The sequence below is a fragment of the Lentzea sp. NPDC003310 genome (assembly GCF_040610935.1).
Classification (GTDB): Bacteria; Actinomycetota; Actinomycetes; order Mycobacteriales; family Pseudonocardiaceae; genus Lentzea.
Genome location: NZ_JBEXNC010000008.1, coordinates 57,672 through 112,904 on the forward strand (window position 1 = coordinate 57,672; position 55,233 = coordinate 112,904).

Annotated in this window: 58 protein-coding genes (2 of these 58 running past the window's edge); 22 read left to right on the forward strand and 36 right to left on the reverse strand. The window is 71.6% G+C overall.

Annotation, left to right across the window (positions count from 1 at the left end; genetic code table 11):
* The 5 genes in view from ABZX02_RS17395 to grpE are tightly spaced (each overlapping or abutting the next) and all read right to left on the reverse strand, a layout consistent with a single transcriptional unit that may run on beyond the window.
* Positions 1-2,379, reverse strand: partial view of a GTPase-associated protein 1-related protein gene (locus tag ABZX02_RS17395; protein ID WP_355299243.1) — the 5' portion only. It extends 3 nt beyond the left edge of the window; 2,379 of the gene's 2,382 nt are visible here — the first part of the coding sequence; it begins with the start codon at positions 2,377-2,379; its stop codon lies beyond the left edge, outside the window.
* On the reverse strand, positions 2,376-3,575 hold the full coding sequence (locus ABZX02_RS17400; RefSeq protein WP_355299245.1) for a zinc ribbon domain-containing protein: 1,200 nt from the start codon (positions 3,573-3,575) through the stop codon (positions 2,376-2,378). Before ABZX02_RS17400 ends, ABZX02_RS17395 begins: the two co-directional genes overlap by 4 nt.
* Positions 3,575-6,232, reverse strand: coding sequence for a hypothetical protein (locus tag ABZX02_RS17405; protein ID WP_355299247.1), 2,658 nt, complete (start codon positions 6,230-6,232; stop codon positions 3,575-3,577). The genes ABZX02_RS17400 and ABZX02_RS17405 overlap by 1 nt, the downstream gene beginning before the upstream one ends.
* Entirely contained in the window at positions 6,232-7,869 is a 1,638-nt protein-coding gene (locus ABZX02_RS17410; RefSeq protein ID WP_355299848.1) for an Hsp70 family protein, read from the reverse strand. The genes ABZX02_RS17405 and ABZX02_RS17410 overlap by 1 nt, the downstream gene beginning before the upstream one ends.
* Complete coding sequence (gene grpE / locus ABZX02_RS17415; protein ID WP_355299249.1) at positions 7,859-8,413, reverse strand: nucleotide exchange factor GrpE; 555 nt, start codon at positions 8,411-8,413, stop codon at positions 7,859-7,861. The genes ABZX02_RS17410 and grpE overlap by 11 nt, the downstream gene beginning before the upstream one ends.
* A 625-nt stretch (positions 8,414-9,038) precedes the next feature.
* Here grpE and ABZX02_RS17420 point away from each other — a divergent pair.
* Entirely contained in the window at positions 9,039-9,965 is a 927-nt protein-coding gene (locus ABZX02_RS17420; RefSeq protein WP_355299250.1) for a helix-turn-helix transcriptional regulator, read from the forward strand.
* 75 nt (positions 9,966-10,040) lie between these two features.
* Here ABZX02_RS17420 and ABZX02_RS17425 read toward each other — a convergent pair whose 3' ends face one another.
* Positions 10,041-10,550: a hypothetical protein gene (locus tag ABZX02_RS17425; RefSeq protein WP_355299252.1), complete on the reverse strand. Its 510-nt coding sequence runs from the start codon at positions 10,548-10,550 to the stop codon at positions 10,041-10,043.
* A 76-nt stretch (positions 10,551-10,626) separates the two neighbouring features.
* Between ABZX02_RS17425 and ABZX02_RS17430 the strand changes: the two genes are divergently transcribed.
* Both ABZX02_RS17430 and ABZX02_RS17435 read left to right on the forward strand, forming a co-directional pair.
* Positions 10,627-11,448, forward strand: a complete 822-nt coding sequence (locus ABZX02_RS17430) for a siderophore-interacting protein (RefSeq protein WP_355299254.1) — start codon at positions 10,627-10,629, stop codon at positions 11,446-11,448.
* A 345-nt stretch (positions 11,449-11,793) separates the two neighbouring features.
* Positions 11,794-12,543, forward strand: coding sequence for an NPP1 family protein (locus ABZX02_RS17435; RefSeq protein ID WP_355299256.1), 750 nt, complete (start codon positions 11,794-11,796; stop codon positions 12,541-12,543).
* On the opposite strand, the gene ABZX02_RS17440 is transcribed toward ABZX02_RS17435, so the two are convergent.
* Positions 12,544-13,215 (reverse strand): helix-turn-helix domain-containing protein, encoded by a 672-nt coding sequence (locus tag ABZX02_RS17440; RefSeq protein ID WP_355299257.1) that lies wholly within the window; start codon positions 13,213-13,215, stop codon positions 12,544-12,546.
* A 94-nt stretch (positions 13,216-13,309) separates the two neighbouring features.
* On the opposite strand from ABZX02_RS17440, the gene ABZX02_RS17445 reads away from it, so the two are divergent.
* Both ABZX02_RS17445 and ABZX02_RS17450 read left to right on the forward strand, forming a co-directional pair.
* The gene (locus ABZX02_RS17445; protein WP_355299259.1) at positions 13,310-14,035 is read left to right on the forward strand and encodes an SDR family oxidoreductase; all 726 of its coding nucleotides are present in this window, start codon (positions 13,310-13,312) and stop codon (positions 14,033-14,035) included.
* Positions 14,035-14,907 (forward strand): SDR family oxidoreductase, encoded by an 873-nt coding sequence (locus ABZX02_RS17450; RefSeq protein ID WP_355299261.1) that lies wholly within the window; start codon positions 14,035-14,037, stop codon positions 14,905-14,907. The genes ABZX02_RS17445 and ABZX02_RS17450 overlap by 1 nt, the downstream gene beginning before the upstream one ends.
* On the opposite strand, the gene ABZX02_RS17455 is transcribed toward ABZX02_RS17450, so the two are convergent.
* Positions 14,904-15,623: a polysaccharide deacetylase family protein gene (locus tag ABZX02_RS17455; protein WP_355299263.1), complete on the reverse strand. Its 720-nt coding sequence runs from the start codon at positions 15,621-15,623 to the stop codon at positions 14,904-14,906. The two genes, ABZX02_RS17450 and ABZX02_RS17455, sit on opposite strands and share 4 nt — an antisense overlap.
* Positions 15,624-15,718: 95 nt before the next feature.
* Between ABZX02_RS17455 and ABZX02_RS17460 the strand changes: the two genes are divergently transcribed.
* The gene (locus ABZX02_RS17460; RefSeq protein WP_355299264.1) at positions 15,719-16,621 is read left to right on the forward strand and encodes an ATP-binding protein; all 903 of its coding nucleotides are present in this window, start codon (positions 15,719-15,721) and stop codon (positions 16,619-16,621) included.
* A gap of 6 nt (positions 16,622-16,627) precedes the next feature.
* On the opposite strand, the gene ABZX02_RS17465 is transcribed toward ABZX02_RS17460, so the two are convergent.
* The 4 genes from ABZX02_RS17465 to ABZX02_RS17480 are packed head-to-tail and all read right to left on the reverse strand — an operon-like array spanning position 16,628 to position 19,211.
* Positions 16,628-17,125 carry an MOSC domain-containing protein gene (locus ABZX02_RS17465; RefSeq protein WP_355299266.1) on the reverse strand — a complete coding sequence of 166 codons (498 nt, stop codon included), beginning with the start codon at positions 17,123-17,125 and terminating at the stop codon, positions 16,628-16,630.
* On the reverse strand, positions 17,104-17,601 hold the full coding sequence (gene msrA, locus ABZX02_RS17470) for a peptide-methionine (S)-S-oxide reductase MsrA (RefSeq protein WP_355299268.1): 498 nt from the start codon (positions 17,599-17,601) through the stop codon (positions 17,104-17,106). The genes ABZX02_RS17465 and msrA overlap by 22 nt, the downstream gene beginning before the upstream one ends.
* A 23-nt stretch (positions 17,602-17,624) precedes the next feature.
* Positions 17,625-18,764 carry an AI-2E family transporter gene (locus ABZX02_RS17475; RefSeq protein WP_355299270.1) on the reverse strand — a complete coding sequence of 380 codons (1,140 nt, stop codon included), beginning with the start codon at positions 18,762-18,764 and terminating at the stop codon, positions 17,625-17,627.
* Between the two features lie 51 nt (positions 18,765-18,815).
* Complete coding sequence (locus ABZX02_RS17480) at positions 18,816-19,211, reverse strand: nuclear transport factor 2 family protein (protein ID WP_355299272.1); 396 nt, start codon at positions 19,209-19,211, stop codon at positions 18,816-18,818.
* An 84-nt stretch (positions 19,212-19,295) separates the two neighbouring features.
* On the opposite strand from ABZX02_RS17480, the gene ABZX02_RS17485 reads away from it, so the two are divergent.
* Positions 19,296-19,664 carry a helix-turn-helix domain-containing protein gene (locus ABZX02_RS17485; RefSeq protein WP_355299274.1) on the forward strand — a complete coding sequence of 123 codons (369 nt, stop codon included), beginning with the start codon at positions 19,296-19,298 and terminating at the stop codon, positions 19,662-19,664.
* Between the two features lie 8 nt (positions 19,665-19,672).
* Here ABZX02_RS17485 and ABZX02_RS17490 read toward each other — a convergent pair whose 3' ends face one another.
* Both ABZX02_RS17490 and ABZX02_RS17495 read right to left on the reverse strand, forming a co-directional pair.
* Positions 19,673-20,833 (reverse strand): FAD-dependent oxidoreductase, encoded by a 1,161-nt coding sequence (locus ABZX02_RS17490; protein WP_355299275.1) that lies wholly within the window; start codon positions 20,831-20,833, stop codon positions 19,673-19,675.
* Between the two features lie 15 nt (positions 20,834-20,848).
* Positions 20,849-21,613: a DUF4142 domain-containing protein gene (locus ABZX02_RS17495; protein ID WP_355299277.1), complete on the reverse strand. Its 765-nt coding sequence runs from the start codon at positions 21,611-21,613 to the stop codon at positions 20,849-20,851.
* Positions 21,614-21,709: 96 nt separating this feature from the next.
* On the opposite strand from ABZX02_RS17495, the gene ABZX02_RS17500 reads away from it, so the two are divergent.
* Positions 21,710-22,198, forward strand: coding sequence for a MarR family transcriptional regulator (locus tag ABZX02_RS17500; protein WP_355299278.1), 489 nt, complete (start codon positions 21,710-21,712; stop codon positions 22,196-22,198).
* Here the strand turns inward: ABZX02_RS17500 and ABZX02_RS17505 are convergent.
* The 5 genes from ABZX02_RS17505 to ABZX02_RS17525 all read right to left on the reverse strand — a co-directional run bounded on the left by ABZX02_RS17505 (position 22,145) and on the right by ABZX02_RS17525 (position 25,524).
* On the reverse strand, positions 22,145-22,702 hold the full coding sequence (locus tag ABZX02_RS17505) for a TetR/AcrR family transcriptional regulator (protein ID WP_355299280.1): 558 nt from the start codon (positions 22,700-22,702) through the stop codon (positions 22,145-22,147). The two genes, ABZX02_RS17500 and ABZX02_RS17505, sit on opposite strands and share 54 nt — an antisense overlap.
* A 9-nt stretch (positions 22,703-22,711) precedes the next feature.
* Entirely contained in the window at positions 22,712-23,140 is a 429-nt protein-coding gene (locus ABZX02_RS17510) for an SRPBCC domain-containing protein (RefSeq protein ID WP_355299282.1), read from the reverse strand.
* A 108-nt stretch (positions 23,141-23,248) separates the two neighbouring features.
* Positions 23,249-24,304, reverse strand: coding sequence for a CU044_5270 family protein (locus ABZX02_RS17515; RefSeq protein WP_355299284.1), 1,056 nt, complete (start codon positions 24,302-24,304; stop codon positions 23,249-23,251).
* Positions 24,297-24,887 carry an RNA polymerase sigma factor gene (locus ABZX02_RS17520; RefSeq protein WP_355299286.1) on the reverse strand — a complete coding sequence of 197 codons (591 nt, stop codon included), beginning with the start codon at positions 24,885-24,887 and terminating at the stop codon, positions 24,297-24,299. The genes ABZX02_RS17515 and ABZX02_RS17520 overlap by 8 nt, the downstream gene beginning before the upstream one ends.
* A gap of 70 nt (positions 24,888-24,957) precedes the next feature.
* Entirely contained in the window at positions 24,958-25,524 is a 567-nt protein-coding gene (locus tag ABZX02_RS17525; RefSeq protein ID WP_355299288.1) for a GNAT family protein, read from the reverse strand.
* A 57-nt stretch (positions 25,525-25,581) separates the two neighbouring features.
* On the opposite strand from ABZX02_RS17525, the gene lexA reads away from it, so the two are divergent.
* The gene (gene lexA / locus ABZX02_RS17530; protein ID WP_355299289.1) at positions 25,582-26,241 is read left to right on the forward strand and encodes a transcriptional repressor LexA; all 660 of its coding nucleotides are present in this window, start codon (positions 25,582-25,584) and stop codon (positions 26,239-26,241) included.
* Position 26,242: 1 nt separating this feature from the next.
* On the opposite strand, the gene ABZX02_RS17535 is transcribed toward lexA, so the two are convergent.
* Entirely contained in the window at positions 26,243-27,136 is an 894-nt protein-coding gene (locus tag ABZX02_RS17535; RefSeq protein ID WP_355299291.1) for a LysR family transcriptional regulator, read from the reverse strand.
* 56 nt (positions 27,137-27,192) lie between these two features.
* Between ABZX02_RS17535 and ABZX02_RS17540 the strand changes: the two genes are divergently transcribed.
* Complete coding sequence (locus ABZX02_RS17540) at positions 27,193-27,849, forward strand: type 1 glutamine amidotransferase domain-containing protein (RefSeq protein ID WP_355299293.1); 657 nt, start codon at positions 27,193-27,195, stop codon at positions 27,847-27,849.
* Between the two features lie 3 nt (positions 27,850-27,852).
* Here the strand turns inward: ABZX02_RS17540 and ABZX02_RS17545 are convergent, their stop codons facing one another.
* Together ABZX02_RS17545 and ABZX02_RS17550 are read right to left on the reverse strand one after the other, a co-directional pair.
* The gene (locus tag ABZX02_RS17545; RefSeq protein ID WP_355299295.1) at positions 27,853-29,466 is read right to left on the reverse strand and encodes a DUF6297 family protein; all 1,614 of its coding nucleotides are present in this window, start codon (positions 29,464-29,466) and stop codon (positions 27,853-27,855) included.
* Positions 29,463-30,068 carry an ABC transporter ATP-binding protein gene (locus ABZX02_RS17550; RefSeq protein ID WP_355299297.1) on the reverse strand — a complete coding sequence of 202 codons (606 nt, stop codon included), beginning with the start codon at positions 30,066-30,068 and terminating at the stop codon, positions 29,463-29,465. Before ABZX02_RS17550 ends, ABZX02_RS17545 begins: the two co-directional genes overlap by 4 nt.
* A 99-nt stretch (positions 30,069-30,167) precedes the next feature.
* On the opposite strand from ABZX02_RS17550, the gene ABZX02_RS17555 reads away from it, so the two are divergent.
* From ABZX02_RS17555 to ABZX02_RS17565, 3 genes are read left to right on the forward strand one after another with little or no spacing between them, the layout of a single operon-like run.
* Positions 30,168-31,325, forward strand: coding sequence for an LLM class flavin-dependent oxidoreductase (locus ABZX02_RS17555; RefSeq protein ID WP_355299299.1), 1,158 nt, complete (start codon positions 30,168-30,170; stop codon positions 31,323-31,325).
* Complete coding sequence (locus ABZX02_RS17560; RefSeq protein ID WP_355299301.1) at positions 31,322-31,744, forward strand: MarR family transcriptional regulator; 423 nt, start codon at positions 31,322-31,324, stop codon at positions 31,742-31,744. The genes ABZX02_RS17555 and ABZX02_RS17560 overlap by 4 nt, the downstream gene beginning before the upstream one ends.
* Positions 31,744-32,412 (forward strand): CE1759 family FMN reductase, encoded by a 669-nt coding sequence (locus tag ABZX02_RS17565; RefSeq protein ID WP_355299303.1) that lies wholly within the window; start codon positions 31,744-31,746, stop codon positions 32,410-32,412. Before ABZX02_RS17560 ends, ABZX02_RS17565 begins: the two co-directional genes overlap by 1 nt.
* Here ABZX02_RS17565 and ABZX02_RS17570 read toward each other — a convergent pair.
* From ABZX02_RS17570 to ABZX02_RS17590, 5 genes are all read right to left on the reverse strand, one after another.
* Positions 32,409-32,618, reverse strand: a complete 210-nt coding sequence (locus ABZX02_RS17570; protein ID WP_355299304.1) for a hypothetical protein — start codon at positions 32,616-32,618, stop codon at positions 32,409-32,411. The genes ABZX02_RS17565 and ABZX02_RS17570 overlap by 4 nt on opposite strands.
* A 109-nt stretch (positions 32,619-32,727) precedes the next feature.
* The gene (locus ABZX02_RS17575) at positions 32,728-33,102 is read right to left on the reverse strand and encodes a YciI family protein (RefSeq protein WP_355299306.1); all 375 of its coding nucleotides are present in this window, start codon (positions 33,100-33,102) and stop codon (positions 32,728-32,730) included.
* A gap of 57 nt (positions 33,103-33,159) precedes the next feature.
* A complete protein-coding gene (locus ABZX02_RS17580; RefSeq protein ID WP_355299308.1) occupies positions 33,160-34,839 on the reverse strand; it encodes a GMC family oxidoreductase in 1,680 nt (559 codons plus the stop codon).
* Positions 34,836-35,114 carry a hypothetical protein gene (locus tag ABZX02_RS17585; RefSeq protein WP_355299310.1) on the reverse strand — a complete coding sequence of 93 codons (279 nt, stop codon included), beginning with the start codon at positions 35,112-35,114 and terminating at the stop codon, positions 34,836-34,838. The genes ABZX02_RS17580 and ABZX02_RS17585 overlap by 4 nt, the downstream gene beginning before the upstream one ends.
* A gap of 52 nt (positions 35,115-35,166) precedes the next feature.
* A complete protein-coding gene (locus ABZX02_RS17590) occupies positions 35,167-35,499 on the reverse strand; it encodes a putative quinol monooxygenase (protein ID WP_355299312.1) in 333 nt (110 codons plus the stop codon).
* Positions 35,500-35,635: 136 nt separating this feature from the next.
* Between ABZX02_RS17590 and ABZX02_RS17595 the strand changes: the two genes are divergently transcribed.
* On the forward strand, positions 35,636-37,600 hold the full coding sequence (locus ABZX02_RS17595; RefSeq protein ID WP_355299849.1) for an MDR family MFS transporter: 1,965 nt from the start codon (positions 35,636-35,638) through the stop codon (positions 37,598-37,600).
* On the opposite strand, the gene ABZX02_RS17600 is transcribed toward ABZX02_RS17595, so the two are convergent.
* The gene (locus ABZX02_RS17600; RefSeq protein WP_355299314.1) at positions 37,597-40,215 is read right to left on the reverse strand and encodes a BTAD domain-containing putative transcriptional regulator; all 2,619 of its coding nucleotides are present in this window, start codon (positions 40,213-40,215) and stop codon (positions 37,597-37,599) included. The genes ABZX02_RS17595 and ABZX02_RS17600 overlap by 4 nt on opposite strands.
* Before the next feature lie 128 nt (positions 40,216-40,343).
* Here ABZX02_RS17600 and ABZX02_RS17605 point away from each other — a divergent pair, with 128 nt between their 5' ends.
* The gene (locus ABZX02_RS17605; RefSeq protein ID WP_355299316.1) at positions 40,344-40,715 is read left to right on the forward strand and encodes a hypothetical protein; all 372 of its coding nucleotides are present in this window, start codon (positions 40,344-40,346) and stop codon (positions 40,713-40,715) included.
* Between the two features lie 143 nt (positions 40,716-40,858).
* Positions 40,859-41,992, forward strand: coding sequence for an endonuclease/exonuclease/phosphatase family protein (locus tag ABZX02_RS17610; protein WP_355299317.1), 1,134 nt, complete (start codon positions 40,859-40,861; stop codon positions 41,990-41,992).
* Here ABZX02_RS17610 and ABZX02_RS17615 read toward each other — a convergent pair.
* Entirely contained in the window at positions 41,989-42,279 is a 291-nt protein-coding gene (locus tag ABZX02_RS17615; protein ID WP_355299319.1) for a DUF1905 domain-containing protein, read from the reverse strand. The genes ABZX02_RS17610 and ABZX02_RS17615 overlap by 4 nt on opposite strands.
* 10 nt (positions 42,280-42,289) lie before the next feature.
* Complete coding sequence (locus ABZX02_RS17620) at positions 42,290-42,796, reverse strand: hypothetical protein (protein ID WP_355299321.1); 507 nt, start codon at positions 42,794-42,796, stop codon at positions 42,290-42,292.
* 112 nt (positions 42,797-42,908) lie between these two features.
* Between ABZX02_RS17620 and ABZX02_RS17625 the strand changes: the two genes are divergently transcribed.
* Entirely contained in the window at positions 42,909-43,460 is a 552-nt protein-coding gene (locus tag ABZX02_RS17625; protein ID WP_355299323.1) for a helix-turn-helix domain-containing protein, read from the forward strand.
* A gap of 5 nt (positions 43,461-43,465) precedes the next feature.
* On the forward strand, positions 43,466-45,631 hold the full coding sequence (locus ABZX02_RS17630; protein WP_355299325.1) for an MMPL family transporter: 2,166 nt from the start codon (positions 43,466-43,468) through the stop codon (positions 45,629-45,631).
* Positions 45,632-45,804: 173 nt separating this feature from the next.
* On the opposite strand, the gene ABZX02_RS17635 is transcribed toward ABZX02_RS17630, so the two are convergent.
* The 5 genes from ABZX02_RS17635 to ABZX02_RS17655 all read right to left on the reverse strand — a co-directional run bounded on the left by ABZX02_RS17635 (position 45,805) and on the right by ABZX02_RS17655 (position 50,265).
* Complete coding sequence (locus tag ABZX02_RS17635) at positions 45,805-46,137, reverse strand: DUF6292 family protein (protein ID WP_355299326.1); 333 nt, start codon at positions 46,135-46,137, stop codon at positions 45,805-45,807.
* Between the two features lie 79 nt (positions 46,138-46,216).
* Positions 46,217-46,981 (reverse strand): TerC family protein, encoded by a 765-nt coding sequence (locus ABZX02_RS17640; RefSeq protein ID WP_355299328.1) that lies wholly within the window; start codon positions 46,979-46,981, stop codon positions 46,217-46,219.
* A gap of 27 nt (positions 46,982-47,008) precedes the next feature.
* Complete coding sequence (locus tag ABZX02_RS17645) at positions 47,009-47,965, reverse strand: sporulation protein (protein WP_355299330.1); 957 nt, start codon at positions 47,963-47,965, stop codon at positions 47,009-47,011.
* A gap of 27 nt (positions 47,966-47,992) precedes the next feature.
* The gene (locus tag ABZX02_RS17650) at positions 47,993-49,027 is read right to left on the reverse strand and encodes a hemolysin family protein (protein WP_355299332.1); all 1,035 of its coding nucleotides are present in this window, start codon (positions 49,025-49,027) and stop codon (positions 47,993-47,995) included.
* Complete coding sequence (locus tag ABZX02_RS17655; RefSeq protein ID WP_355299334.1) at positions 49,024-50,265, reverse strand: hemolysin family protein; 1,242 nt, start codon at positions 50,263-50,265, stop codon at positions 49,024-49,026. Before ABZX02_RS17655 ends, ABZX02_RS17650 begins: the two co-directional genes overlap by 4 nt.
* A gap of 107 nt (positions 50,266-50,372) precedes the next feature.
* Here ABZX02_RS17655 and ABZX02_RS17660 point away from each other — a divergent pair, with 107 nt between their 5' ends.
* A complete protein-coding gene (locus tag ABZX02_RS17660; protein ID WP_355299336.1) occupies positions 50,373-50,768 on the forward strand; it encodes a MerR family transcriptional regulator in 396 nt (131 codons plus the stop codon).
* Positions 50,769-50,856: 88 nt separating this feature from the next.
* Positions 50,857-52,560 (forward strand): dihydroxy-acid dehydratase, encoded by a 1,704-nt coding sequence (locus ABZX02_RS17665; protein WP_355299338.1) that lies wholly within the window; start codon positions 50,857-50,859, stop codon positions 52,558-52,560.
* Between the two features lie 2 nt (positions 52,561-52,562).
* Here ABZX02_RS17665 and ABZX02_RS17670 read toward each other — a convergent pair whose 3' ends face one another.
* Complete coding sequence (locus tag ABZX02_RS17670; RefSeq protein WP_355299340.1) at positions 52,563-52,745, reverse strand: zinc transporter Slc39a7; 183 nt, start codon at positions 52,743-52,745, stop codon at positions 52,563-52,565.
* A 113-nt stretch (positions 52,746-52,858) separates the two neighbouring features.
* On the opposite strand from ABZX02_RS17670, the gene ABZX02_RS17675 reads away from it, so the two are divergent.
* Both ABZX02_RS17675 and ABZX02_RS17680 read left to right on the forward strand, forming a co-directional pair.
* The gene (locus ABZX02_RS17675) at positions 52,859-54,424 is read left to right on the forward strand and encodes an ABC transporter substrate-binding protein (RefSeq protein WP_355299342.1); all 1,566 of its coding nucleotides are present in this window, start codon (positions 52,859-52,861) and stop codon (positions 54,422-54,424) included.
* A protein-coding gene (locus ABZX02_RS17680; protein WP_355299344.1) for an ABC transporter permease crosses the window boundary here: on the forward strand, positions 54,421-55,233 show its 5' portion. 168 nt of this gene lie beyond the right edge of the window; the window shows 813 of its 981 coding nt (coding positions 1-813); its start codon is at positions 54,421-54,423; the stop codon falls past the right edge of the window. The genes ABZX02_RS17675 and ABZX02_RS17680 overlap by 4 nt, the downstream gene beginning before the upstream one ends.

Genomic DNA, 55,233 nt, shown 5'->3' on the forward strand with positions numbered 1-55,233 from the left:
CTCCTCTCCCTTGCGGCCGAAGGGCCACAGCCCGCCGCGCGAGGCGGGCGTCTTCTTGCGCGACACCGGTTTCGGGGTCCGCTTGCGGGCCTCCGCCTGCTGCTTGCGCGCGGCGGAGGCGAACGCGGTCCACTCCTTGGCCTCGCTGGCGCTCATCAGCCCCGCCACCGCGCTCACCTCGGCCAACCGCTCCGCGGTCGTCGACGCGGCGAACCGGGCGAGCTTGTCCTCGAGCTCCTCCAGCTGGCGCTCGGGGCAGTGCGACGACATCGCGGTGAGGTACGTCAGGGCCACCGCGCGCGGAGCGAGGGCGTTCCAGGGCGTCCAGCGGTTCGGCAGCTCCCGGCTCAGCAGCACGATCATCGCCCGACCGGCACCGCGCACGGCGACCGCGGCGTCCTGCGGGCGGGCCTTCTCCAGCAGGACGTGCAGGACCTGGCCCGCGCGGGCGGTGAGCGGGGTCTCCTGGACCTTGGCGAGGTCGTTGGCCGTGCGCGTGACCGGGTCGTCGAGCCACCGGCGCAGCAGTGCGTCGTCCTGGACGAGGCGGCGCCAGGAGGACTGGCTCGGGAGGTGGTGGCGGTCCGCGAGCACGGCGAGCACGTCGAGCTCGGGCCGTCCGAGAGCGCCCAGGGCGGCGAAGGCCGCGGTGGCGACCTCCTCGGAGGTCCGGGGGCGGCTCTCGAGGAACCGCAGCACCTCGTCGGTCGTCGGCGCCGCTACCCCGAACAACGCCCGCCACGCCGTGAAGTCGTCGGCGGCCCGCTGCAGCACCTGGGAGATCACGGCCGACCGCGTCTGCGCGCTGCCCCGCGCGACCGCCGCCGACGCCAGTGCGGCGTCCAGCGGTGCCGACGGGTCGTCGATGGTCTGCCACAGCAACGACCACCACGCCGCACCGACGTCGGCGCGCACCGGCCGGGTGCCGAGCTCGTCGCGCACCAGGTGCAGCATCTGCTCGGAGTTCGGCCACCTGCGGACGTCGACGGCGGCGGCCGGGTGGTCCGCCCACCACCGCACGAACCGGTGCGCGCCGTCGCGGAACGCCGCCGCGTCCGGTCGCACGCCGAACTCGGCGGCGAGCACCAGCAGGGAGTTCATCGCCTCGGGCCGCACCTGGTCCGCGGCACGGGCCAGGTCGGCGGTCATGCCCGGCGTCGGCCGGACGGCCTGGTGCGGTGGCGGCACGGGTTCCGCCGCGCCGGCGAGGACCGCGGCGACCTCGGCAGCGAACAACGCCTGCCGGATCTCGGCGGCGAGGGCCGGTGCGACGCCGTGCCGGTGCGCGGCGCCGTCCAGCAGCCGCAACGAGTCCGCGTCCCGCGCGGCCCCGAGCGCCGCCCGCACGAGCTCCTCGCGGTAGTCCTCCACCGAGTCGAGCGGCTGCACCGCGAGCCACCGTGCCAGCGCGGCACCGGCGGCGGGGTCCCGCACCTCTTCGCCGAGCGTCACCACGCAGCTGGCCACGCGGTCGCCCGCGACCTCCGGCTCCCCTCTCGTGGCCGCGCTGCCCGCGGCCAGTTCGACGGCGTCGACCACGTCGTACGGGTCGTCGCGCAGGAACCGGGGCACCCAGTGCAGCGCGGCCTCGGTCGGTTCGACCTCCGCGTGCTCGCCCGTCGCGAGGTTGAAGACGACGAACTCGTCGCCGCGCCGCACGTCCGCGTGCGACCCGGCCCAGTCGGGGTGCAGCGCGATCACGTCGTGCCTGCTGTACTGCGGGTTGGTCGCGAACACGCGGAAGCTGACGCGCAGGGCCCTGTGCTGCGGCAGCAGCAACGTGCCGGCCGCGAGCCAGCCCAGCACGTCCACGGCGTCCGTGGCGACGAAGGCGATCCGCTTGCCGTCCGGCCCGCCGAGGCGGTCCAGCGCGGAGAACACCGCCGTCAGCCACTCCTCGCCGTCCGGCTTGCCCAGCACCCACTCCCGCACCGCGTCCCGCCCCCACGGACCGGGCTCGGGCACGGCGGGGAGCGACTCGCAGCGCGTGCTGCCGGCGGGCTTCTCGATCCACCAGGGCGCGTCCCAGAGCTGCGCGGGCCGGACCTCGCCGTACGCGTCCGGGTCCGTCGTGGTGACCGCGTGCGTGAACTGGTTGCCCTCACGGGCGCCGTTCACCTCGGCACCGAGGTAGATCCCCCGCGCGGTGGCGAACACCCCGTCCACGCTGTGGGTCAGCGACGGCGGGTACTCCCCGGCCGGGCGGCGTTCCCGCATCCACGCCGCCGGGGCCTCGTACAGCGAGGAACGCTGCACCAGCGCCATCTCCTCGTGCCCGACGCCCTCGGAGACGGCCTGGAACTGGAACCCCGCGCCGCCGCGCAGACCCTGGCCCGGCAGGCAGTCGGTGTAGAGGAGCGAGGAGAACCCGGCGCTCATGCGGTCTTCCTGCTCTCGATGATCCGGTCGAGCGACAGCAGCCACAGCAGCGGTTCGTCCACCCGGAACGGGCGCACGCCGCCCGCGCTCACCCGCGCCTGCTCGTAGTCGGGCTCGGCGCCGAGCGAGGACACCCCGAAGTAGCGGAACTTCTTGTAGTGCGCGCGCAGGTGGGCGTCGATGTCGTCGGCGTCGAGCTCGGTGAGCAGCGACCGCATGTGCTCGTCGGTGTCCTCGCCGTTGCTCTCGTCGTAGAACGGCCCGGTGTCCGGCCGGGTCAGCAGCGGGTGCCCCTCGCCGAGCAGCTTGAAGAACGCGTCGATCTTCGAGAACACCACGGCGATCGGAATCTTGATCTTGCGCCTGGTCCCGAGACCGTGGCTCGTGCGCAGCAGCTCGGTGACCCGGCTGAGGACGTTGTAGGGCGGTTCGGTCTCGCGCTTGGCGATCTCCGGCACCGAGATGCGGTCGCGGGCGCCGTTGAGCTGGAACGGGTCCAGCAGCACGATCAGCCCGTCCGCCGCGGCCAGGTACGACTGGGCGTTGACGAACTCCTGCGAGGTCATGTCCTCGCCCGCCGCGTCGTAGAACGACAGCGTGCTCGTGTTGTGCACCTCGCGCCCCAGGGTGCGCCGCGCCTGCCGCCACTGCAGCACGAGCGGGACCTTCACGCCGTCCGCGGCGGAACGGGTCTGCTCGAACAGCTTGCTCTCGCCGAACAGCGCGGACTCGTAGTTCTCGAGCCAGCCGGCGACCGAGACGTCCCCGCCCTGGCGGTCGCCCGCGAACGAGATGTCGGCGGCGAACCGGCGCCTGATGTTGTGCCGCAGCTCGTGCACGAGCACGGTCGTGAACACGGTCTTGCCCGAGTTCTTCCCGCCCACCACGGCGATCAGCGGGCTCCGGCTGTCCGCGAAGTTGGCGGGCAGCGGCGTGTGGCACACCTGGCAGGCGCGGATGCCGGACGACCCGCCGCACGCGGGGCAGTCGTGCAGCCGCTGCGGCAACGGGTTGCGGGTCTCGCGCGGCGGGAACGTCGGGTAGACCGCGCCGGAGAACCCGGTGAGCCGCTGCCGGTCGACGTCCACCTCGCGCTTGCACCGGTCCCGGCCCGGCGTCGCGCGGCCGGTGCACTGGAACCGCAGCTTCGCGAGGTCGATCCGGTGGTAGCAGTAGGGACAGGAAGCCTTCGACATCACGACACCTTCAGTTGCTTGGTCGGCGGGTCGACGAGCAGGGCGACGCCCTCCTCCTCGAGGAAGCACCTGATCCAGTAGGGCTTGCGCAGCTTCGGCAGCTCGGCGGTCAGCTCGACCTCGTCGCGCCCGAGCCCGTGCTGGGGGCTGCGCAGCACGACCACCCCGTCACCGGGGCCGCGCGGCATCACGGCGCCGGCGGCGGCGACCACGAGAACGGTGCAGCCGGGCACCGGTTCCTCCGCGGCCAGCCGCACCCGCACGGTGCCCCCGCCGAGCAACGGCCGCCGGGCCAGCTGCACGGAGTACCGCAGCTTCGGCGGTGCCGACCGCACGGTCAGCACCGCGTCCCCGGAGACGCACTCGCCGCCGGAGGCCGCGACCACGGTGCGCACCCGCACCTTCAGCTCACCCTTCCCGCAGCGCAGCCGGGCACCGCCCGCGCCGCGGTACTGCTGCCGGGTGAGGCGGAGCCTGCCCTTCTCCTCGCCGCACTCCCAGCGGACCTCGGCGGTCCCGACGTCCTCCGGCCACGCCCAGGAGAAGACGTGCTCGTCGCCGAGCCGCTGGTGGCGGAGATCGGTGACCGGCAGGGCGATGCCGAGCGAGGCCTCGTGCCCGCGCAGCGCCCCGTTGGGGCCGATCGTGAACGGCACGTACCAGTGCATGCCGGTCGGCGCCTCGGCGGTGAGCGTGCGCCAGTCGCCGTCGGCGGTGAGGGTGCCGCGGAGGTCCGAGCCGTACGCCGTCACCTCGGGCAGCGGCACGGTGGCGCCGAACTCCCAGCGGCACGGCTCCTCCGCGCGGCGCAGCACGACCTCGGCGTCCGGGTCCGGCAGCCGCCACGTCACCGCGACCTTCGAGCCGTCGCCGGGAGCGACGGCCAGCCGCAACCCGGTGACCGGCATCGCGGCGCCCCGGTTCGCCGCGCGCACCTGCACGGCGGACGCACGGGCCGCGGCACCGCCGGCGCGCCGGTAGCAGGCGACGAGCGTGTAGGTGCGTTCCTGCTTGCTCTCCAGGCGGTCCGTGAACGAGGCCTTGCCGGTCATGCGGACGGTGCCGCCGTCGGAACAGGTGACCTCGACCGAGACCGCGTCGGGGTGCACCTGCCAGCGCGCGGACACGACACCGTCCTCGACGGACAGTGCGACGTCGTGCACCGGCGGCAACACCTCGATCGTCGCGGTGGCGGGCCGCGACCACGCGCCACCACCCTCGCCCGCGGCGAACACCGCGTAGCCGACCACCTGTCCCGCCGCCGCCTCGCGGTCCAGCGCGACCGACCCGGGTTCGTCGTGCACGACCACGCCGTCGCCGGGATCGCCCGGCGCGCGGCCGTCCCGGCGCACGACCCGGTAGCGCGTCCGGTCGTCGTGGCTCACCGCGCGCCGCCACGACAGCCGCACGCCCAGTCCGTCCGGGTGGGCGGTGAGCTCGAGCGGCGGGGGCAGCGGGATGCGCCCGAGCTCGGAGGTGAGCTCCGGGTCGTCGGAGGCGAGGGCCACGGCCTGCCGGTACTGCTGGCGCGCCTCGTCCTCGTCACCGCGGCGCAACGCCTGCTGCGCGGCCTCCCGGCACTGGCGCACCCTGGCGAGCTGCTGGTCGACCAGCGTGCGCGCGGCGGTGGCGTCGTCGGAGCCGGTGATCGTGCTGAGCGTCTGCTGCGCGGCGACGAGCCGGCCCTCCTCCAGCAGCGCCTGCACCGCCGCCAGGCCGGTGATCGGTGCCTGCGCGGACTCGTTGAGCACGCTGAAGATCGCCTGCCGCGCGTCGTCGCGGGCGAGGCCCCTGCCGGTGAGGCGCTTGAGGAGCGCGACCGTCGGCACGCCGCTGCGGTGGTGGGACCGCACGTCCTCCAGCAGGTGGAACAGCGCCAGCTCGCGCAGGTCGACCTGGTTCTTCGCCGCGCTCGCCAGGATGTTGAGGGCCTGGCGCGCCGCCTGGTTGCCCGACCGGCGGTTCTCCCGGTCGACGGCCTCGGTGACCGCGCGCGCCGTGAGCCCGGCGTTGCGCGGGGGGTCGCTGGTGAAGGCGCGCAGCACGGTGAACGAGGTCAGCTGCCCGTGCAGGAGCTCGGGCACGCTGTTCAGGTCCGCGTCGAGCAGGCCGCGGGCCAGCTCCCGGTACTGCACGTCGGGCAGGCCGCTGGTCTGCGGCAGCCCGACCGGGTCCGCCTCGCTCACCGACGCCGTCGCGAGCGCCTTGGCCACCTCGTCGGGCGCGAGCGACGTGAACTCCGCGTCCAGCAAGGCTTTCAGCTGTCCCTTGGACACCAACCCCAGGTCGCCGAAGCCGGTGCGCAGCGTCTGCGCGAGCTCGTCGATCTGGCCGGCGCGCGAGCCCTGCCGGGACTGGTCGTACTGCCGCCACCAGTCGGCGCGGCCGAGGTTCCCGCCGTGTTCTCGTTGCAGGGCCTCGTCCGCGCGCAGGAACGCCTTGTAGACGCTCTTCACCGACAACGGCTTGTTCTGCGCCTGCGCGCTCTTGTTCCAGTGCGACCTGATCTCGGTGAGCCGCCGGGCGACGTCCGGGTCCGCCATCGCGAGGTCGATGGCGTACCGGCTCACCAGGTCGTCCGGCAGCGCACCGGCGGCCCGCCGCTTGAGCGGCTTGACGACCGCCTCCTCGTAGGCCTTGGGGTCGAACGGCGGCATCAGCTCGACACCGTCAGGCCCGCGACGACCTTGGCCGCCTCCTCGACCTCCTCCGTGCTGAGCACGCTCACCCGGACCTTGATCACCAGTTCCTTGCGGGTGGACACCTCGGTCGCCGTGACCTTGAGCATGCCCTCGTTGTCCACCAGCATCGTGATCTCGACGGGCGACCCGGCCGGCAGCGGCGGCAGGCCCTCGATGGTGCCCGCGCCGTCGTTGAGGTGCTTGTTCTCGTCCATCTCGCGGCCCGCGACCGCACCGGACTGCTCGTAGAGCGCGATCTCGACGGCGTTCTGCCCGTCGTAGATCGTGGCGGCGCCCAGCTCGCCCGTGGCGGGCAGGGAGTCGTTGGCGTGCACCAGGTGCTCGACGTAGTGGCGGACGGGCTTGCGCTCCCAGTCCGGGTCGGCGGTGTCGACGAGCCGCACCCCGAACGCCTTGGGCAGGACGTTGCGGGTCTCCTTGGCGGCGATGGTGCGCAGCTTCTGCGTCGAGAGGCCGGTCTTCGTCGCGATCGTCTCGACCGCCGCGTCGACGCCCTTCTCCTCGGCCTCCCGGTGCACCACGCGGCCGAGCGCGTAGAGCGCGGCACCCTTCGCCACGGCGAGGTCCGGGTCGTGCACCTTGGGGTCCCAGCCGAACTCCTCGCGCAGCCGCGCGGCGACCGCGGGCATCCGCGTGGAGCCGCCGACGAGCAGCACCTCGTCGATCTTGCTGCCGGGTGCCTTCTGCTCCAGCGTGGCGAGCGTCCGGCGGACGATGTCGACGGTCTTGGCGAGCAGGTCCTCGGTGAGGCGCTCGAACTCGGCGCGGGTGATCTCGACCCGCGCGCTCACCCCGGCCCCGCGCAGCGGCACCGGCCGCGACTCCACCCTGGACAGCTGCTTCTTCGTGTCCTCGGCGGTCTTGGCGAGCGTCTGCAGGAACTCCTCGTCGTCCTCCGGGTCGACGTCCGGCGGCACGTGCTCGCGGAACGCGTCCAGCAGGTGGCGGTGCAGCCGCGCGTCCCAGTCGGCTCCGCCGAGGTGGTCGTCGCCGTCGGTGCACAGCACGACGATCTCGTTGTCCGACACCGAGATCACGGTGGTGTCGAACGTGCCGCCGCCGAGGTCGTAGACGAGGATCGTCTTGTCGGTCGCGCCCGTGGTGGCCTCGTAGTGCAGGGCCGCGGCCACGGGTTCGGGCACGATGCCGATTACGTCGAGGCCCGCGAGGACCCCCGCGGTCCTGGTGGCGTCACGCTCCAGCATGCCGAAGTAGGCGGGCACGGTGATGACCGCCTTCTTGGCGGGCTCGCCGTGCAGGTCGATCGCGTCCTGCGCGAGCTGGCGCAGGATCAGCGACGAGATCGACTCGGGCGTGTACGGCTTGCCGTCGAAGTCGTAGGTCGCCTTCGTGCCCATCTGCCGCTTGATCAGCGAGACGACGCGGTCCCCGTGCGTCACCACGGAGTTCTTGGCCACCGACCCGACGACCACGTTGTCGGCGTTCTCGAAGAACACCACGGAAGGCGTGGTCTCCACGCCGTCGGTGTTGCGGCACACGGCCGGCTTGCCGATCTCGTCCACGTAGGCGATCGCCGAGTAGGTCGTCCCCAGGTCGATGCCGTACACCCGGAAGCCGTCGTCAGACACCATCTTCACCCTTCTCCTGTCGCGTCGTGCCCGCTGCGGGCTCCGTCCACCGGCGCACGACCACGCGCGCCGGTGCGGTGACGCGGTCGAGGTTCGCGTCGTAGTAGCCGTCCGCGACGACCTCGGCGATCGTCGAGTCCTCGTCCCGGTGCTCCGCCGCGACGACCTTCACCGCGCGGTGGTCGCGGGCGGCGAACGGTGTGCCGGGCTCCGGTCTCACGGGTGTGCTGCCGCAGCGTTCGAGCGCCTGCTCGACGCTGAGGGCGAAGGACTCCAGCAGGTCGGCGACCTGCCGTGCCGACATCTCGCCCGGGACCGTGCGGGCCTGGTGCACCAGGTCGTTGCGCAACGTCTGCAGGTCCACGACGACCGGCTTGAGCACGAGCGCGCGTTCGCCGGCGCGCAGGCGCTGCACCTCCTCGTGCAGGTCCTCGATCACCTTCTCGCGCGCCGCCGCGCGGACGTGGTGGGCGCGGGCCTGCTCGGCGAGGTCGCCGGTGATCGCGACCAGCTCCGCCAGGCGGTCGGGCTCCGGCGCCGACTCCACACCGTCATCGTTTGACGCCGCACCACCGGGCTCGCCGATCATTTGCCCGACCTGCGCATTTGTCTCCCCCACCTCCCCCGCGAACTCTTCGTCCCGAACGGAAACGACACCTTCGGACGGCTCCCGCACGCCATCAACTCCTTGATTCCCCACCTGCTCGGCACCGCTTTCTTCGCGCTCACGACTCAGCGTGTTACCGGGATTTGGACGTCAATTCTCAGTCCGATCGACTGCCCGCGGGGACGCTTTGACCACTTGCCACCAGAGACAACAAGCAGTCATGTACCGGCCGCGAAATCGGTGATATCGCGCGCGTGCGGACGAGTTCCCCGCTCCGCAACCGCGCATCGAGCCCAACCCCGGCTGCGCCGCCCGCCACCCGGCCGCCTCGATCCCGGATGCGCGGACTCGTCCACTCACGTGTCCGAAAAACACGACAACTTCGGGACAACAAGTGGACTACCGCCAGTTTCCGACCCTATTTTCCGAGAAGCTTGGTAACGAATTCCCGCCGAGCCACGAAGTAGGGACAGGATTGACGCGACGTCCGGCATCCACCGCCACCACCCGACCAGCGCCTCGATCACGCAGGGTCGCCACGACAGCGCCGAAGGGACCGCACGAGATGGACGTGCAGGATCGGAGCCGGCCGCTCGCCGGTCTGGTCAGCCCGGAGGCCGAGGCCTTGTTCCTGCGCATGCTGGCGACCGGCGGCACGCCCGCCGACACGCGCGACGAGGCGGCGGCCGAGCTCCTCGACCTCGGGCTCGCGCTGCGGTCGGCCTCCGGCGCCGTCCTGCGGCCCGTCGACCAGTCCGCCGCCCTGCGGCTGCTGCTCGAGCGCCGCCAGCTCGACCTCGCGGACCAGCAGCGCCGGATCCTGGACGGCTGGACGCGGCTCACCACGTTGCTGCCACGCGACCTCGGGGGTGGTGGACGGGACGGGGACGGCGTGGTCCCGCTCGCGAGCTACGACGAGATGGCGGCGAGGACGGCGGAGCTCTACCCGTCCGCGCGGCAGCACGTGCGCGGCACCGAGACCGGCGAGGGTCCCGCGATCATCAACGGGGTGAAGGGCCGCCAGCCTGCCGCGCGGTTCCGCGTGATCTACCCGGTGACCTGTGTCGCCACGTCCGCGGGCGCCCGCATCGTCGAGGACTCCGCCGCGTGCGGCCGGCAGGTCCGGCTGCGCCGCGACGTCCCGATGAAGATGCTGCACGTGGACGACGAGGTCGCGCTCATCTCGGGCGCGCGGTCGACGGGCTTCCTCGTGCAGACGCCCGCGATCGTGACCATGCTCGCCGAGTGGTTCGACCTGCTGTGGGCCGACTCCGCGACCATCGCCCCGGCGGGCGGCGAGGAACCAGGCCTGACCGCGGCCCAGCACCGGGTGCTGCGGCTGATGGTCACCGGCGACGACGCCGCGATCGCGCGGAAGCTCGCGATGAGCACAACGACCGTGCGGCGGCACGTGAAGTCGATCTACGAGGTGCTGGGCGTGAACAGCAGGTTCGCCGCGGGCGCGGCCGCCGCGAAACGGGGCTGGGTCTAGCGGTTGCGCCGGTCGGCCGCGGAAGCCGGGCAGCGGCGGCGGTCGAGGAATCCGCGGACCGCTCGCCCGCGCCCCTCACCGGACGAGGTCGTCGGACGCGGCCGGGGCGGGCGGGTCGAGCTCGTCGGCCCGCTCCTGCATCAGCCGCACCCCGTCCTCCCGCTCGGCCGCGCGCATCGCCGTGATGGCCGCGTACAGGTGCGCACCCGTGTACGGGTCTTCTTCCTTGCGCTCGTACACCTCGCCGAGGGTGGCGTTGTACATGGCGTGCGACATGGCGGCGAGAAGCGCGCGGGTGCGCGGGGCGACGCCCCGGGGCGCGGCCGCGTCGATGATCGGGGTGACCCGCTCCCACACCTCGTCGGGCGGGCCGGGCGGGTAGAGCTGGTTGAGGGCCAGCAGGCCGTTCTCGAGTGCGCCCATGACCAGCCAGGTCTCGTCGCGGTCGGCGGGGAGCAGCGTCTGCACGCGCTCGGCGTCGCGCTGGTGGTAGGCGACCGCGAGGCGCAGGCCGATGGCCTGGCTGCGGTTCCTGCTGGCCGGCTCTTCGAACCACCACTGTTGTTGCGCGGTCCTGGGGAACATCTCCGCAGTGTGCGCCCTCGGTCTCGATTTCGCCCGAGGGTTTAGGCAAGCCTAACCAAAGGTGTAGGTTGCGGGCATGTCGCGTTACTCCGCCTTCGACCGGTTCACCCTCAAGGCCGCCACCAAGGCCGCCGAGATGGTGATGGCCCCCGCGAACCGCCGCGAGGTCTTCGAGCAGTTCGTCATGACCGTCACGGCGGTGACCGAGCTCGGCGAGCACATGCGCCGGATCACCTTCCACGCGCCGGAGTTCGCGTCGTTCGCGGTGACCGGGCCGGACGAGTACTTCGGGCTGCTGATGGCGACGGGACGCGAGCTCGTCATGCCGCCGGACGACCGGATCAACGTGCGGTCGTCGTTGCGCGCGATGCCGGAGGACGTGCGGCCCGACCTGCGCTGGTACACGGTCCGCGCGCACCGGGCCGACGTGGCCGAGATCGACGTCGACTTCGTGGTGCACGGCGACGCGGGTCCCGGCACCCGGTGGGCGCGGCGGGCGATCGCCGGGGACAAGGCGGGGTTCCGGGCCGGCGGCTCGGCCTACCGCCCGCCCAGCGACGGGGGCGTGCTGCTGGTGGCGGATGAGACGGCGCTGCCCGCGCTCGCGGCGATCCTCGCCGTCGAGACGCGGCCGGTGCAGGTCTTCGCCGAGGTGCCGGACGAGTCCTACCGCGTCGACCTCGACGCCGACTGGGTCTACCGCGGCGACGGCGAGCCCGGATCCGCCGTGCTGGAGGCGATCCAGGGCAAGACGTTGTCCACTGTGGACTACGCGTGGGCGTGCGGGGAGTCCGCGCTCGCGACCGGGGTGCGGCGGCACCTCGTCAAGGACCGCGGGGTGGACCGCAAGGCGATCATGTTCAGCGGGTACTGGAAGGTGGGGTCCGCCCGCGAGTGACCCGCCGCCGAGCCTGGCGCATCCTTTGACGCCCCCGCTGTCACCGGGTCCAAAGGCCGGACCCGACGGGTGAACATTCGTGGTCGACCCCGACCGCGCGACGAAGACGCGCGGTTGCGCCGAAATGAGGCCGGGGTTGCGAAACCTGGTCGCGGCGGTGAACCACGCACCGGCCGACCTGCGCCGACGGCCGCACGGCCCCGGGACGTGATCGATTCCGTTCCCGGGCTGTGAAATTCCCGGTACGGCAAAGATTTGGCGAAGCACCTAGACGTGAACGTGGTTCATGTACCACCTTCTGCCTCGCAAGCCTCTCCGCTCCCCTGCACCCCCGGAGGCCTCTGGATGAGGAAGAAGCTCCTGTCCGCGCTCGCCGGCGCCCTGCTGATCACCGCGCTCGTCCCCGGCGTCGCACTCGCCGACCCACCTCGGGCCATCCCGGCCAACTACGAGGAGGCCGACGGCAAGTGGCAGCCGGCGTTCGACTACGACGGCGACGGCTGCTACCCCACCCCGGCGATCTCGCCGACCGGTGACATCGCGCCCGGCCTGAAGAACTCGGGCGCGCTGAACGGCAACTGCCACGACAGGTCCGACCTGGACAACACCAACTCCTACAGCCGTTCCAAGTGCAACAACGGCTGGTGCGCCTACCTGTACGACCTGTACTTCGAGAAGGACCAGGCGGTGCCGCTGATCGACTGCTGCGGCCACCGCCACGACATCGAGCACGTGATCGTCTGGGTGCAGAACGACGTGGCCCAGTACGTCTCGACCTCGGAGCACGGCAGGTACAAGACGCACCCGCGCGCGAACGTGCAGTGGGAAGGCACCCACCCGAAGATCATCTACCACAAGGACGGCGCCAGCACGCACTGCTTCCGCCTCGCGGGCGCGGGCGAGCAGGCGGAGAACCACTACGGGGTCTACCAGTACCCCGACCTGGTCAGCTGGGACCGCTTCCCGGCCGGGGTGCGCGACAAGCTCGTGAACGCGAACTTCGGCAGCGCGTCCCTGGCGATCAAGGACAGCGCGTTCAACTACAACCTGGGCATCGCGAAGCCGGCCGGGATCCCGTTCGACCCGAACGCCTAGTCACTTCGCCACCCGGTCGAGCCATTCGGCCAAGAGGACCCGCTCCGCTGGAGACAGCGCCTGGGGCGGGTCCTCTTGCAGTGCGACACGGAGTGCGATCGCCCGGCTCGGGATGTCCGTCGGCCCCTGCGGCGCCGCCTCCGTCGTGATCGCCCCAATCACCTTCTCCTGCGTGAACGCGATCAGTCCGAGGTCGCGCTCCTCCTCCGGCGTCGCGATCAGCGCCAGCACCACGCCCATGCCCGCCGCGTGCACGAACTGCGCCGCCTGTTCGACGGGGACCGCCAGCCGGCCCGCGGACCCGATGCGGCTGATGATCGCGCGGAGCATCGCGTCCGCCTCCAGCCGCGCCTCGCGCTTGCGCGGCTCGCCGTACATCAGCAGGTAGAACGCGGGCCGCGCCAGGCCGAAGCCGATGTGCAGCTCCATCCCCCGCCGCAGGTCGGCGACCGGGTCGCCGGTCTCGCCCATCGCGTGCTTGTCCGCGAGGTAGCCGGCGAACCCGTACGTCGCGACCGCGTCGAGCAGCCCCTCCTTGTCGCCGAACAACCGGTACAGCGTCGGCGCCTGCACGCCCGCCGCCGAGGCGACCGCGCGCGTGGAGACCGCTTCCTTGCCGCCCTCGATCAGCAGGTCGGCCGCGGCCTTCACCAGACGCTCTCTCGTGTCCATGTAACGACGATAACACGCGAATGGTAGCGCTGATTCGATATCAGTGATACGTTGCTTGAGGTAACGACGGAAACACCAGCTAGGAGCATCTGACATGACTCGCGTTGCGATCGTCACCGGCGGTTCGAGGGGCATCGGGCGGGCAGCCGCCGAACGCCTCGCCGCCGACGGAACGGCCGTCGTCATCGTGTACGCCGGCAACAAGACCGCGGCCGACGAGGCCGTCGAGCAGATCAGGGCGAACGGCGGCCAGGCCGTCGCCGCGCAGGCCGACGTCGGCGACCCCGAGGCCGTCGAGGCCGCGTTCCAGCTCGCCGAGGACACCTTCGGCGGCGTCGACGTCGTGGTGAACTCGGCGGGCATCATGCCGCTGGGCACGGTCGCCGACATGGACCTCGACACGTTCGACAAGATCATGCGCACCAACGCCCGCGGCACGTTCGTCGTGTCCCAGCAGGCGGCGCGCCGGGTGCGCGACGGCGGCGCGATCGTCAACGTCTCGTCGTCGGTGGTCGGGCTGCGCTTCCCGCAGTACGGCGCCTACGCGATGTCGAAGGGCGGCGTCGAGGCGCTGACCCTGATCCTCGCCCGCGAGCTGCGCGGCCGCGACATCACCGTCAACACCGTCGCCCCCGGCCCCACGGCCACCGAACTGTTCCTCGACGGCAAGGACCAGGCGACCATCGACTCCCTCGCGAAGCAGCCGCCCCTCGAGCGCCTCGGCCAGGGCACGGACATCGCCGAGGTCATCTCCTTCCTGGCCGGTCCCGCCCGGTGGGTCAACGGCCAGACCATTCGTGCGAACGGAGGCATCATCTGATGGGCAAGGTCGTCGTCGTCACGGGAGCGTCCAGCGGGTTCGGCGCGCTGGCGGTGCGGAGGCTCGCCCTCGCGGGCCACACGGTCTACGCGGGCATGCGGGAAACGCTGGGGCGCAACGCTTCCGCGGTCGCCGAGCTGGAGGCGTTCGGCGCGGAGCACTCCGCCGACGTGCGCGCGGTCGAGCTCGACGTGCAGTCGCAGGAGTCCGCGGACGCCGCCGTCGGCACGATCGTCGCGGAGCAGGGCCGCCTGGACGTGGTGGTGCACAACGCGGGCCACATGGTCACCGGCCCGGCCGAGGCGTTCACGCCCGAGCAGTACGCGGCCCTGTACGACGTCAACGTCCTGGGCACCCAGCGCGTGAACCGCGCCGCCCTGCCGCACCTGCGCGGGCAGCGGTCCGGCCACGTCGTGTGGGTGGGGTCCAGCTCCACGCGCGGCGGCACTCCCCCGTACCTCGCGCCGTACTTCGCGGCCAAGGCGGCCATGGACGCCGTCGCCGTCTCCTACCGCGCCGAGCTGCTGCGGTTCGGCGTTGAGACCACGATCGTCGTGCCGGGTGCGTTCACCCGCGGCACCAACCACTTCGCGCACAGCGGCACGCCCGCGGACACCTCGCGTGCCGCGGAGTACGAGGAGCTCTACCCCGGTCTGGTGGACCAGGTCGGCGTCCGCCTCGCGGAACTGGAGCCGTCGTGGGCCGACGCGGGCGCGGTGGCGGACGCGATCGTGGACGTGGTGGCCGCCGCCAAGCCGCCGTTCCGCGTGCACGTCGACCCGTCGTCGGACGGTGCCGAGGTGGTCAACGCGGTGGCGGACCGGGTGCGCGGGGAGTTCCTGCGCCGGGTGGAGCTGGCCGACCTGATCTAACGGCCGCGCAGGAGCGCGGACACCGTGACGAACCGGTAGCCGCGCTCCTTCAGACCGGTGATGATCGGCCCGAGCGCCTGCCGCGTCTGGTCGCGGCCGCCGTACATCGGGTGCAGCAGGATGATCGAGCCCGGCCTGGTCCGCGCGAGGGTCTGCTCGGTGATCTCCTCCGCCTGCGGCGATCCCGCGGAGTCCGGTTCGACGTCCCACATGATCGTGGTGCGGTCGTGCCGCGCGAGGTAGTGCGGCAGGGCGAAGAGCTTCTTGCCGTGAGGCGGCCGGAAGTGGATCGGGCCGCGGTAGCCGGTGTCGCGGATCCGGGCGTCGGTGTCCTCGATCTCCTTCGCCACCGTGCTCGGCAGCACGCCGACCATGCGCCGGTGGTGGTAGGTGTGGTTGCCGATCTCGTGGCCCGCCAGGGCGATCCGGCGGCCGAGGTCGGGGTGCTGTTCCAGGTCGCGGCCCATGAGGAAGAACGTGGCGGGGACCTGTTCGGCCGCCAGGACGTCCAGGACCTGCTGGGTGCCGGCCGGGTCCGGGCCGTCGTCGAAGGTGAGGGCGACGACCTTCTCGCCGGTCTCGACGCGGTCGACCAGCTCGCCGAAGAACTGGAACGTGCGGGCGCTCGCGACGTTCCACAGCGCTGCGGCGGTCGCGAGCACCAGGACGAGGCTCACCGCCGTGATGATCGTCGGCCTGCGGCGCAACCACTTCATGCGCCCACTATGGCCAAGGTGGAGTCACCGGTCTGCGGCACCCCGTCCTCGCTAGGCTTGATCGGCTCACCGCCACCACGTCGCTCGGGGGAACGATGCGCCACATCGAGACCGGTCCTGCCCTGACACGGCTGGAGTGGCTGCTCGACGGCCTGGACGGGACACCCGGCTGGGGCGCCGACGCGGCCGACGTGTTCGCGGACGAGTTCACCGCGGCCGTGACGCCCGAGAGGTACGTCGAGGTCACCCGCGCCCGTTCGGCGAACTACGCACCGGTGGCCGTGGTCGGCCTCGACGCCGGCGAGACCACCGCGCAGGCGAGGATCCGCCGGCACGACGGCACCGTCGACGTCGTCTCCTGCGTCGTCGAGACCGCACCGCCGCACCGGATCGTCTCCACGTGGGTCGCCGGACTGGTGCCGAGCGACCTGACCCCGAGGTTGCCGGCCGACTTCACCGGCTCCGACCTGCCTCCCGCCACCAACGCCCGGCTGGTGGTGTTCTCCGGGCTGCCCGGCAGCGGGAAGAGCACCCTGGCCGACGCGACGGGCGCCGAGCTGGGGGCTCCGGTCTTCGCCACCGACTGGCTGCTCGGCGCACTGACCCCGTTCGGCGGGCGCTACTTCGAGGACCCGCTGGCCATCGCCGAGGAACTGCTGACCACGCTCGCCCTGCGGCAACTGCTCGCCGGGCAGTCCGTCGTCCTCGACCACCCGGCCGAGAGCCTGGCGACCAGGGACCGGTGGCGCAGTCTGGCGCACCGGACCGGCGCGGAGTTCCGCGTGGTCGTGTGCCGGTGCTCCGACCAGGAGGTCCACCGCCGCCGCCTCGAAGACCGCCGCCGCGGCATCCCCGGCTGGCACGACGCCACCGACTGGTCCGACGTGCGGCAGCGGCTGGAGCGCTTCCCCTCCTGGCACGACGAAGCGCTGTCGGTCGACACCCTCGAACCACAGGAGCTGACCATGGCCGCGGTCCTGCGGCACATCACCGCCTGAGGCGCGTCACGGGTGCGCGAGGCCGAGTTCCGCGATCCCGGTCCGCAGCACCCCGTCGTCCAGCGGCACGCACCGGACCCCGCCCCGCCCGCGCAACGCCTTGAAGGCACCGGGAGCGATCACCTGGTCCATCCAGGCGCAGGGGTTAGCCGGCCGGTGGACCTCGAACCGCACCGGCCCGTCCCCGCTGTCGAGGCTGAACACGGTCCCGCGCGGCAGGGAGTCCACCTCGAACCCGCGCACGACGACGTTGCGGCGCGCGACCAGCGGGTCCACCGGCCACGGGTCGAGCGACTCGGCGGCGATGAACGTGACCGAGGCGTTGCGGTGCGCCGGGTGGTTGAAGTAGCGGTCCCCGACGAGGCCGAGGCCCGCGCGGACCTCGGCGCACGACCGCGAAACAGACCCCGGATCGGGACGAGGGCCGTCCGACGGACGGCCCTCGAAGGCGTGCACGGGTGAGACGTGCAGCGCGACGACCTCTACCTCTCGCCGAGCTGCCACTCGGGCCTCACGTAGTGGCACGTGTAGCCGTTCGGGTAGCGCTCCAGGTAGTCCTGGTGCTCCGGCTCGGCCAGCCAGAAGTCCGACTCCTGGGTGACCTCGGTGACGACCTTGCCCGGCCACTTGCCCGAGGCGTCGACCGCGGCGATCGTCTCCTCGGCGACCTGCTTCTGGGCGTCGTCGGTGTAGAAGATGGCCGACCGGTAGCTCGCGCCGATGTCGTTGCCCTGGCGGTTGCGGGTCGACGGGTCGTGGATCTGGAAGAAGAACTCCAGGATCTGCCGGTAGCTGAGCTGCTCCGGGTCGAACGTGATCTCGATGGCCTCGGCGTGGTTGCCGTGGCGGCGGTACGTGGCGTTCGGCGTGCTCGGGTCGCCGGTGTAGCCGACGCGCGTGGAGACGACGCCGGGGTGGCGGCGGAACAGGTCCTGCATGCCCCAGAAACAACCGCCCGCGAGAACAGCCTTCTCCGTCACAGTGTCACTCCTCTTCTCGGTGTTCACTCAGGAGAACGTTCGGTCTCCCCCGGATCATCCCCGTCAGGATGTGACGTGACCATTACGGACCTCGCCTCGATGACCTCGCCCAGGTAGCGCATCACGACGGCCACGGCGGCCGCGACCGGCACGGAGAAGAACGCACCCGCGATCCCGTACAGGGAGGTACCCGCCGTCACGACGAGCAACACCACCGCGGCGTGCAGGCGCAGGCTGCGCGACTGCAGGATGGGCTGCAGCACGTTGCCCTCGACCTGCTGCACCACGATCACGATGACCAGCATGATGATGGCCGTGGTCAGGCCGTTGCTGACGAGCGCGACCAGCACCGCGAGCGCGCCGGCGATGAACGCGCCGATGATCGGGATGAAGCCGCCGAGGAACGTGAGCGCGGCCAGCGGGATCGCGAGCGGCACGCCGAGGATCACCAGGCCGAGCCCGATGAAGACGGCGTCGATCAGCGAGACGACCGCCTGGCTGCGGATGAAGCTGCCGAGCGTCACCCAGATGCGCTCCAGCACCGTCGTCACGTGACCACCGGCGCGCTCGCCGATCAGGCCGCGCACCCACGGCGTGAACCGCGTGCCGTCCTTCACGAAGAAGAACGCCAGCAGCAGCGCCACCAGCCCCGTCACGAGCCCGGACGTCACCGCGCCCGCGCCCGTCAGCAGCCCGCCCGCGATCGACCCGATGCTGGACTTGAGCTGCTCGACGCCCTGCGAGATGAGCCGGTCGAGGTCGCTGCCGCGCAGGTTGAACGGCGGCCCGCTGGCCCAGTCCTGCAGCTGCTGGACGGCCTTCTGCGCGCTCTGCGCGATCTCCGGCACACCGGACGCGATCGAGGTGGAGATGGCCGCGATCACGCCACCCAGCACCCCGAGCCCGACGACCAGCACGATCGTCGCCGCCAGCGCCGAGTTGAGGCCCTTCGACATCATCCAGCGCGCCGGCGGCCACAGCACCGTCGTGATCAGCAGACCGAGCAGCACGGGCATGACGACCACCCAGAGCTTGCCGATCAGCCAGAACACCATCCAGAAGCCGAGCGCGGCCAGCGCCGCCCGCAGACTCCACCGCGCGAGCCAGCTCACGCCGTGGCCGATGGCCTCACCCTTGTCCGCCCACCTGCGATCCCGTTCCACGCGCACAGTCTGTCGTGATCTAGCCCGTTCGGGTGGCGGGACGCGCCGAATTCACCCCCGGCCCCAGAACGCGTCCTCCTCGGCGGGGTCGGCGGTGAACAGCCACACCTCGGCCACCTTGCCGTCCGCCACCCGCATCAGGTCCACCCCGACGCCGTCCATCTCGGCCCCGGACCGCCGCGCGGTCCACGCCACCGACGCCGCCACGACCTCCCCGTTCACCATCAGCGGAGCGTTGCGCCGCAACGAGAAGGTGCCCTCGGACACCGCCATCATCCCGCCGATCATCGCCCCGACGGCGTCACTGCCGCGGTGCACGCCGGAGAACTGGTTCTCGCCGGGCTGGTGCCACACGACGTCGTCGGCGAACTGGGCGGCGACGGTCGCGAAGTCACCGGACTCCAGCGCCTCGAAGTAGGTGGTCACGACGGCAAGCGGGCTGGTCACGACGTTCTCCTTTTCGTTGGTGTTGCCCTATGCTCACCAAAAGTAACCAATTACCTCAACGTAACTAATGGAGGGATGTGCGCCATGTCACAGACCATGCCGGACTGGAGCGTGCTCGCGGCCACCTGCCCGTCGCGCACGAGCCTGGCGCGCATCGCGAACAAGTGGACGGCCATGGCGGTGTCGGTGCTGGGCGACGGCCGAGCGCGGTTCGGCGACCTCAAGACGCGGCTCGACGGGATCAGCGGCAAGGTGCTCACCGAGACCCTCCGCGACCTCGAACGGGACGGGCTCGTCACGCGGCACGTGCACGCGGAGGTGCCACCGCGCGTCGAGTACGAGCTCACCGAGCTCGGGCTCACGCTGCACGAGCCGTTGCTCGCGCTGTGCCGGTGGGCCGAGGACCACATCGCGGAGGTGCTCCGCAACCGCGAGGACTACGACGCGCGGTGACGCGGCGCTCAGGCGGGCGTGAGCACGCCGTCGACGTCCGGCGTGACCGAGCCGCGGATCAGGTTCCGCACGATTGGCAGCCCGGAGAGGCGGAAAGCCATGTCGCGCACCGAGATCCGCCACGCCGACGCCGGCGCCATCCAGCCGACGAACCGCCGCCCGAACTCCTGGGTGCGCTCCACCGCGGGCTTCAGCCGGGCCTGGTAGCGGTCGAACGCCCCGTCGAACCCGGCCGAGAGCTCCTCCACGAGCACGTGGGCTCCGGTCATCGCGAGCGACGCGCCGTGGCCCGCGAACAGCGACACGGCACCGCAGGCGTCCCCGACGAGGACGACCTTGCCGCGGTGCCACACCGGCACGTCCACTTGGGACACCTCGTCGTGGTAGACGTCCTCCGGCACGACGGACAGCAGCTCCGGCACCACCCAGCCGAGGTCCCCGAACCGCTCCCGCAGCGCCTCGGCCGGTGAGTCCGGCAGCCTCGGCGACTCCGACCGGTGCAGCATCAGCGCCGCCATCGACCCGTCCCGCACGGCGTAGCAGCCGACCATCCGGTGCGGCGCGGTCAGCATCTGGTAGCGGTAGCCGATCCGGGCGCTGAGCTCCGGGTCCCGGAACGAGAACGCCGCCGTGTGGTGCCCCAGGTACCGCACGAACGACGACGAGGGACCGAACACGAGTTCCCGCACCCGCGAGTGCACGCCGTCCGCGCCGACGACCAGGTCGAACTCGCCGGTGCTCCCGTCGGAGAACGCGACGCGGCCGTCCTCCGACCCCGCGGAGACCGTTGTGCCGTAACGAATCGGCGCGCGCAGGTCGTCCCGGACCACCTCCGCGAGGTCGCCGCGCAACAGGCTGATCACCCCGTCCGCCACCGCCTCGTAGGCGGCCGTGGAGATCTCCGCGCGCTTGCGACCGCGGGAGTCCACGCTCGTCACCGACGAGATCGGCGCCCGTCGCCGCTCCAGCGCCGGCAGCAGGCCCATCCGCCGCGCCACCTCGTGGCCCGGCCCGAAGAAATCGATCATGTAGCCGCCCGCGCGGAACGCGGGCGCCCGCTCCACCACCAGGACGTCCCACCCGGCGCGTTCCAGCCACCAGGCGGACGCGAGCCCGGCGATCCCCGCTCCGACGACCACCGCACGTTGTTGGGCACTCGACTTAGGCATATGCCCAATCTAGCACTACGGGTGCATCCGGCGACTGCTCCGCCCGCTCGTCCAGAACCACAGACCGGCCACGACCAGCGCCAGCACGCCCAGCCCGATCGCGCCGTCGGGCAGGCTGTCGGACTGCTGCGGCTGCGCGTACTGCGGGTTCTGCTGCGCCACGCGCGACACGGACGGGGTCGGCGCGGCCGACGAGGGCTGGGCGACGAGCGCCAGCGGGATCGCCTCGGTGTCGGCGAAGTCGACCACTCCGGTCGCCTCCAGCACCGTCATGTGGTCGAGCACGGTGTCCATGCAGACCTTGGCGTAGTCGCGGATCGCGGTGTTGCGCGTGCCCGTGCGGACCGCCGCCAGGAACTTGTAGACCCCGCCGTGCGCGGCGCGGAGCCGGTTCGCGAACACGCGGTCGAACTCGGCACTGCGCGCGGGCGCGGCCTCCATCTCGTCCAGCCAGCCCTGCTGCGCCTCGCTGGGCCGCGTCGGCAGCTCGACGTTCAACGTCCTGGCGAGCTCGACCGTGCGCCGGTCCAGGTCGGCGTGGCCGTCGATGAGGTGCCGACCGGCCTCCTGGACGAGCGGGCTGGCCGACTTCTCGAGCCCCATGCGGCCGGCGGGCCCCTCCCACAACCCCGCGAGGGCGACCTTCTGCAGCAGGTCCCGCCCGGCCGGACCCATCGGCCCGAACCGGGTCTGCACGTGGTCGGGCCCCAGGTCCGGCTGAGCGGACGCGGGCTGCGCACCGAGCAACGACACCAGCAAAGCGACGAGGAGTATCCGCATGCCGAGAGGTACGGACGGGCGGCGAACCACCGACCGTTGCACAGTGCAATGTTTATCGTTTCGTTACCGGAGCGCGTGCCCTGTACAACTACGGGAGTGAGCGATGTCGACGACCTGACCGACGCGGTGCTCACCGCGTCCCGCCTGCTGGTAGCCGTGTCGGCGCGGTCGCTCGCGGCCGTCGAGGAGACGCTCACGCTGCCGCAGCTGCGCATGGTCGTGCTGCTCGACAGCCGCGGCCCGATGAGCCTCACCGCGCTCGCCGACCTGCTGGAGGTCAACCCCTCCACGGCCAAGCGCATGATCGACCGCCTGATCACGTCCGGCATGGTCGACCGCGCGCCGAACCCCGCCACGCGGCGCGAGGTCGTGGTGGTCGCGAGCGCCGAGGGCAGCCGGGTCGTGGGCGAGGTGATGTCCCGCCGCCGAGCCGAGATCAGCCGGATCGTCGCTCGGATGCCCGAGCACCTGCGGCACGGCCTGGTCGAGGCCCTGACCGCGTTCACCGAGGCCGGGGGCGAACCTCGCTGGTCAGCCCGCGACGAGACGCCGCAGCGGACCCGCGACCACGCGGAAGTCGACTGACGAGTCCAGCGCGCGGTGCAGCACCAGCCCGTCGATCGCCGCGCCCAGCAGCAGCGCCACCGCGTCCGCGTCCGGCACCCCGGCCGCCCGCAGCCAGTCGGCCACGCGCGCTCGGAAGTCCGCGACCAGCGCCGACAGCCCGGCCCGCAGGTCCGGCAGCCGGTGCGCCGCGAGGAACGCCTCCGCCAGCAGCAACGACTCCGGGTCCGTGCCGGTGAAGCGGGTCAGGTCCGCGAAGATCCGCTCGACCCCCTCGGCCGGCGGCACCTCCCGCAGCGCGTCCGCCGACTCGGTGAGCATCCGCGAGGCGAACCTCAACGCGGCCGTCGAGAGCAGGTCCGCCACCGACGAGAAGTGGTAGTGCACGAGCGCGGCGTTGACGCCCGCCCGTTCGGCGACCAGCCGCGTGGTCACCGCACCCCAGCCGACCTCGCCCACGAGCGCGGCGGCGGCGTCGAGCAGTTGGTCACGGGTGCGGCGACCGCGGTCGGCTGAGCTGGGCACGCGCTCAACTTAGCTCTCGGCCCTCTTCACGAACGCGTCGAGCACCTCGCCCCAGCCACCGGTGTTGTCCTGGTGGGCCTTCGCCCGCAGCTCCTCCGAGCCCTCCAGCCGCGAGAACCCGCTCTCCACGACCTTCAGCCGCGTCCCGGACCCCTCGGGCACGAGGGTGAACTCGACCAGCGTCGTGTTGCCGTCGGTCAGGTCCTGTCCCCCGAACGCGCTGGCCCAGCGGTAGGCGACGTAGGTCTGCGGGGTCACGGTCTCGACCCGCACCGGGAAGTCCCCGTACTGCTCGTGGTGGCAGACGGTGGTCTCCCCCTCGACCGCGGTCCCGGACGGCTGGGACGCCACCCAGAACCCGGGCTCGGTCACCAGCTGCCAGACGCGCGCCGGCGGCGCCTCGATCAGGGTCTCGCGTTCGATCCGGTCCACGCTCACGACAACTCCCCGTTCGGCGAATAAGTGCAACCCCAGAGTTGCACATTCCCCGACGGATGCGCAACCCCAGGGTTGCATGTCGCTCCCGCGCCCCGAACGCGGGAGGAACTACTCGGCGCCCTGCGCGTCCACGATCTTCGTGGTCACCGCGGACGAGCTGCGGACCGTGCCCTTCTCCAGACCGCCCTTGTCCGCGGGCAGGTCCTCGGCCACGGTCGCCCTGCGGCCGATGTAGTCGCCGTTGGCCGGGTCGACGATGATCTCGGTGAAGTCGTCGAAGTACTTCATGCCGAGCGCGACGCCCTCCTTGCCGTCGAGGTTGGCCCTCTTGTCGGTCACGACCAGACCGGGCAGCAGCGCCAGGGCGCGGAAGATCGTCGCGCGCACCTCGGCCGGGTACTCCCCCGAGTTCAGCGCCTCGCCCGCCTCCACCAGCGCGCCGGCGTCGCCGGTCTGACCGGCCTCCCTCAGCCTCTCCAGCATCGCCGCCGGGTCCTTCGGCAGCGCCGCGACGAACTCCGGCGTCGGGTTGTGGAACGCCCCGACCGTGCAGCGGTCCGGCGAACCCTCGGCCATGTAGGAGTAGTTGCCGCACTTGGCGCGGAACTCCGCGCCGTCCTTGAACGCCGACCCGGAGCGCGGCTGTCCCTGGCCCTCGTGACCCTCGAGCCACTTCGTCGAGACGTTGCGGTTGCGGAAGAGCCACTCGTCGCGGCGGTCGGCGGGGACCCACCGCTCCTGGACGATGTCGCTGTACACCGCCGTGGCGTCGGACTCGACGGAGATGCCCTCGTAGCGACTGCGCACGTAGCGGAACTGACCGGGGGCGAGCGGCCGGTCGACCACGCGGTCGGCGAGGTCCGCGGCCTTGGTCAGCTCCTCGGCGGCCGTGGCGGAGCTGCCACCGACGCCGGTCAGGTCGACGGTCGACGCCGCGAGACCGCCGCCGGTCAGCACGACCACGGCGGCCGCGGCGGCGAGCCAACGGCCTCGACGACGAGGCCGGCGTTCGGCGACGGCCGGTGCCGCGGCGCGGTCCTCCAGGGCGGCCGCCAGCGCGGCCTTGCCGGCGGCGACGTCGAAGCGGACGGGCTCGTCGCCGGCCCGGGCCAGCGCGGTGTCGAGCACTCGGTCGAGGGTCTCGGGCTTGGTCGGCTCAGACATGGCTGTCCTCCGTGAAGTCGTGGGCGGTCGCCGCGAGGCGGGTGCGCAACCGGGCGCGGCCGCGGTGCAGCCGGGTGCGCACGGTGGCCACCGGCACGTCGAGCGCGACGGCGATCTCGGCGGGCGTGAAGTCCGCCCACGCGTGGAGCAGCAGCACCTCGCGCTCCTCGATCCTCAGCTCGGCGAGCCAGGCCGTGAGCGGACCGGCGAGCTGGCCCGCGTCCGCCGCGGCGCTCACCCGGTCGCCGATGTCGGCCTCGTCGGTGCGGGCCGCGTGCTCCTTGCTCCACGCCCGCAGCTTGCGCTCCTCGGCGCGGACGTGGCCGCGCAGCAGGTTCGTGGCCACGCCGTAGAGCCACGCCCGCACGGCGTCGGCCTCGTAGGCCTGCCCGGCGCGCTGGTCCCACAGCACCAGGAACGCCTCGGAGACCACGTCCTGCGCGGTGTCGGCCCCGACGCGCCTGGCCACGTAGCGGTGCAACCGCTCGGCCGTCGACTCGTACAGTTCCAGCAGCGCGGCCTCGTCCAGCACGCCGCGCGCCACTTCTGGTGTCAGCGCCACCGGCGCCGCCTGGGTTCGCACAGACCTCCCTGGTCGCAGGCCCCAGGAGCGTTCCCGACGTGTGCTCACCGCCACATCGTGCGGGAGGCCGTCAGATCTCGCGCGGGTACGGGTGGCGGGCGGCGAACTCCGGCGCGGTCATCCCGAACAGCACCACGTCGTGGTGGCGGCCGGCGAAGAACTCGTGGTCGCGCAGCCGGCCCTCCTCGGTGAAGCCGAGCTTGCGGTGCAACGCGATCGAGGCGTCGTTGAACGCCCACACGCTCGCCTCGCACTTGTGGAACCGCCGTTCACCGAACATGAAGTTCAGCAGCAGCCGCACGGCTTCCGTCGCGTAACCCCGTCCTTTGTGGTCGGTGCCGATCGCGACGCCGTACTCGAACCGGCCCGCGCGGCGGTCGGTCCCGCTGGTGGTGACGAACCCGGCGAACGCGCCGTCGGCCAGCGACTCGACGACGAGGAACAGCGTGTCGTCCACGGGTTTGCGCACGGCGGCCTCGCGAGCCCACTCCTGTTGTGCCGCATCGGATCGCGGCGGGTGGATCCGGTCCATGCGCCGCATGTCGCCGGTGTTCGCGTCGAACCGCTGGAAGGCCGTCCAGTCCTCGGGTTCGACGCCGCGCAGCCGGACGAGCTCTCCTACCCAGGCAGAGGTCATGTCATGATCGAACGACCACCCGATCGTGTCTGGCAACCCGATTACTACTATCGCCGGATGACCGCCTACGACGATCTCGAGCTCGACACGACGGTGCTGCCGGAGCGCCAGCAGATGATCCTCGTCGCCATCCGCGACTGGGTCGTCGAGCACGGCTACTCCCCCAGCACCCGCGAGATCGGCGAGGCGGTCGGCCTCCGGTCGTCGTCCAGCGTGTCGAAGCACCTGGCGGCGTTGGAGGACAAGGGTTTCCTCAAGCGCGGCGGCTCGGTGACGCGGCCGATGGACGTGCGGGTGTTCCTCAGCGGCGCGCCGGTGGTGCCGGGTCAGGCGGCGGAGGACTCGATCTCCGTGCCCGTCGTCGGTGACATCGCGGCCGGTGCGCCGATCTCCGCGATCGAGCACGTGGACGAGGTGCTGCACCTGCCGCGCGGGCTGGTCGGGCGCGGCAGCAACGTGTTCGCACTGCGCGTGCGCGGCGACTCGATGATCGACGCCGCGATCTGCGACGGCGACACGGTGGTCGTCCGGCAGACGCACGAGGCGTACAACGGGCAGATCGTCGCCGCCATGATCGAGGAGGAGGCGACGGTGAAGGTGTACCAGCGCAAGGGCGGCCACGTGTACCTGGAGCCGCGCAACGCCGCCTACCCCGTGATCGACGGCGACAAGGCCGTGATCCTCGGCATCGTCGTGTCGGTGCTGCGCAGCGTCTGAGTCAGAGCACTCCCCAGTCGTGTGACCCGAGGTGCTCCACGACGGCGTCGGTCGCCGTCGTGGTCGTGCCCCGCGTGACGAGGTAGAGGGTGTTGAGCGGCGGGATCTCCGGGTGGTGCAGCTGCTCGACGGAGCCGGCGGCGAGCGCGGGTTCGGCGAGGTAGCGCGGCAGGGCGGACACCCCGGCCCCGGCGATGACGGCGGCCAGCACGGCCCGCAGGTCGGGCACGGTGACGGCGACGGTGTTGCGCGGGCGCCGGCCGAACTCGCCGCGCCAGTAGCGGCGCAGGATCGGCAGGGCGCCGTCGTAGGCGACGAGCGGCAGGTGTTCGAGGGCGCGCGCCGGGTCCGCCGCGAGCACGTCCCGGTCCACGGTCCTCGCCAGGATGGGCGGTCCGACCAGCACGAACTCCTCGTCGGTCAACGGCGTGGCGCTGAACCCGGCCCGTGGCCTGACCGAGGACACGACGACGTCGAGCCGCGCCGCCCTGAGCTCGTCGAGCAGGTGGTCGGCCAAGCCGAACACGACCTCGAACCGCAGTCCGCGACGGGTCAGCGGGGCCAGGGCGGGCAGCCCCCGGACGGTCATGAACTCGGCCGCTCCCCCGATCCGGACGGTGCCGTCGAGGGTGCCCTCCCGGTCGAGCGCCGCCCTGAGCTGGTCGACGTGCGGCCCGACGCGCCGCGCGAGGTCGTCGGCGCGGGGTGTGGGCGTGACGCCGCGTCCGCCCCGGACGAACAGCGGGGCGCCGGCCTCCTTCTCCAGCCTGGCGAGCTGACCGCTGACGGCCGGTTGCGTCAGCCCCCGCCTGGCCGCCGCGCCGGTCAGCGAGCCGGCCCGGTAGATCTCCAGGAACGTCACCAGCAGGTCGAGGTCCGTCAAGCCGTCAGCCATAAGGCAGCTTATAGCTCCGCCGTCACGTTCTGGGGATCTGTGATGTCCTTGGTGCCATGAAGAAGCTACTGATGGTCGTGTCCGCCGCCGACTCGCTGACCCTCGCGGACGGCACGAGCCACCCCACCGGGTTCTGGGCCGAGGAGGTCGTCGAGTCCGTCCGCGTGCTGCGGGAGGCCGGGATCGAGGTCGTGCTGGCGACGCCGGGCGGCGTCGTGCCGACCGTGGACAAGGCGAGCCTCGACGGCACGTTCGACGACGCCGTCGCCTCCCTCGCCGACCTGCGCGCACCGGCCGTGCTGTCCGAAGTGGACGCCGCCGGGTTCGACGCGATCTACCTGCCGGGCGGCCACGGCCCGATGGCGGACCTGGCGTCCGACGCGACGCTGGGCCGGCTGCTGGCGGAGTTCCACGACGGCGGCAAGGTCGTCGCGGCCCTGTGCCACGGACCGGCCGGCCTGCTCGCCGCGGTCCGCGAGGACGGCACGTTCGTCTTCGCCGGCAAGGAGATGGCGGTGTTCACCGACGAGGAGGAGCGCCAGGGCGGCCTGGCCGTCCCGTACTCGGTCGCCGGCCGCCTGACCGCGCTGGGCGCGCGCCTGTCCACGGGCGAGCCGTGGTCGAGCACGGTCGTCGTGGACGGCACGCTGGTGACGGGCCAGAACCCGCAGTCGACCACGGCGACCGCCGCGCGCGTGGCCGCCCTGCTCTGACCCCTACACGGCCGTCTGCACGAGCCCTAGCACCGCGAGCAGCACGGGCCCGCGCCCGAGCTGCGCCAGCAGACCGAGCGGCGTCGGCCCGAACAGCCCGAAGTCGACGATCGCGGCCCCGTAGTCGATCGGCGGCCGCGTCGCGATCCGGTACACCACCGCGACCGCCCCGACCGCCGAGATCGCGGCGTTGAGTGCGGAGACGTGCGGGGTGAACACCGCCGTGGCCGCACACCACACGACCGCTCCCGCCGCGGGGAACACGAGGTGCGCCAGCCGCAGCCGCCGGTCCGGCAGGCCGAGGGCGCGCCGCATGGCGGGCGACCGGCAGACGAACCGGAGCCCGGCGGCGAGGCGGTCGGTGGCGAGGAAGGCGGCCACGAGGTGGACGGCCGCGACCGCACCGGTCTCGCCGCCGAGGGCGACCAGGGCCGGGGCGGGCAGGAGCGCGACCCAGACGAGGGCTGCGTTGGGGGTGCGGCGCAGGCGCAGGGCGTCGGTCCAGGCGAGGGCGAGCACCTGGGCTCCGGTGCCGGGACGGCGGAAAGCAGAGCCGGAATGTCTTGAGGCGGTGCCGCGAAGGCCAGTGGCGGCCAGCCGGGACGACCTGACGCGGCCGAGGAGGCGTGCCCTCCGTTCGGCGAGGATCGCGCCGAGGAGGGCGAGGTCGATCCAGCTCACCGACACCCGCGCCACCCCGGCCAGGGCCGCGCCGGCAGCGAGGTCGGACCGCTGGAGACGCGCCACCGAGAAGGCGGCCACCGCGGCCAGGCAGATCGCCACGAGCCAGACCACCAGGCCGGGCACCCACACCGGCTGCCCGGTGACCACGCCCGACGAACCGGCAGGCCACCACGCCTCACCGACCGGCCGCCCGGCCACTCCACCGAGCGCGCCCTCCCACCAGCCGGCAGGCGCCTCGCTGCCGCGCACCACTCCCCTGCCCAGCACACCTCCCGCCCCCGGCTCCAGCGCTCCACCCGGCTCCAGCACCCCACCGGACTCCAGCACCCCACCCGACTCCAGCACACCTCCCGCCCCCGACTCCAGCGCTCCACCCGGCTCCAGCGCCCCACCGCGCCGCGGCGGCAGCAGCAGCGCCACCACCGCGAGCCCCACCACCCCGCTCAACCACCCCTGCCCGCGCACCCGCACCCGTTGCGCCACCACGGCGAGAGCCACCACCGCCACCCCGACCCCGGCACCGACCACCACCGCGACGAACGGCGGCACCACCGCCCCCACCACCCCGAACACCACGGCGGGCCACACCACCCCCACCACGGCACCGGCGCCCAGCAGCCCGGCCACCCGCGGCCGCAGCACCGCGCCCCGCGACACCGGCGCGCTCAGCACCCAGAACAGGCGGTCCGCCCCCGCGAACACCGGCCCGAACGCCAGCGCCACCTTCACCACCACCGCGGCGCCCGCGACCGACAGCCAGAACGCGGTCCACCCCGACCCCGGCTGTGGCGCCTTCGACAGACCGGCGAGCACCCAGCCGTACGCGACGGCCGCGCAGATCCCGAACACCACGGACCGCGAGTACCACCGGGCGACCGCGAACCGCCACGGCAGCGGTGTCCGCAGCCGGCGCCGGATCTCCGGGACGCTCACAGCGCGACGGTCCGGCACGCCACCGCCTCCACCAGCGCCGCGTCGTGCGACGCGAACACGACCGCCACCCCGGCGGCTTTCTCCGCCAGCAGGCGGGCGCGCAGCCACGCGCGGCCGGCGGCGTCCAGACGTTGCTCGGGTTCGTCCAGGACCAGCACGGACCGCGGCCGCACGAAGCACGACGCCAGGCCGAGCCGGTGCCGCTGGCCCGAGGACAACGTCGGCGGCAGCTGGTCGGCCACGTCCGCCAGGCCCACCTCAGCCAGCACCGGGGCCACGTCCGCCTCGGACCCGTGCAGCCAGGCCAGCAGGCGCAGGTGCTCCACGACCGACAGGTCCGGGAAGTGGTCGGCGTCGTCGAGCAGGGAGGCGACGCCGGCGCGGAAGGCGGCCGACGACTCGTCCGCCGGAGCGCCGTCGAAGAGCACCGTGCCCGCGTCCAGCACCTCCGCGCCGACCAGGCAGCGCAGCAGGGTGGACTTGCCCGAGCCGTTCGCCCCGACGACGGCGACGGCCTCACCCGGCCCCACCTCGAACGACAGACCTGCGAAAACGGGGACTCCGCCGTAGCCGAAGCAGGCGTCCCCCACGCCCAGCGACATGAGATCAGGGTAGTGGGAATGAACTGGCGACCCACGCGTTAGAGTAGATGCAGACGCATTAGTCACCAAGTAGGACGAAGACAGAAGGAGGCGGGTGCCGTGCAGTTCGGAATCTTCTCGGTGAGCGACATCACCAGGGACCCGGTGAGCGGCGAGACCCCCAGCGAGGCCGAGCGGATCGACGCGATCGTGCAGATCGCCGAGAAGGCCGAGGAGGTCGGGCTCGACGTGTTCGCGATCGGCGAGCACCACAACCCGCCGTTCTTCTCGTCGGCGCCGACCACGCTGCTCAGCCACATCGCGGCGAAGACGAAGAAGCTGATCGTCAGCACCGCGACGACGCTGATCACCACGAACGACCCGGTGCGCATCGCGGAGGAGTACGCGATGCTGCAGCACCTGGCGAAGGGCCGGATGGACCTGATGCTGGGCCGCGGCAACACCGCGCCGGTCTACCCGTGGTTCGGCCAGGACATCCGGCAGAGCCTGCCGCTGGCGCTCGAGAACTACAACCTGCTGCACCGGTTGTGGCGCGAGGACGTCGTGGACTGGGAGGGCAAGTTCCGCACCCCGTTGCAGGGCTTCACCTCCACGCCGCGACCGCTCGACGACCTGCCGCCGTTCGTGTGGCACGGCTCGATCCGCACGCCGGAGATCGCCGAGCAGGCCGCGTTCTACGGTGACGGCTTCTTCGCCAACAACATCTTCTGGCCGAAGGAGCACTACATCCGGCTGATCCAGTTCTACCGCCAGCGGTTCGCGCACTACGGCCACGGCACGGAGAAGCAGGCCGTCGTCGGCCTCGGTGGTCAGGCGTACATCGCGAAGCGGTCGCAGGACGCGGTCAAGGAGTTCCGCCCGTACTTCAACGAGGCCCCCGTCTACGGCCACGGCCCGAAGATGGAGGACTTCATGGAGATGACGCCGCTGTCGGTCGGCAGCCCGCAGGAGGTCATCGACAAGACGCTGACCTTCCGCGAGCACTTCGGCGACTACCAGCGCCAGATGTTCCTGATGGACCACGCCGGCCTGCCGCTCAAGACCGTGCTGAACCAGCTCGACCTGCTCGGCGAGGAGGTGGTCCCGGTGCTGCGCAAGGAGATCGAGGCCCGCCAGGACCCCGAGACGGCGAAGCCGCCGACGCACGCCGGCCGCCTGCGGGCGAAGTACGGCGACGGACCGGCCCGCCAGCCGAAGCCGAACGCCAACCGGGGTGACAACGTCACGGGTGGCTCCCCCTACCAGGACTCGGAGTGACCAGGGCGAACGAGGCGTGGGAGTCGCTCATGAGGGCGTACTCCGTGTTGATGAAGCAGTTCAACGCGGAGGACATCTGGGGCGACCTCACCATGCGGGAGTACGACGTGCTGTACCAGCTGTCCAAGTGCGACAGTCCACTCAGGATGAGTGAGCTGAACCGCCACGTGCTGCTGAGCCAGCCCGCTCTCTCCCGCATGGTCGACCGCCTCGCCGACCGGGGCTACCTCGACCGGTGCCCCGACCCCGGCGACCGCAGGGGTGTGCGCCTGTCGCTCACCCCCGCGGGCCGGGACACGCAGAAGAAGATCGGCAGTCCGCACGCCCGCAGCGTCACGCGCGCCCTGAGCGTGCTGACGCCGGAGGAACTCGACCAGCTCGCCGTCATCACCGGCAAGCTCAGCCAGAGCGAGGAGTAATGGGCCAGAACTTCCAGCTGGTGGTGGTGTCCGCCGGCACCAGCGACCCGTCGTCCACCCGCCTGCTCGCCGACCGCGTCGCCGGACGGGTCACGGCGCTCGCAGGGAAGCGGGCGCAGACCGTCGGCACGACGGTGATCGAGCTGCGCGAGCTCGCCACCGAGATCGCGAACGCCCTGACGTCGAACCACGTCGGGCCCAAGCTGCAGAACGCCGTCGCGACCCTGCAGCGCGCCGACGCGATCGTCGCGAGCACCCCCGTCTACAAGGCGGGCGCGAGCGGGCTGTTCACGTCGTTCTTCCAGGTCCTCGACAACGACCTGCTGATCGCGAAGCCGGTCGTGCTGGCCGCCACGGCGGGCACCGCGAGGCACGCGCTCGTGGTCGACGACCAGATGCGCGGGCTGTTCGCCTACCTCCGGACCGTGGTGGTGCCCACGTCGCTGTTCGCGTCCACGGAGGACTGGCAGGACAACGGCCTGAACAAGCGCATCGACCGCGCGGCCCTCGAACTGGTGGCGCTCATGACGTCGGGCTTCGAGAAGACCGTGCGCGACGAGTCGTGGGGCAGCTACCAACACGAGTACGGCAGCGCGGGCGGCACGGAGCTGACGATCGACCTCGACTCCGACCTGATGCGGCTGGCCGCGGGCGGTTCCGCGAACTAGTAGTCCGCGCCGCGTGAGAGCTTCTCGTGCACGCGCAGCTCGACCAGTGCCTTCTCGTGCACGGCCACGGCGGCGTCGTACGCGGCGCCGCCGAGCACTAGGCGGTGCGGCACGACAGGTGCGTCCATCGCGCTCAGCACCGCCCGCACCCCGCGCACCGGGTCCCCCGGCTGCTTCCCGTCCTCCTCCGCGAACGCCGCGCTCACGTTGCGGGCGCTGGTCTCGGCCGACCCCGGCGACCTCACCCCCGGCGAACGGGCACTGCTCGGCGAGCTGCTGGACCGCCTGGCCCGGTGACCAGGCGGTCCGCCGCGCCTACCGCTCGAGGTAGGGCTCGAGGTCCTCGAACTCGGCGACCCGCCGCACCTCGACCGACATCTCCTCGACGCCCGCGAAGCAGGTGATGTACTCCTGCGCCACCGCCGTGGCCTCCGCGAGGTCCTTCGCGCTGATCAGCAGGAACCCGCCGACGACCTCCTTGGCCTCGGCGAACGGGCCGTCGGTGGACCTGATCGCCGTCCCGCGCCTGCGCACCACCGCGCCCTCCCGCTGGACACCCTCGGCACCGAGCATCACCCCGTCCGCCGTGAGCTTCTCGACGAACGCGTTCATCCGCGCGATGAGCTCGGGGTTCGGCTCCCAGGAGGCCTGGTCGTCCTCCAGGACCCGGTGCATCAGCATGAACCGCATGGTCTTCTCCTCGTGGTCGACTGGCGGCGTGCGCCGCCACCCCTGCGTCGATCGACGTCACGGAGCTTTCGACATTTTCACCCGGCCCGCTCGGCGAATTTCTCCGACGAGGTGCTCGGCGGTGCGCAGGGCCAGCGCCGCCATCGTGAGCGACGGGTTGGACGTGCCGAGCGACGGCATGCTGCCGCACCCCACCGCGTACAGGTTCGGGTGGTCCCAACACCGCTGCCACTGGTCCACCACCGAGTCGCGGGGCGAGGTGCCCATGACGTGCGTGCCACCGCCGTGTCCCGCGCCCCAGTACCGCAGCGGTTCGCCGGCGTGCTCGAAGTACCGCTCCTCGTCGGGCTTGTACGAGGTGTAGTCGTCGGCGCCGAGCAGTTCGAAGAGCCGGTCCGAGACCCGTTTCGCGGCCAGCAGACCGTCCTTCACGTAGTCGGACAGTCCGTAGTGGAGGGACGGGCGCGGGTTGCCGAGCGCGTCGCGGCGCGTGTGGTCGAGCGTTACGCGGTTCGCCGGGTCGGCCTCCTGCTCGATCTCGAACTGGAGCGCGAACTGGCGGTTCACCCGGTCCGCCACGGCCTCCCGCAGCGCCGTGCCGCGCAGGCCCGCCGCGACGAGCTCCGCGGTGTCGGAGTCGGGGCTGCCGGCCGACCAGCCCCAGCCCCAGTTGCCGATCTCGATGCGGAACGGTGCCCGCTCGCGGCGTCCGGCACCGGTCCGGAACACCTCGATGCCGGTCGTCGAGCCCGGTCCGCGGAACGGGCCGACCGCCTGCGGCATCAGCGCCCACGTCAGCAGCGCGGGGTGGTCCATCAGGTTGCGGCCGACCTGGTCGCTGCTGTTCGCGAGGCCGGACATGAGCAGCAGCTTGGCGTTCTCGATGGCGTGCGCGGCGAGGACGACGACGTCCGCCTGTTCCTCGTGCCGCGTGTGCCGGCCGGAGGTGTCGTCCTCGTAGCGCTGGTAGGTGACCTTGGTGACGCGGCCGGACGCGTCGGCGTGCACCCGGTCCACCACGCAGCGGGTGCGCAGCTCGACGGTGGCGGGCCAGCGCTTCTGCGTGCGGTGCGGCGTGTACTTGGCGTTCTCCGGGCAGATCGGCACGCAGCTCGCGAAGCCCGCGCACAGGTGGCCGTCCGGTTCGTAGCCCGGCACCGGGACCCCGTTGCGCGCCTGGGGCGTTCCGACGACGAGGAGCTCGCGGCCGTCGATCCGCGCACCGTCCACAACGGACGCGATCGCGTGGTCGAGGTACGTGCGGGGCAGGGCGTGCATGGGATAGCGGTAGCCGTCCGCGACGGGCAGGTGCTGCCGCTGCTCGTCGGCGTCCGCGGCGATGCCGATCTCCCACTCCGCCGCGCGGTAGTGCGGTTCGAGGTCGGCGTAGGACAGGGGCCAGTTGCGGCCGCGGCCGAGGTCGGCGGTGTGGAAGTCCTCGGGGTGCATGCGGGGCGTGATCCCGGTCCACGCGGTGCCGGTGCCGCCGTTGATCCGCAGGTACGGGCTCGCGTAGTCGAACGGCCCGGTGTTGAGCAGGTAGTCGCTGGAGGGTGCGGCGGTGGTCGTGCGGTAGGGCCGCAGCGGCGACTTGACCAGCGCCGTGCGGAACCGGCCGAGCGCGTCGACGTTCACCTCCGCGCCCGCCTCCAGCACGAGCACGCGGAACCCGTTGTCCCCCAGTGCCTTCGCGATCAGCGAGCCGGCGAACCCCGCGCCGACCACCACGGCCTTCACCGCGTGCTTCTTCGGGGTCTGCGCTCCCAGCTGCCGAACCCCGGCGCACCGGTGCCGGGCGGGGCGACCCCGACCGCCTTCCACGCCAGTCCCTCGGCGTAGGCGCGCTCGTCGGGGATCACGCCGCGCCAGACCCCGGTGTACCAGAGCTGGATGATCTCGTGCTCCGGCGCGCCGTCGGCCAGCGCGCGGTAGGTCTCGACCAGTCCGGTCGACCTCAGCTCCTCCGCCGAGAACCCGGTCAGCTCGGCGGACAACTCCACGAAGGCGTCCATCCGGCCATCCTGAGCGGAGGCACTGTGCTGCGCCAAACGATCCGAGCAAGGCTCACCCGCGTGGCGCAACCTCCATCTCCCCGAGCGCCGACCAGTCGTCCTGGTCCACGGTCTGGCTGACGATGCGCGGGGTGGAGGCGAGGTACTGCGGCAGCTCCTTCTGAGCAGTGCGGAAGTGTTCCGACTGCACGTGCGCGCCACCGGCGTCGCCGTCGCGGAACGCCTCGACCAGCACGTACTCGTTCGGGTCGTCGATGCTGCGCGACCAGTCGAACCACAGGCAGCCGGGCTCCGCGCGGGTGGCCTCGGTGAAGCTCCTGCTGATCTCGGGCCACGCCTCGGCGTGCTCGGGCAGGACGGCGAACTTGGCGGTGATGAAGATCAAGACAGCCTCCTCGTGGTGCTCTCCCCCGACCCTATGACGGCGCGGTGGCCGGGACCACCGCGCGAGGCCGTGCCCCCATCGTATCCTCCCCCTGCGCGAACGCCCGACCTGCGCGACCATCCCCTGCGTGCCCGAGATGATCGACACCCGCAGGCGGAACCTGGTCGTCGCGGCCGTCCTGCTCGCCATGCTGCTGGCGGCCCTCGACCAGACCATCGTGTCCACCGCGCTGCCCACGATGGTGGCCGACCTCGGCGGCGGCGCGCACCTGTCGTGGGTGGTGACGTCGTACCTGCTCGCCGAGACGATCATGACGGTGCTCATCGGCAAGTTCGGCGACCTCTACGGGCGCAAGAAGACGTTCCTCGTCAGCGTCGCGCTGTTCCTGGTGGGCTCGTTCTTCGCGGGCTGGTCGGAGTCGATGGGCACGCTCATCGCGTTCCGGGCCGTGCAGGGGCTCGGCGCCGGCGGGTTGATGGTCACCTCGACGGCGATCATCGCGGACGTCGTGCCGCTCAAGGAACGCGGGAAGTTCCAGGGCTTCGCGGGCGCCGTGTTCGGCATCGCGACGGTCGCGGGACCGTTGCTCGGCGGACTGTTCGTCGACCACCTGAGCTGGCGCTGGGCGTTCTACGTGAACATCCCGCTCGGCATCGCCGTCGTGCTGGTCGCGATCGCGGCGTTGCCCACCATCAGGACCGAGGGCCGTCCGAAGATCGACTACGCGGGCATCGCGCTGATCGCGCTGGCGGCGACCGGGCTGACGCTCGTCACGAGCTGGGGCGGCACCGAGTACGCGTGGACGTCGCCGACGATCCTGTGGATGGCGGCCGGGTCGATCGTGCTGCTGGTGGCGTTCGTGTTCGTGGAGCAGCGGGCGGCCGAGCCGATGCTGCCGATGAGGTTGTTCCGCAGCAGGGTGTTCACGGTGTCGGGCATCCTGAGCTTCGTCGTCGGGTTCGCGATGCTCGGCGGCATCACGTACCTGCCGATCTACCTGCAGTACGTGCGCGGCGAGTCGGCCACGGCGTCCGGGCTGTGGATGCTGCCGCTCATCGCCGGGCTGATGGCCACGGCCCTGCTCACCGGCAACACGATCAGCCGCACCGGCAGGTACCGGATCTTCCCCCTGGTCGGCTCGGTCGGGCTCACCATCGGGCTGTTCCTGCTGTCGCTGCTGGACGCCACCACCAGCTACTGGGAGATGGGCGCGTTCATGGTGGTGCTGGGCGCGGGCATCGGCCTGGTGATGCAGGTGCCGGTGATCGTCGTGCAGAGCACCACGAACTACGCCGACCTCGGCGTCGCCACGTCCGGCATCAGCTTCCTGCGCACGATGGGCAGCTCGTTCGGCGTCGCGATCTTCGGCACGATCTACGCGAACCAGCTGCCGAAGCACCTCGTGGTGCCGCCGGGCGTCGACCCGCGCGCCATCGCGAGCCCGGCCGCCGTGCACGCGCTGCCGGACGCCGTCCGCGCGCCGATCGTCGCGGGCTACGCCGAGACGGTGCAGATGATGTTCCTGATCGCCGCCCCGATCGGGCTGGTGGCACTGGCCGTGGCGGTCTTCCTGCCGCAGGTCCCGTTGCGCGACACGTCCCGGGCCGCCGCGACCGGCAACAGCGGCGTGGGCGAGAGCTTCGCCGCGCCGCCGTCGAACTCCTACGACGAGCTGCGCAAGCTGGTCTCGACCGTGGTGGCGAAGTCCGACGAGGACCCCGGCCTCGCCGTGCTGCGGCGCTCCGGCGTCGACCTGCCGCTCGAACAGGCGTGGCTGCTCGGCCGCGTCTACCGGGCGTCGACGGACGACGGCGTGGCCACGCTCGACGAGATCGCCGAGATGACGAAGGTGCCCGGCGGCATCTTCGAGCCCACCGCGCAGGCGCTCGTGCGGTCCGGGCACCTCGCGCTCGGCGACGACGGCTACCGCTTCACCGACCGGGGCGCGGAGGTCTTCACCGAGCTCGTGCGGGCGTGGCGGCGGTGGCTGCTCGACCAGCTGCGGGACTGGAACGAGCCGGACCAGCGCGAGTTCGCTGGCGCCCTCGACTCGTTCACGGACGAGCTGATCGAGAGCGGCCGGCAGCTCAGCAGGGTCTAGAGCCGAGCGCTCAGGGTCGCGGCGTCGGACTCGCGGCCCTGCTCCCGGTACAGCTCCAGCGCCCGTTCCCACTGCTCGCGCGCCTGCGCGTCCTCACCCGCCGCCGCGTGCACGTCCCCGAGGTGCTCCAGCACGGTGGCGAGCTCGGCGGAGTTGTCGATGTCCTGGTACAACGCCACGGCCGCGCGGTAGTGCGCGACGGCGTCGGCGTGGCGGCCGTCGTGGTGCGCGATGTGCGCGAGGCTGTCGAGCGTGGCCGCCGAGCCCTCGGCGTGACCGAGCTTCTCGTTGAGCAGCATGGCTTCCTCGCAGTAGCGGCGGGCCTCGGCGTAGCGGCCCACGCACGCGTACCGCCAGCCGACCTCGTTCAGCGACTCGGCCACGCGGATCTCCTTGCCCGCCAACCGGAACTGGTCCAGGCCCGCGAGCGAGTGCTCCAGCGCCTTCTCCAGGTCGCCCTCGAACTCGGCCGCCCACGCGATCGCCCGGTGCGCGCCGCCGTGCGCCTCGTGGTTGTCCATGCCCTCGAACAGCCTCAGGCTGTGCTCGAAGTGCCGGTGTCCCAACGGGGACCGGCCCAGCTCGACGAAGTTCGCGCCCAGGCACATGTGCGCGGTGCCCTGCTTGAGCGGGTCTCCCAACGCCTCGGCGGCCCGCAGCGCGACCAGCCACGCGTCGGTGTCGTCCTGGGTGCGGCCGCGCCGGAGGTGGTAGTTGTTCAGCGCGCGGCCGATCAGCCAGGCGACGTCCACGCCGCCGCGGTCGAGGGCCTGCCGCTGCTCGGTCATCAGGCAGGCGTGCTCGGCGTCGAACCAGGCCATCGCCGCGGCGTTGTTCTCGAACGCGAGGACGTGGTCGCTTTCGTGCTCCTGCAACGGTTTGTGCGGCTCCAGCGTGAGCGCGGCGGCCCGTGCGGTGGCGGCGTAGAAGTCCGCGAGCCGCGTGCCCGCGTCGGAGGCGAGGTCGGCCGCGTACAGGCCGACCAGGTCGTGCATCCGGTACCGGCCCGCCACGTGCTGGTGCACGAGGTGCGCGTTCTCCAGCTCCCGCAACACCATCCGGGTGCGGGTCGGGGTGCGGTCGGCGAGCGCGGCCGCCGCGGCGAGGCTCACGTCCGCCGTGCCGACGGTGCCGAGCAGTCCGAAGAGGCGTGCGGCCTCGTCGGACAACGCCGCCACGGACCACGAGAACACGGCACGCAGGTTCGTGCCGATCTCGCCCGCGTCGAGCGCGTCGAGCGGCTGCTCGCGCAGTTCCGCGGCGAACGCGGCCAGCGGGAGGTCCGGTTCCAGCACGGCCCGCGCGGCGACGATCGACAGCGCCAACGGCAGGCCCCCGCACCAGGTCACCAGGTCCTCGACCACCTCCGGCTCGGCGCCCACGCGTGCGGCGCCGAGCCTCGCCACGAGGAACTCGCGCGCGTCGGCGGGGTGCAGGACGTCGAGCGACACCGACCGCGCGCCGTGCGCGGCGACCAGGCCCGCGAGCTTGAGGCGGCTCGTGACCAGCACCGTCGCGTCCGGACCCGGCAGCAGCGGCACGACCTGCTCGGTGGAGCGGGCGTTGTCGAGCACCACGAGGAGCTTGCGGCCCTCGACCACGCTGCGGTAGCGCGCGGCCCGCGCGTCGAGGCCCGCCGGGATCGTCTCCTCCCCCAGCGCCTCCAGGAACTCGCGCAGCACGGTCTCCGGCGCCGTCGGCTCGGCGGACGGGTCGAACCCGCGCAGGTTCACGTAGAGCTGGCCGTCCGGGAAGTCGGCGAGCCGCCGGTGCGCCCAGTGCAGCGCCAGCGCCGTCTTGCCGATGCCTCCCGTGCCGCCGATCGCGGTGATCACGACGGTGCCGGGGGCGTCCAGCGCGGCCAGCTCGCCGGTGCGGCCGGTGAACCACGGGTGCGGCGCGGGCAGCTGACGTGGCCCCGCGGCGCGTTCCTCGACCGCGCCCACGAGGATCCGCCGGTGCACGTCCTGCAACGGCCTGCTCGGGTCGGCGCCGAGCTCGTCGGCCAGGCGGCAGCGCAGGATCTCGTAGTGCCGCAACGCTTCCGCGTCGTTGCCCGAGCGGTGCAGCGCCAGCATCAGTTGCGCGGCGGCGCGTTCGTCGTGCGGGCGGTCGTCGCAGAGGCGGCGCAACGACGGCAGGAGCGCGTGGTGCCGGCCCTCGGCGAGCGCCACGTCGTTGCGGTCCAGCTCGGCGGCGAGGCGTTCGGCGTGCAGGCTCTCGCGCTGGGCGTCGAACCACGGCGAGTCCAGGCCGTCCAGCGCCTCGCCCCGCCACAACCCGAGCGCCGCGTCGAAATCACCGGCGCGCACGAATGCCCGGAAGAGGAAAAGATCCACCGTCGATGGATCGACCGTCAGGCGATATCCGGCGGGTGAGCGTTCAATGTCCAGTTGGAGCAGTTTGCGCAACCTCGACACGTAGCCGTAAAGGGTCTCGCGCGCCCGCAGCGGAGCCCGTTCACCCCAGACGCGGTCGAGCAGCCGGTCGACCGGGACCGGCCGTCCCTCCTCCAGCAGCAGCGCTACCAGCACAGACCGTTGCCGGACGTGGCCGATGTCGACCACCTCGCCCCGGTCGCGCACGTCGACGGCGCCGAGCAGCCCGAACTCCAAGATCACCCCTAGCCCAGTGGATTCAAGGTTCATCCTAGGTTCGTCCTTGATCAAAAGGGCAACGTCGTGGTCACGGGCCGAACGGCTCGCAGGGGACATCTCCGGAATTGAACATCGAGGGGTATTTCGTGAAGTCTCGCAATCTCGTCCTGGCCGCCGCGGGTCTGGGGCTCGCGCTCACCGGGCTCACGCCCGTGATGGCCAGTGCGCAGACCACCGGCGAGGTGTCCGCCCAGGCGGTGCACCGCAAGTCGGCCGCCTGCGCGTCGCCGAGCGGCCAGAAGATCAACATCTCCTGGGGCGACGGCAACGTCACCACGACGGTCTACTACAACAACCACTGCAACCAGGCTCGCGCGATCGAGCTGGAGTTCGTGCGCGAGAACGGCGAGCGCTTCAACAAGTGCTTCGTCGCGCCCGCGAAGAAGAAGAGCAGCAAGGAGATCGACAACAGCAACCCGAACAAGGTGTCGATCCTGAGCCGCTCCACCTGCCCGTGACCGGGTAGCCGACGGCCGGAGGGCTCCCGTTCACCTGTCCGGCAGCCCAGCCACCTGGGAGCCCTCCTCATCGGCCGTCGTGACGAAAGATCACCCGAGCGGACCAGGGCGAACCCGTTCCTCCACATGCGACCCTGGACCGTGTGAGCACCACGCGCATCGGCTCGTTCAACGTGGAGAACATGTTCGAGCGGCCGAAGGTCATGGGCCGCAACGCCACCAAGCACGCGGCCCCGGTCCTGGCCGCCCACGCCCGGTTCAACGAACTCATCGCCGCCGACGCCTACACGCCCGAGATCAAGGAAGAGCTGAAGGAACACCTGGCGACGCTGGAACTCCTGCGCAGCGACCGCAGCAGGTACGCGGTCCTGCGGCGCATCCGCGGCCGGTTCCTGGCGCGCCACCGCACGGGTGAGACCTCGGTCGTGGCGAGCGGTCGCGAGTCGTGGGTCGGCTGGGTCGAGCTCACCACCGAACCCATCAGCGAACTCGCCACGCGCCACACCGCCCAGGTGATGCGCGACGTCGGCGCCCACGTCCTCGGCGTGGTCGAGGCCGAGTCGCGCGAGCTGCTGCACATGTTCTCCGCGTCGATGCTCAAGCACGTCGGCTGGACCCCGTACGACGAGGTGCACCTCATCGACGGCAACGACGAACGCGGCATCAACGTGGGCCTGCTGACGCGCGACGGCCACCAGGTCATCACCATCCGCACGCACGTGTACGCGAAGGACACCTCGGGCGTCGTCTTCTCCCGCGACTGCGCCGAGTACCACGTCCGCACACCCGCGGGCCCCGAGGTCGTCGTGCTCGTGAACCACCTGAAGTCCAAGGGCTACGGCGCTCCCGGCGACCCGATCGGCGCCCGCCGCCGGTTCCGCCAGGCTGTCCGCATCGCCCGCATCGTGAACCGCCTGCGCGACGAGGGCCACGAGCACATCGCCGTCGTCGGCGACCTCAACGACACCGCGGACAGCGAGTGCCTGCGCCCGCTGTTCCAGCGCACCGGCCTGCGCGACATCAGCGAGCACGAGAACTTCGACTGGGACCACCGCCTCGGCACGTACCGCGGCGTCAACGAGAAGGGCAAGATCGACTACGTCCTGCTCACCCCACCGCTGTTCGCGAAGGCGACCGGCGGTGGCGTGTTCCGCAAGGGAGTCTGGCGCGGCCCGCGCACGAAGAACCGTTGGGACGTCTACGAAACGATGACGAACGAGGTGCACGCGGCCAGCGACCACGCCGCGATCTACGCCGACATCGACTGGAACCTCTAGAGAAGCTCGACCGTCACCTCGACGACATCGCCCGGCTCGACGCCGTTCTTCTTGCGCACGGCGGCTTTCACGGGCAGCACGTAGCAACCGGACTGCTTGTCCGGGAACACCGACGTCGACCACGTGCTGGCACCCACGCCGGCGCGCACCTTGACCGCGCCGAAGCCGGGACCGGGCGTGGCGACGTCGCGGATCTGGTCCGAGACGTCCTCGGGCAGCGTCACGAACGTCCAGGTCTCGGTGCGGCGGGCGTCCCAGATCCAGAGCTCGGCGTCGAAGACGAACATCGCGCCATTCTCACAGAGGCTCGCTGACGCGGAACTCGGCGTCGAACCGCGCGGCGAGGGCGTCGCCGAGGCCGTCCGGCGCCCAACGGCGCACCAGGTCCAGGAACCCGGCGAGGTCCCGCCGCACGCTCTCCAGGTGCCCTGGGACATCCGCGATCGGGATCTCGCAGGCAGGTCCGTCCACCCGCCCGGAGTCCTGCCACAGCAGGGCCGCGCCGTCGCGGAACTCGAGCCCCGGCTCCGGGCTGTGACCGAGCCACGGGCGCTCGCCGTCCGCGAGCCACAGCCACTGACGCCAGTCCTCCAGTCCCGCGCAGCAGCCCGGCTCGACCTGGACGCCCGTCGCGGTGTCCCGCACGCGCAGCCCGCCCGCCATGATCAGGCACTCCTGTTCCAGCAACCCGGCGCACGACCCCGTGCCGTCCTCGTCGCGGTTGTACTCGGCGATGGCCGCGAGCGCCGCGTCGACCTTCTCGCGAGACATCTGCCCGGACAACTCGATGTGACTCCCCGTCACCTCAACCACCGCTCGAAACTCGATCACTCCCCCATTGTGGTGACGAACGCCACCGACCATTTCGGTCGGTAAACCTACCGAATCGGTCGGTGAACGCCGTAAAGTCGGCTGCATGCCACGACAGCCCAGGACCGGGGTCGACGAGAAGATCCTCGACGCCGCCGCCGCGCTCTTCGCGCGGCACGGCTTCGAGCAGACCTCGTTGAAGTCGCTCGCGGACGCCGTCGGGCTGTCCAAGGCCGGCCTGCTGCACCACTTCCCGAGCAAGGAAGCTCTCTTCGAAGCGGCGTGGGAACAGAGCCACATCTACACCCGGCACGTCCTCGACCTGGTCGGAGACATGCCCGCAGGACCGACGAGGGACCGCAGGGCGCTGGAGTTGCTGACCGACTACGCGCTCGACCGGCCTGGCATGGTCGCGCTGCTGTTCCGGACGATGACCGCTCCGGGCGAAGACCCGCAGCAGGCGCAGGACGAGCTGCTCCTCAACGAGCTGTTCGTCATCGATCCGGAGAAGGAACTGCCGCGCGCGATCCGCATCGTCGGCGCGCTGAGCGCCATGGCCGTGCTCACCCTCCTGGCCAACCAGGAGGGTGACAAGACGACCTGGCGCCCCTTGATCCTCGCTACCTGTTACGACGCACTCGGGCACCAGGAGGCCTGACCATCATGGCGAAACTGCTCTACAGACTGGGAATGGGCACCCACCGGCGCCGCCTTCCCGTCGTCCTGATCTGGCTCCTCGTGCTGATCGGCGCCGGTGCCGGCGCGTTCACGCTCGGCGGGGAGACGTCGAACTCGATGTCCATCCCCGGGCAGGAGTCGACGACCGCGCTCGAGCGCATCCAGAAGACGTTCGGCTCGGGTGAGACCGCGCAGGCCAAGGTCGTCGTGCAGGCGCCCGCCGGGCAGAAGCTCCCACAGCACGTCAAGGCGATCACGGACCTCGTGGCCGACGAGTCGGCGCTGCAGGGCGTGCGGTCGGCGACGAACCCGCTGGACCCGGCGGCGCCGAGCGTCAACCGCGACCTCGACGTCGGCTACAGCACCGTCACCTACGACGTGAAGCCCGGTGAGGTCACCGACGAGCAGCGCGCCGAGCTGACCAAGGCCGTCGACAAGGCCCGCGCGGCCGGGTTGACCGTCGAGGTCACCGGCACCGCGATGCAGGAGACGCCGCACGTCGGCGGCATCACCGAGGCCCTCGGTGTCGTGCTCGCGCTGGCCGTGCTCGCCCTCACCTACGGCTCGCTCGTGACCGCGGGCATGAACCTGCTCAGCGCCGGCATCGGCGTCGGCATCGGCACGCTCGGCATCACGATCGCGACCGGGTTCATGGACCTGCAGTCGACCACGCCGATCCTCGCCTCGATGCTGGGTCTCGCGGTCGGCATCGACTACGCGCTGTTCATCATCAACCGCTACCGCCAGGAACTGCGCCGCGGCTCCGACGTCGGCCACGCCGTCGCGACCGCCGTGGGCACCGCCGGGTCCGCCGTCGTGACCGCCGGCCTGACCGTCGTCATCGCGCTTGTGGGCCTCGCGATCGCGGGCATCCCGTTCCTCACGCAGATGGGCGTCTCGGCCGCCGCCACGATCGTCGTCGCGGTGCTGATCGCCATCACGCTGGTGCCCGCGGTGCTGAGCATGCTCGGCCGCCGCGTGCTGACCCGCAAGGAGCGCTCCGCCACCGTCGAGAACCCGGTCGAGCCGAAGGACCGCGGCGTCATCCGCGGCTGGGCCGGCGCGATCACCCGCAACCGCGTCCTCGCGCTGCTGCTCTCGGTCGTGGCGCTCGGCGTCGTCTCGATCCCGGTCGCGTCCATGGACACCACCCTGATCCAGAAGCCGCCGGCCGGTTCGACGCAGGAGCGCGCGGACCAGATCCTCGCGAAGGGCTTCGGCGAGGGCTTCAACGGCCCGATCATCGTCCTGTTCGAGGGCGACGGCGCCGCCGCGACCGCCACCAAGGCCTCCGAGCCGATCGCGAAGCTGTCCGACGTCGCCCTGGTGACGCCGGCCCAGCCGAGCCAGGACGGCAAGTCCGCGCTCGTCACCGTGATCCCGAAGTCGGGCCCCGACACGGTCGAGACCGAGAAGCTCGTCGCCGACCTGCGCGCCGAACTGTCCGGCGTGGAGGGTGGCAGGGCGTACGTCACCGGTGCCACCGCGGTGAGCGTCGACGTGGCCACGTCCCTCGACAAGGCCCTGCCGATCTACCTCGCGGTCGTCGTCGGCCTCGCGCTCGTGCTGCTGATCCTGGTGTTCCGCTCGCTGCTCGTGCCGCTGGTCGGCGTGCTCGGCTTCCTGCTGACCATCGGCGCGTCGCTCGGCGCCACCGTCGCGGTGTTCCAGTGGGGCTGGCTCTCCAGCGCCGTCAACCTCGACACCACCGGCCCGCTGATCAGCCTCACGCCGATCCTGGTGATCGGCATCCTGTTCGGCCTCGCCATGGACTACCAGATCTTCCTGGTGTCCCGCATGCACGAGGCGCACCACCGCGGCGCCAAGCCGATCGAGGCCATCACCACGGGCTTCCGCCAGGCGGCCCCGGTCGTCGTGGCCGCGGCACTGATCATGTTCTCGGTGTTCGCGGGCTTCGTCCCGGCGGGCGAGCCGACGGTGAAGTCGATCGCGTTCGCCCTGGCGGTCGGCATCTTCGTGGACGCGTTCGTGGTCCGCATGGTGCTCGTGCCGGCGGCGCTCGCGCTGCTCGGTGAGCGCGCCTGGTGGCTGCCGAAGTTCCTGCGCTGGCTGCCGGAGCTCGACGTCGAGGGCACCGCGCTGGACGAGATCGAGAAGAAGAAGGACGAGAAGGAGCCGGTCACCGTCTGACCGGGTGCACCCACGGGGTCCGTCACGCCCGCGAGCCGATCGCGGGGGTGGCGGACCCTCGGCGTTCCGGCGTCTGCCGTGCCTAGGACGACGGCGCCGAGGTGGAACGGCCACTGCGGCCCGCCGACCCTGCCCGGTTGAGCGAGCTGGGCCGCAGGCCGGTACTTCTTCGGTCAGGCGACGTGCCCGGTGTGCGAGACCGAGGTCACCGCCTCCGACGTGCTGCTCTCCGCGAACTGACGCCGCACCCACCGCGCGACCGTGCGGGGCGGCGGCTCGACGGCACCCGCCAGGTGCGCCACCACGGTCAGCTCCGGACCGTCCTCGACGGCGATGGCCCACCCGCGGCCCTCGGTCCACAGCAGAGCGACGTCGCCGGACCTGCCGGGCAGGCGGCCGTCCACCGCGACGTACACCCGCAACGGGTTGACGTCCTCGACGCACGACGACTCACCGCTCAGGCCGAGTTCCCTCGTGACTCTCAGTGCGTAATCCAGCGCCGACATGTCGCCCTCCGTCCAACCGGGGTAGCCACGCCGACTGCTTGACGCAGAGCGTGACTACCCCGGTAGGCGGAACGCAAACTCAGTCAGCGCTCTTGGCGGTCTCGTTCTTGACGTACGTGCCGTGCAGCTCCACCGGCTTGGACGTGCGCCGGGCGCGCATCCGCAGGTTCAGGAACTCCACGAACACCGAGAACGCGATCGGTCCGTACACGTACCCCTTCGGGATGTGCTGGTCGAAGCCCTCGGCGATCAGGCTGCCACCGATCAGCAGCAGGAACGACAGCGCGAGCATCTTCACCGTCGGGTGCCGGTTCACGAACTCCGAGATCGCCTTGGCGGAGACCAGCATCACGACCATCGCGACGACGACGGCCGCGATCATGATGCCCAGCTCGTCGACCATGCCGACGGCCGTGATCACCGAGTCCAGCGAGAACACGATGTCCAGCACCAGGATCTGCGCGATCACGCCGGCGAACGACACGACCTTGCGCTCCTTGGCGTGGTCGGCGCCCTCCAGCTGCTCGTGGATCTCGAAGGTGGCCTTGCCGAGCAGGAACAGGCCGCCCAGCAGCAGGATCAGGTCACGCCCTGATATCTCCTGGCCCCACACCGTGAACAACGGCGCCGTCAGCCCGATCACCCACGCCAGCGACGCGAGCAGCAGCAGGCGCGTGACGAGGGCCAGCGAGAGGCCCACGACCTGGGCCCGGCGCCGCTGTTCCTCCGGCAGGCGCCCGGCCAGGATCGAGATGAAGATGACGTTGTCGATGCCGAGCACGATCTCGAGCAGCAGCAAGGTGGCGAACGCGACCCACAGCTCGGGGCTCGTCATCCACTCCATCAGCGGTTCCCTTCAGGTCGTGGGACGTCACTCGCCGCCGAAGTCGCCGAAGTCCTCGAACGCGTCGTCCATCATCTCGCCGACGACCATGCCGCCGACGACACCGGCGGCACCGGCCGCGACGACCGTGCCCATGCCCATGCCGCCCCGGCCGTGGTGCCCGTGGTGGCCGTGCTGGTCGTAGTGGCCGTGCTGCTGACCGAACATGCCGCCACCGCGCTGCGCCACCTGGGAGAGCCAGCCGTTGATGGACGACGCCCAGTCCGCGACCTGCGCCTCCTGGTGCGACAGGCGGAAGTGGCCGAACGCGTCACCGCCCGACGAGAACATGCCGCCGCGCTTGTCGGCCTCGAGGATCACGTAGAGCTCGTGCGGGTTCGCCACGAACGTCAGCTCGACCTGCTGCACGGCACCGGCGAACTGCGCCGGCGGGAAGAACTCGATCTCCTGGTAGAAACCGAGCTCCTGCGGCACGCCGTGCAGGCGGCCGGCCTCGACGTCCGCGCTGCGGAACGAGAAACCCAGCTGCCCGAACGCGTTCAGCACCGCGTCCTGCGACGGCAGCGGGTGCACCAGCACGGGGTCGAGGTCGCCCTTGTCCGGCGCGCCCGCGATCACGAGCTCGGTCCGCACGCCGACGGTCATGCCGGGCAGCTGGCCGCCGCCGACCGCGGTGATCGGGGTCTCCCACGGGATCGGCAGCTGGAACGGGATCGCGAGCAGCTGGCCCGCGGCGACCCGCACGCCCTGCTGCACGACGACCCGCTGGAACTCCGACACGCCGCCGTACTCGTGGTCGCCGTGCTCGACCTCGACGCGGGTGACGAGCGACAGCACGACCTGGCCGATCTCGGCGTCCGCGCTGCCGCCCTGGATGCGCACCTGCCCGGTGACGAGCTGGCCGGGCGCGGCGTGCGGCGAGTCCAGCACGGTGTCGACCGACGGGCCGCCGACGCCGAAGGCGCTGAGCATCCGTTTGAACATGTGCGTTTCCTCCCTGGGAAACTCCGGTCAGCGGACGCCGACCGGACGGGTGTCGGTTTCGTCCTCGAAGTCGCCGATCAGCTCTTCGAGGAGGTCTTCGAGGGCAGCGATGCCAACGGTGTCGCCGTCGTCCGCGACGAGGGCGAGCTGCGCGCGTTCCTCGCGCATCCGCGTCACGGCCTGAGCCACCGGCAGCGACGCGGGCAGCGACAGCACCGGGCCCATCAGCTCGCGGGCCGGCGGGTCCTCGCCGCGGGCCGTGGCGCGCATGGCCTCGCGGATGTGCACGAGCCCCGCGTACCGGCCGTCCGCGCCGACGACCGGGAAGCGCGACCGTCCACACTGGAGGCTGCGCCGCTCGATCTCCCGCGCGGTGACGTCCTCGGTGACCGTCGACGTCTCCGCGACCGGCACCATGACCTCGCGCACGGTCGTGCGCTGCACCTGCAGCATCCGCGTCAGCAACCGCTGCTGCGCCTCGGGGATGAGGCCGTGCTCGGCGGACTGGCGCAGCAGCATCCGCAGGTCGTCCGGGCGGTGCGCCTGCGCCAGCTCGTCCTGCGGCTCGACCTTCATCAGGCGCAGCAGGCCGTTCGTCGCCGAGTTCAGTCCACTGAGGAGCCAGCGGACCGAGCGGGCGAACGCGCGGAACGGCAGCGCGAGGATCAGCGCGGACCGCTCGGGGTGCGCGATGGCCCACGACTTCGGAGCCATCTCGCCGACGACCATGTGCAGGAACACCACCAGCACCAGGCTGATCGTGAACGCGATGCCGTACGCGAACGCCTCCGGCAGGCCGGTCCACGCGAGCGCCGGTTCGAGCAGGTCCGCGACGGCCGGCTTGGCCAGCGCGCCCAGACCCAGGGTGCACAGGGTGATGCCGAGCTGGGCGCCCGCGAGCATCAGCGACAGCTCGCGCACGCCCGCCACGGCGGCACGGGCCGCGCGCGACGTCTCGGCCGCCTGCTCCAGGCGGTGCCGCTTCGCCGCGATCAACGCGAACTCGGCGGCCACGAAGAAGCCGTTCAACGCCAGCAGCACCACGGAGATGGCGATGCTCATCGGGACAACACCACCCTGTCGGGCACGTTGCGCGCCACGGTGGTGACCACCAGGCGCACGCCGTCCATCTCGATCTCGTCGCCGGCCTCGGCCACGCGCCCCAGCTGGTGCAGCACCAGGCCGGAGACCGTGTCGTAGGCGTCGTCGGCCGGCAGCTCCACGCCGGTGGCGTCCTCGACCTCGTCCAGCCTCATGCGGCCGGGCACGAGCCAGTCGTCGCCGACCTTCTCGATCATGTCGGGCACGCGGTCGTCCTCGTCGTGGATCTCACCGACGAGCTCCTCGGCCAGGTCCTCCAGCGAGATCACGCCGGCGAACCCGCCGAACTCGTCGACCACGCAGGCGAGCTGGCGGCGTTCGGTGCGCAGCCTCTCGAGCACCGCGGGCAGCGGCAGCGTCGCCGGGACCACGAGGGCGGGCGAGGCGATCTTCCCGATCGCCGTCGCGGACCGCTCCTCCGGCTCCAGGGTCAGCACCTCCGCGAGCCCCACGACACCGCGCAGGTCGTCGAGGTCCTCACCGACCACGGGGAACCGCGAGTTCCCGGTGTCCAGCAACGACACCACGCGCGCGGCGGGGTCGTCGAACCGGACGGTGTGGACGTTCACGCGCGGCGTCATCGCCTGCTCGGCGACCAGTTCGCGGAACCCGATGCCGTGCTCCAGCAGCCGGGTCAGCTCGGGGTCCAGGTGACCCTGCTCCCCCGCGTCCTCCACGATCTGCTTGAAGTCCTCCGGCGTCGCGCCCTGCGGCAGCTCCTCGACGGGCTCGATGCCGATCGCGCGCAGCAGCCGGTTGGCGGCCGCGTCGAACAACCGGATCACCGGACCGGCGATCTTGAGGTACACGAGCGTCGAGGAGCTCAGGGCCAGCGCGAGCTTCTCCGGCCGCGCGATCGCGAGGTTCTTCGGCAGCAGCTCACCGAGCACCATCTGCACGAAGGTCGCGAACACCAGCGCGATCACCATCGAGCCGGGGATGCCGAGGCCGGTGCCGAGCAGCGGCTCGGCCACGTATCCCACGAGCAGCGCCGTGACGGTGATGCCGAACTGGGCACCGGACAGCATGAACGAGAGCTTCTGCGTCACGCGGTAGGCGCGCTCGGCGGCTTTCGAGCCGCCCTCGGCCAACTGCTGCAGGCGGCCGCGGTCGACCGCCATGTACGCGAACTCCTGCGCGACGAAATAGCCGGTGGCCACGGTGAGGGCCACGATGGCGAGCAAGCCGGATGCGATCAACAAGGCGCACCCGGCCACGTACTACAGCCGTCTACGTCGGCTTCTTCAGGCATGTTTCCAACAGTAGCACGTAGCACTGTATGGTTTGCGGACGGGAGGTCATCGCTTTGTCCGAAGCACTGCTGAAGATCGGCGAACTCGCCGCCCGTGCGGGCGTCAGCATCCGCACCGTCGACTACTACACGACGCTGGGCCTGATCAGTCCCGCCCAGCGCACCGCGAGCAACTACCGCCTCTACCGCGCCGACGACGTGGAGCGCATCCACCTAGTGCAACGCCTGGAGGTCCACGGTCTTCCCCTGGAGGACATCGCGCGGGCCTTCGCCGCCGGTCCGGCCGACACCGCGGCGGTGCTCGGGCAGATCGACACGGACCTGCGCACGCTGCAGGAGGCCGCCGACGCCGCGTCGCCGGAGATGCACGGCCTGCTCTCGGTGATCGCGAACCGGGTCCACTCGCTGATCACCATCGCGTTGCAGCTCCCGCCCGACCTGCCGATGTAGCAGGGCGGCGGCCGCACCAAGGCCGCGCGACACCTGCCGCTCGGCCTTCCCCTGTGGTTAAGGTCGGGAGGGACCTCAGGGAGGCGCAGTGGGACTACGCAGCGAGCACTGGTACGCCGGGGACGACCGCAACGCCTACATCCACCGCGCCTGGATGCGCCGCGGCACACCGGACGACGCGTTCCGCCGCCCGCAGATCGCCATCGCCAACACCGCCTCGGACCTCACGCCGTGTAACGCGCACTTCGACGAGGTCGCCAAGTCCGTCTCGCACGGCGTGTACGAGGCCGGCGGCATCCCGCTGAACCTGCCCGTAGTGTCGCTGGGCGAGACCAACGTCCGCCCCACCGCGATGCTGTGGCGCAACATGGCCGCGATGGCGGCCGAGGAGATGCTGCGCGCCAACCCGGTCGACGGCGTGGTGCTGCTCGGCGGCTGCGACAAGACGATCCCGGCGCTGCTGATGGCCGCCGCGTCGGTCGACCTGCCGGCGGTCGTGCTGCCGGGCGGGCCGATGCTCACCGGCACGTTCCGCGGCACTCCCCTGGGGTGCGGCACGGACGTGTGGCGGCTGTCCGAGGAGGTGCGCGCGGGCACGTTGTCGCAGGACGCGTTCATCAAGTCGGAGTCGGCGATGATCCGCAGCCGCGGCCACTGCAACACCATGGGCACCGCGTCGACCATGGCGCTGGTCGCCGAGGCGCTCGGCACCGTGGTCCCCGGCGTGGCGGGCACCCCGGCGGCGGACAGCCGGTTGCTGGAGGCCGCGCACGGCACCGGCCGGCTCGCGGTGGAGCTGGTCGAGCAGGACCGGCGGCCGAGCACGTTCCTCGGCAAGGCCGGCTTCCACAACGCCATCGTGGCGCTCGCGGCGATCGGCGGGTCGACCAACGCGGTGGTGCACCTGCTCGCGATCGCCGGACGGCTCGGCGTCGACCTGACGCTCGACGACTTCGACCGGATCGGCTCCGGGGTGCCGCTGCTGGTGGACCTCCAGCCCGCCGGCCGGTTCCTGATGGAGGACTTCCACCGCGCGGGCGGGCTGCTCGCCGTGCTGCGGGAGGTGCGCGACCTGCTCGACCCCACCGCGCTCGCGGTCACCGGGCGACCGTTGGTCGAGCACCTCGACGACGCGCCGATCTGGGACCCCGAGGTGATCCGCCCGCGGGCCGAGCCGATCATCGCCGAGGGCGGGATCGCGGTGCTGCGCGGCAACTTGGCGCCATCAGGATGTCTGATCAAACCGGCGGCCGCGTCGCCGCACCTGCTGCGGCACCGGGGCAGGGCCGTGGTGTTCGACAGCATCGAGGACTTCCACGCCCGCGTCGACGACCCGGACCTCGACGTGGACGCGGACTCCGTGCTGGTGCTGCGCGGCTGCGGCCCCCGCGGCTACCCCGGCATGCCCGAGGTGTCGAACATGCCGTTGCCCAAGAAGCTGCTGGAGCAGGGCGTGCGCGACATGGTCCGCGTCTGCGACGGGCGGATGAGCGGAACGGCCTACGGCACGGTGGTCCTGCACGTGGCACCGGAAGCGGCGGCGGGTGGTCCGCTCGGCTTCGTGCGCACCGGCGACGTCATCGTGCTGGACGTGGCGAACCGCCGCATCGACGTGGAGGACCCGGACTTCTTGCGGCGCACGCCGAGCGAGGCGATGGCCAGCGCGTTCGCGGCCCCGTCCCGCGGCTGGCAGCGGCTCTACGTCGACCACGTGCTGGGCGCCGACACCGGAGCCGACCTGGACTTCCTGGTCGGCTCCAGCGGCAGCGAGGTCACCCGCGAATCACACTGATCTCAGTGCGCGTGCTCGTGTTCGTCCACGTGGCCGGCGTCGTGCACGTGCGTGTGCGAGTGCGTTTCACCGTCGTGCGTGTGGGTGTGCTCGTGCTCGACGTGGTCGTGCGCGTGATCCCCGTGGGGATGCGTATGAGTCGTGTCACCGTGGCTGTGCTCGTGGGTGTGCACTCCGTTGGTCATGGCCTTGATGCTGGCACGAGTCCGGCTCGAACGCAGTCATGCCAGGTATTGCCTATTGCAAGTTCTTTGCTGTTAGCTTCTCCCCGCAACACGGACTTCTGGGGAGGAACTGGATGCGTCGAGCGGCTTTGGTGGCCCTGGTCCTGCTGGCGGGGTGCACCTCACCCGACGGCGCGACGACCGCACCGGCCACGTCCATCGTCATCGGCGCGGGCAGTGAGCCGGAGAACCTCAACCCCGTGCTCGGGTACGCCCCGGACGGCGCGGCGAAGATCTTCGACGGCCTGGTCTCCAGGGACGCCTCGCTGGCCCTGCAGCCCGCGCTGGCCGCGGAGCTGCCGTCGGCGTCGGCGGACGGCCTGAAGTGGACCGCCAAGCTGCGCAAGGACATCACGTTCTCCGACGGCACGCCGCTGACCGCGGACGACGTCGTGTTCACCTACAAGTCCGTGGTGGACAAGAAGGTGAACTCGACGATCGCCTCGCGGTTCGACGCGCTGGCCGACGTCAGGGCCGTCGACCCCGCCACCGTCGAGTTCACGCTCTCCTACCCCTACGCCCCGTTCGCCCAGCAGCTCGCACTCGGCATCGTGCCCGCGGCGAAGCTGACCGGCCAGGACATCAACAGCGCGCCCTTCAACACCGCGCCGGTCGGCTCCGGTCCGTACACGGTCGAGACGTGGCGCAAGGGCGACCGGATGGTGTTGAAGGCCAACGAGAAGTACTGGGGCGGCGCGCCCGCGATCAAGTCCGTGACCGTGGTCTTCGTGCCCGACGACAACGCCCGCGCGACCCGGATGGCCGCCGGCGAGTTCGACGGCACGGTGCTGCCGCCCAAGCTCGCCCAGACCTACCGCGACAGGTCCGGTTACAAGATCGTGCAGAACCCGTCCGCGGACTACCGCGGTCTCGGCATCCCGTCCGAGCTGCCGCTCACCTCGTCCCCGCAGGTCCGGCGCGCGATCAACCTCGGCATCAACCGCCAGGCCATGATCGACGCTGTGCTGGCGGGCTCCGGCAAGCCCGCGTCGACGCCGATCTCGCCGTACCTCAAAGACTGGTACGACGAGAAGACCGCGTTCACCTACGACGTGGCGCAGGCCGAGAAGCTGCTCGACGAGGCCGGCTGGCGCAAGGGCGCGGACGGCAAGCGCGCCAAGGACGGGCAGCCGGCGCGGCTTCCCGTGCTCTACCCCGCGCCGGACGTGCTGCGCAAGGAGCTCGCGCTCGCCACGGCGTCCGACATCGCGAAGCTCGGCATCGACGCGCCCGTCGAGGCGACCACGTTCGAGATCATGCTGCAGCGCCGCAAGGAGGCGGCGTCGGTCTGGGGCGGCGGCGACCCGTACGACCCGGACACGGCGGCCTACACGTTGCTGCACAGCAGGTACGCGGGCCAGGACGGCTACGTGAACATGACGCTGTACCGAAACTCCACTGTGGACACCGCGCTCGACACCGCGCGCCGCAGCCTCGACCCGGTCGCGCGCGAGAAGGCCTACGACGAGTTCCAGGCCGCGTACGCCGCCGACCCCGGCTGGGCGTTCCTGGTGTTCCTCGACCACACCTACGTCCTGCGCGACAAGTGGAACGGCCAGGAGACCCAGGTCGAGCCGCACGACCACGGCCTCGTGCACGCGGTGTGGTGGAACCTCGAGCGCTGGACCCCCAAGTCGTGACGCGCGGGAAGCAGATCGGCAGGCTCGCGCTGCGGCGGCTCGCGTTCGCGGTGCCGGTGCTGCTGGTGGTCAGCTTCGCGTTGTTCGTGCTGGCCAAAGCCTCGCCGTTCGACCCGGTGGAGCGCTACTTCGGCGTCCGGATCATCGGCGCCTCCCCCGAACGCGTGGCCCAGCTGCGGGAGAACTGGGGCGTCGACGAACCGGTCGTGTCGCAGTACTGGGCGTGGTTGCGGCACGCCGTCGCGGGCGACCTCGGCGACTCGCTGTCGTTGCAGCAACCCGTGTCCGCCGTGATCGGCGACCGTCTCGGGTGGACGGTGCTGCTGGTGTCGGTCGGCTTCACGCTCGCGCTGGTGCTCGGGCTGCTGCTGGGCACGCTCGCCGCGTGGCGCCAGGGTTCGTGGCTCGACCGGGGCATCACCGGCGGGTGCTACGCGCTGGAGGCCGCGCCCGTGTTCTGGCTCGGCCTCGCGGTGCTGTACGTCTTCGCGTTGCAGCTGCGGTGGTTGCCCGGCGGGGGCGTGACGACGGGCTCCGAACCTCCGTCGGTCGGCGGCGTCGCGGTGCACATGGTGCTGCCGGTGGCGGTGCTGGCGATCTCGCAGGCGCCGTGGTTCGTGCTGTTCGTGCGGCAGAACCTGCTGGAGTCGTTCACGCAGGACCACGTGATCGGCGCGCGTGCCCGCGGCCTGCCCGACCACCTGGTGGTGTCGGGGCACGCGCTGCGCACCTCGCTGCTGCCGTTCCTCACGCTGCTCGGCGCCCGGCTGCCCGAGCTGATCACCGGGGCGTTGCTGGTGGAGACGGTG

Bases quoted from the DNA above. Each gene is read 5' to 3' on its own strand.
- ABZX02_RS17460 (WP_355299264.1), top strand. From the start codon at position 15,719: ATGCGCCACATCGAGACCGGTCCTGCCCTGACACGGCTGGAGTGGCTG.
- ABZX02_RS17430 (WP_355299254.1), top strand. From the start codon at position 10,627: ATGTCGCGTTACTCCGCCTTCGACCGGTTCACCCTCAAGGCCGCCACC.
- ABZX02_RS17615 (WP_355299319.1), bottom strand. From the start codon at position 42,279: ATGTTCGTCTTCGACGCCGAGCTCTGGATCTGGGACGCCCGCCGCACC.
- lexA (WP_355299289.1), top strand. From the start codon at position 25,582: ATGACCGCCTACGACGATCTCGAGCTCGACACGACGGTGCTGCCGGAG.
- ABZX02_RS17420 (WP_355299250.1), top strand. From the start codon at position 9,039: ATGGACGTGCAGGATCGGAGCCGGCCGCTCGCCGGTCTGGTCAGCCCG.
- ABZX02_RS17425 (WP_355299252.1), bottom strand. From the start codon at position 10,550: ATGTTCCCCAGGACCGCGCAACAACAGTGGTGGTTCGAAGAGCCGGCC.
- ABZX02_RS17595 (WP_355299849.1), top strand. From the start codon at position 35,636: ATGATCGACACCCGCAGGCGGAACCTGGTCGTCGCGGCCGTCCTGCTC.
- ABZX02_RS17550 (WP_355299297.1), bottom strand. From the start codon at position 30,068: ATGTCGCTGGGCGTGGGGGACGCCTGCTTCGGCTACGGCGGAGTCCCC.
- ABZX02_RS17445 (WP_355299259.1), top strand. From the start codon at position 13,310: ATGACTCGCGTTGCGATCGTCACCGGCGGTTCGAGGGGCATCGGGCGG.
- ABZX02_RS17535 (WP_355299291.1), bottom strand. From the start codon at position 27,136: ATGGCTGACGGCTTGACGGACCTCGACCTGCTGGTGACGTTCCTGGAG.
- ABZX02_RS17410 (WP_355299848.1), bottom strand. From the start codon at position 7,869: ATGGTGTCTGACGACGGCTTCCGGGTGTACGGCATCGACCTGGGGACG.
- ABZX02_RS17455 (WP_355299263.1), bottom strand. From the start codon at position 15,623: ATGAAGTGGTTGCGCCGCAGGCCGACGATCATCACGGCGGTGAGCCTC.
- ABZX02_RS17630 (WP_355299325.1), top strand. From the start codon at position 43,466: ATGGCGAAACTGCTCTACAGACTGGGAATGGGCACCCACCGGCGCCGC.
- ABZX02_RS17645 (WP_355299330.1), bottom strand. From the start codon at position 47,965: ATGTTCAAACGGATGCTCAGCGCCTTCGGCGTCGGCGGCCCGTCGGTC.
- ABZX02_RS17635 (WP_355299326.1), bottom strand. From the start codon at position 46,137: ATGTCGGCGCTGGATTACGCACTGAGAGTCACGAGGGAACTCGGCCTG.
- ABZX02_RS17515 (WP_355299284.1), bottom strand. From the start codon at position 24,304: ATGTCTGAGCCGACCAAGCCCGAGACCCTCGACCGAGTGCTCGACACC.
- ABZX02_RS17405 (WP_355299247.1), bottom strand. From the start codon at position 6,232: ATGCCGCCGTTCGACCCCAAGGCCTACGAGGAGGCGGTCGTCAAGCCG.
- ABZX02_RS17670 (WP_355299340.1), bottom strand. From the start codon at position 52,745: ATGACCAACGGAGTGCACACCCACGAGCACAGCCACGGTGACACGACT.
- ABZX02_RS17450 (WP_355299261.1), top strand. From the start codon at position 14,035: ATGGGCAAGGTCGTCGTCGTCACGGGAGCGTCCAGCGGGTTCGGCGCG.
- ABZX02_RS17650 (WP_355299332.1), bottom strand. From the start codon at position 49,027: ATGAGCATCGCCATCTCCGTGGTGCTGCTGGCGTTGAACGGCTTCTTC.
- ABZX02_RS17400 (WP_355299245.1), bottom strand. From the start codon at position 3,575: ATGTCGAAGGCTTCCTGTCCCTACTGCTACCACCGGATCGACCTCGCG.
- ABZX02_RS17675 (WP_355299342.1), top strand. From the start codon at position 52,859: ATGCGTCGAGCGGCTTTGGTGGCCCTGGTCCTGCTGGCGGGGTGCACC.
- ABZX02_RS17485 (WP_355299274.1), top strand. From the start codon at position 19,296: ATGTCACAGACCATGCCGGACTGGAGCGTGCTCGCGGCCACCTGCCCG.
- ABZX02_RS17490 (WP_355299275.1), bottom strand. From the start codon at position 20,833: ATGCCTAAGTCGAGTGCCCAACAACGTGCGGTGGTCGTCGGAGCGGGG.
- ABZX02_RS17440 (WP_355299257.1), bottom strand. From the start codon at position 13,215: ATGGACACGAGAGAGCGTCTGGTGAAGGCCGCGGCCGACCTGCTGATC.
- ABZX02_RS17565 (WP_355299303.1), top strand. From the start codon at position 31,744: ATGGGCCAGAACTTCCAGCTGGTGGTGGTGTCCGCCGGCACCAGCGAC.
- ABZX02_RS17540 (WP_355299293.1), top strand. From the start codon at position 27,193: ATGAAGAAGCTACTGATGGTCGTGTCCGCCGCCGACTCGCTGACCCTC.
- ABZX02_RS17640 (WP_355299328.1), bottom strand. From the start codon at position 46,981: ATGGAGTGGATGACGAGCCCCGAGCTGTGGGTCGCGTTCGCCACCTTG.
- ABZX02_RS17585 (WP_355299310.1), bottom strand. From the start codon at position 35,114: ATGGACGCCTTCGTGGAGTTGTCCGCCGAGCTGACCGGGTTCTCGGCG.
- ABZX02_RS17625 (WP_355299323.1), top strand. From the start codon at position 42,909: ATGCCACGACAGCCCAGGACCGGGGTCGACGAGAAGATCCTCGACGCC.
- ABZX02_RS17525 (WP_355299288.1), bottom strand. From the start codon at position 25,524: ATGACCTCTGCCTGGGTAGGAGAGCTCGTCCGGCTGCGCGGCGTCGAA.
- ABZX02_RS17435 (WP_355299256.1), top strand. From the start codon at position 11,794: ATGAGGAAGAAGCTCCTGTCCGCGCTCGCCGGCGCCCTGCTGATCACC.
- ABZX02_RS17575 (WP_355299306.1), bottom strand. From the start codon at position 33,102: ATGCGGTTCATGCTGATGCACCGGGTCCTGGAGGACGACCAGGCCTCC.
- ABZX02_RS17495 (WP_355299277.1), bottom strand. From the start codon at position 21,613: ATGCGGATACTCCTCGTCGCTTTGCTGGTGTCGTTGCTCGGTGCGCAG.